The 56,037-nt window shown below is 70.8% G+C and carries 50 protein-coding genes and 1 riboswitch (1 of these 51 only partly in view); of the genes, 28 read left to right on the forward strand and 22 right to left on the reverse strand.

Annotation, left to right across the window (positions count from 1 at the left end):
- On the forward strand, positions 1–685 hold a 685-nt coding region (locus tag AUL35_RS12670; RefSeq protein WP_062015313.1), incomplete at its 5' end, for a ParB/RepB/Spo0J family partition protein.
- 73 nt (positions 686–758) lie between these two features.
- Here AUL35_RS12670 and AUL35_RS12675 read toward each other — a convergent pair.
- From AUL35_RS12675 to AUL35_RS12700, 6 genes are all read right to left on the reverse strand, one after another.
- Positions 759–1,769 (reverse strand): alpha/beta hydrolase, encoded by a 1,011-nt coding sequence (locus tag AUL35_RS12675; RefSeq protein WP_062015315.1) that lies wholly within the window; start codon positions 1,767–1,769, stop codon positions 759–761.
- An 82-nt stretch (positions 1,770–1,851) separates the two neighbouring features.
- Positions 1,852–2,892: a DNA polymerase III subunit delta gene (gene holA / locus AUL35_RS12680; RefSeq protein WP_062015316.1), complete on the reverse strand. Its 1,041-nt coding sequence runs from the start codon at positions 2,890–2,892 to the stop codon at positions 1,852–1,854.
- Positions 2,893–2,905: 13 nt separating this feature from the next.
- Complete coding sequence (locus AUL35_RS12685) at positions 2,906–3,478, reverse strand: hypothetical protein (protein ID WP_062015318.1); 573 nt, start codon at positions 3,476–3,478, stop codon at positions 2,906–2,908.
- Positions 3,465–6,077 (reverse strand): leucine--tRNA ligase, encoded by a 2,613-nt coding sequence (leuS, locus tag AUL35_RS12690; protein WP_062015319.1) that lies wholly within the window; start codon positions 6,075–6,077, stop codon positions 3,465–3,467. The genes AUL35_RS12685 and leuS overlap by 14 nt, the downstream gene beginning before the upstream one ends.
- Positions 6,078–6,198: 121 nt before the next feature.
- The gene (locus AUL35_RS12695) at positions 6,199–6,807 is read right to left on the reverse strand and encodes an exopolysaccharide biosynthesis protein (protein WP_082666306.1); all 609 of its coding nucleotides are present in this window, start codon (positions 6,805–6,807) and stop codon (positions 6,199–6,201) included.
- Between the two features lie 100 nt (positions 6,808–6,907).
- Positions 6,908–7,780 (reverse strand): BON domain-containing protein, encoded by an 873-nt coding sequence (locus AUL35_RS12700; protein ID WP_062015321.1) that lies wholly within the window; start codon positions 7,778–7,780, stop codon positions 6,908–6,910.
- A 232-nt stretch (positions 7,781–8,012) separates the two neighbouring features.
- Between AUL35_RS12700 and AUL35_RS12705 the strand changes: the two genes are divergently transcribed.
- From AUL35_RS12705 to acs, 3 genes are all read left to right on the forward strand, one after another.
- Positions 8,013–8,696: a YggS family pyridoxal phosphate-dependent enzyme gene (locus AUL35_RS12705; protein ID WP_062015322.1), complete on the forward strand. Its 684-nt coding sequence runs from the start codon at positions 8,013–8,015 to the stop codon at positions 8,694–8,696.
- A 110-nt stretch (positions 8,697–8,806) separates the two neighbouring features.
- Positions 8,807–9,901, forward strand: a complete 1,095-nt coding sequence (locus AUL35_RS12710) for an AI-2E family transporter (protein WP_062015323.1) — start codon at positions 8,807–8,809, stop codon at positions 9,899–9,901.
- Between the two features lie 133 nt (positions 9,902–10,034).
- On the forward strand, positions 10,035–11,993 hold the full coding sequence (acs, locus tag AUL35_RS12715; protein WP_062015325.1) for an acetate--CoA ligase: 1,959 nt from the start codon (positions 10,035–10,037) through the stop codon (positions 11,991–11,993).
- Between the two features lie 16 nt (positions 11,994–12,009).
- Here acs and chrA read toward each other — a convergent pair whose 3' ends face one another.
- From chrA to AUL35_RS12735, 4 genes are all read right to left on the reverse strand, one after another.
- A complete protein-coding gene (gene chrA, locus AUL35_RS12720) occupies positions 12,010–13,236 on the reverse strand; it encodes a chromate efflux transporter (RefSeq protein ID WP_082666307.1) in 1,227 nt (408 codons plus the stop codon).
- 453 nt (positions 13,237–13,689) lie between these two features.
- Entirely contained in the window at positions 13,690–15,621 is a 1,932-nt protein-coding gene (locus AUL35_RS12725; RefSeq protein WP_062015326.1) for a bifunctional diguanylate cyclase/phosphodiesterase, read from the reverse strand.
- A gap of 147 nt (positions 15,622–15,768) precedes the next feature.
- Positions 15,769–16,482 (reverse strand): SDR family NAD(P)-dependent oxidoreductase, encoded by a 714-nt coding sequence (locus AUL35_RS12730; protein WP_062015328.1) that lies wholly within the window; start codon positions 16,480–16,482, stop codon positions 15,769–15,771.
- Positions 16,483–16,523: 41 nt separating this feature from the next.
- Entirely contained in the window at positions 16,524–16,910 is a 387-nt protein-coding gene (locus tag AUL35_RS12735; RefSeq protein WP_062015329.1) for a tautomerase family protein, read from the reverse strand.
- A gap of 106 nt (positions 16,911–17,016) precedes the next feature.
- Positions 17,017–17,122, forward strand: a riboswitch (SAM-I-IV-variant riboswitch).
- A gap of 57 nt (positions 17,123–17,179) precedes the next feature.
- Here AUL35_RS12735 and AUL35_RS12740 point away from each other — a divergent pair.
- On the forward strand, positions 17,180–17,488 hold the full coding sequence (locus AUL35_RS12740; protein WP_062015331.1) for a hypothetical protein: 309 nt from the start codon (positions 17,180–17,182) through the stop codon (positions 17,486–17,488).
- A 7-nt stretch (positions 17,489–17,495) separates the two neighbouring features.
- Here the strand turns inward: AUL35_RS12740 and AUL35_RS12745 are convergent, their stop codons facing one another.
- From AUL35_RS12745 to AUL35_RS12770, 6 genes are all read right to left on the reverse strand, one after another.
- Positions 17,496–19,100, reverse strand: a complete 1,605-nt coding sequence (locus AUL35_RS12745; protein WP_062015332.1) for a DHA2 family efflux MFS transporter permease subunit — start codon at positions 19,098–19,100, stop codon at positions 17,496–17,498.
- A gap of 4 nt (positions 19,101–19,104) precedes the next feature.
- Entirely contained in the window at positions 19,105–20,391 is a 1,287-nt protein-coding gene (locus tag AUL35_RS12750) for an HlyD family secretion protein (RefSeq protein WP_082666308.1), read from the reverse strand.
- Between the two features lie 117 nt (positions 20,392–20,508).
- Positions 20,509–21,789, reverse strand: a complete 1,281-nt coding sequence (locus AUL35_RS12755; protein ID WP_062015334.1) for a cyclopropane-fatty-acyl-phospholipid synthase family protein — start codon at positions 21,787–21,789, stop codon at positions 20,509–20,511.
- A gap of 266 nt (positions 21,790–22,055) precedes the next feature.
- Positions 22,056–22,376, reverse strand: a complete 321-nt coding sequence (locus AUL35_RS12760; RefSeq protein ID WP_062015335.1) for a multidrug efflux SMR transporter — start codon at positions 22,374–22,376, stop codon at positions 22,056–22,058.
- Positions 22,377–22,509: 133 nt separating this feature from the next.
- Positions 22,510–23,043 (reverse strand): thermonuclease family protein, encoded by a 534-nt coding sequence (locus AUL35_RS12765; RefSeq protein ID WP_062015337.1) that lies wholly within the window; start codon positions 23,041–23,043, stop codon positions 22,510–22,512.
- A gap of 21 nt (positions 23,044–23,064) precedes the next feature.
- On the reverse strand, positions 23,065–23,292 hold the full coding sequence (locus AUL35_RS12770) for a DUF1674 domain-containing protein (protein ID WP_062015338.1): 228 nt from the start codon (positions 23,290–23,292) through the stop codon (positions 23,065–23,067).
- Between the two features lie 154 nt (positions 23,293–23,446).
- Between AUL35_RS12770 and htpX the strand changes: the two genes are divergently transcribed.
- From htpX to AUL35_RS23065, 6 genes are all read left to right on the forward strand, one after another.
- Positions 23,447–24,430: a zinc metalloprotease HtpX gene (htpX, locus tag AUL35_RS12775; protein WP_062015340.1), complete on the forward strand. Its 984-nt coding sequence runs from the start codon at positions 23,447–23,449 to the stop codon at positions 24,428–24,430.
- 48 nt (positions 24,431–24,478) lie between these two features.
- A complete protein-coding gene (locus tag AUL35_RS12780; protein WP_062015341.1) occupies positions 24,479–25,897 on the forward strand; it encodes an RsmB/NOP family class I SAM-dependent RNA methyltransferase in 1,419 nt (472 codons plus the stop codon).
- A 147-nt stretch (positions 25,898–26,044) separates the two neighbouring features.
- Positions 26,045–27,721, forward strand: coding sequence for a heparinase II/III family protein (locus AUL35_RS12785; protein WP_156417981.1), 1,677 nt, complete (start codon positions 26,045–26,047; stop codon positions 27,719–27,721).
- Between the two features lie 65 nt (positions 27,722–27,786).
- Positions 27,787–27,972, forward strand: coding sequence for a hypothetical protein (locus tag AUL35_RS12790; RefSeq protein ID WP_062015344.1), 186 nt, complete (start codon positions 27,787–27,789; stop codon positions 27,970–27,972).
- 84 nt (positions 27,973–28,056) lie between these two features.
- The gene (gene purH, locus AUL35_RS12795) at positions 28,057–29,667 is read left to right on the forward strand and encodes a bifunctional phosphoribosylaminoimidazolecarboxamide formyltransferase/IMP cyclohydrolase (protein ID WP_062015345.1); all 1,611 of its coding nucleotides are present in this window, start codon (positions 28,057–28,059) and stop codon (positions 29,665–29,667) included.
- Between the two features lie 71 nt (positions 29,668–29,738).
- Positions 29,739–29,873 carry a hypothetical protein gene (locus AUL35_RS23065; RefSeq protein ID WP_280137339.1) on the forward strand — a complete coding sequence of 45 codons (135 nt, stop codon included), beginning with the start codon at positions 29,739–29,741 and terminating at the stop codon, positions 29,871–29,873.
- Positions 29,874–29,960: 87 nt separating this feature from the next.
- Here the strand turns inward: AUL35_RS23065 and AUL35_RS12800 are convergent, their stop codons facing one another.
- Together AUL35_RS12800 and AUL35_RS12805 are read right to left on the reverse strand one after the other, a co-directional pair.
- Entirely contained in the window at positions 29,961–31,178 is a 1,218-nt protein-coding gene (locus AUL35_RS12800; protein WP_062015347.1) for a PLP-dependent aminotransferase family protein, read from the reverse strand.
- Between the two features lie 122 nt (positions 31,179–31,300).
- On the reverse strand, positions 31,301–36,160 hold the full coding sequence (locus AUL35_RS12805) for an NAD-glutamate dehydrogenase (protein ID WP_062015348.1): 4,860 nt from the start codon (positions 36,158–36,160) through the stop codon (positions 31,301–31,303).
- Between the two features lie 168 nt (positions 36,161–36,328).
- Here AUL35_RS12805 and AUL35_RS12810 point away from each other — a divergent pair, with 168 nt between their 5' ends.
- From AUL35_RS12810 to zapE, 6 genes are all read left to right on the forward strand, one after another.
- Positions 36,329–36,604 (forward strand): hypothetical protein, encoded by a 276-nt coding sequence (locus tag AUL35_RS12810; protein ID WP_062015350.1) that lies wholly within the window; start codon positions 36,329–36,331, stop codon positions 36,602–36,604.
- A gap of 3 nt (positions 36,605–36,607) precedes the next feature.
- A complete protein-coding gene (gene pdxY / locus AUL35_RS12815) occupies positions 36,608–37,534 on the forward strand; it encodes a pyridoxal kinase PdxY (protein ID WP_062015351.1) in 927 nt (308 codons plus the stop codon).
- On the forward strand, positions 37,531–38,277 hold the full coding sequence (locus tag AUL35_RS12820; protein WP_062015409.1) for a DUF429 domain-containing protein: 747 nt from the start codon (positions 37,531–37,533) through the stop codon (positions 38,275–38,277). The genes pdxY and AUL35_RS12820 overlap by 4 nt, the downstream gene beginning before the upstream one ends.
- A gap of 59 nt (positions 38,278–38,336) precedes the next feature.
- Entirely contained in the window at positions 38,337–39,002 is a 666-nt protein-coding gene (locus AUL35_RS12825; RefSeq protein ID WP_062015353.1) for a carbonic anhydrase, read from the forward strand.
- A gap of 130 nt (positions 39,003–39,132) precedes the next feature.
- Entirely contained in the window at positions 39,133–39,684 is a 552-nt protein-coding gene (locus AUL35_RS12830; protein ID WP_062015355.1) for a protease inhibitor Inh/omp19 family protein, read from the forward strand.
- 38 nt (positions 39,685–39,722) lie between these two features.
- Positions 39,723–40,907: a cell division protein ZapE gene (gene zapE / locus AUL35_RS12835; RefSeq protein WP_244493766.1), complete on the forward strand. Its 1,185-nt coding sequence runs from the start codon at positions 39,723–39,725 to the stop codon at positions 40,905–40,907.
- Between the two features lie 16 nt (positions 40,908–40,923).
- Here zapE and AUL35_RS12840 read toward each other — a convergent pair whose 3' ends face one another.
- On the reverse strand, positions 40,924–42,060 hold the full coding sequence (locus AUL35_RS12840) for a diguanylate cyclase (RefSeq protein WP_192847092.1): 1,137 nt from the start codon (positions 42,058–42,060) through the stop codon (positions 40,924–40,926).
- Positions 42,061–42,502: 442 nt separating this feature from the next.
- Between AUL35_RS12840 and sucC the strand changes: the two genes are divergently transcribed.
- From sucC to lpdA, 8 genes are all read left to right on the forward strand, one after another.
- Positions 42,503–43,693 (forward strand): ADP-forming succinate--CoA ligase subunit beta, encoded by a 1,191-nt coding sequence (gene sucC, locus AUL35_RS12845; protein WP_062015359.1) that lies wholly within the window; start codon positions 42,503–42,505, stop codon positions 43,691–43,693.
- Between the two features lie 67 nt (positions 43,694–43,760).
- A complete protein-coding gene (sucD, locus tag AUL35_RS12850) occupies positions 43,761–44,663 on the forward strand; it encodes a succinate--CoA ligase subunit alpha (protein ID WP_062015361.1) in 903 nt (300 codons plus the stop codon).
- Between the two features lie 253 nt (positions 44,664–44,916).
- Positions 44,917–47,931 (forward strand): 2-oxoglutarate dehydrogenase E1 component, encoded by a 3,015-nt coding sequence (locus tag AUL35_RS12855; RefSeq protein WP_062015363.1) that lies wholly within the window; start codon positions 44,917–44,919, stop codon positions 47,929–47,931.
- 54 nt (positions 47,932–47,985) lie between these two features.
- Complete coding sequence (odhB, locus tag AUL35_RS12860) at positions 47,986–49,311, forward strand: 2-oxoglutarate dehydrogenase complex dihydrolipoyllysine-residue succinyltransferase (RefSeq protein WP_062015365.1); 1,326 nt, start codon at positions 47,986–47,988, stop codon at positions 49,309–49,311.
- Between the two features lie 69 nt (positions 49,312–49,380).
- Entirely contained in the window at positions 49,381–50,142 is a 762-nt protein-coding gene (locus AUL35_RS12865; protein WP_062015366.1) for an SDR family oxidoreductase, read from the forward strand.
- Positions 50,139–50,627, forward strand: coding sequence for a hypothetical protein (locus AUL35_RS12870; RefSeq protein WP_062015368.1), 489 nt, complete (start codon positions 50,139–50,141; stop codon positions 50,625–50,627). The genes AUL35_RS12865 and AUL35_RS12870 overlap by 4 nt, the downstream gene beginning before the upstream one ends.
- Positions 50,628–50,697: 70 nt before the next feature.
- Positions 50,698–51,105 (forward strand): MAPEG family protein, encoded by a 408-nt coding sequence (locus AUL35_RS12875; RefSeq protein ID WP_082666309.1) that lies wholly within the window; start codon positions 50,698–50,700, stop codon positions 51,103–51,105.
- Positions 51,106–51,133: 28 nt separating this feature from the next.
- Positions 51,134–52,552 carry a dihydrolipoyl dehydrogenase gene (gene lpdA / locus AUL35_RS12880; protein ID WP_062015372.1) on the forward strand — a complete coding sequence of 473 codons (1,419 nt, stop codon included), beginning with the start codon at positions 51,134–51,136 and terminating at the stop codon, positions 52,550–52,552.
- Between the two features lie 308 nt (positions 52,553–52,860).
- Here the strand turns inward: lpdA and AUL35_RS12885 are convergent, their stop codons facing one another.
- From AUL35_RS12885 to AUL35_RS12895, 3 genes are all read right to left on the reverse strand, one after another.
- On the reverse strand, positions 52,861–53,091 hold the full coding sequence (locus AUL35_RS12885; protein ID WP_062015374.1) for a hypothetical protein: 231 nt from the start codon (positions 53,089–53,091) through the stop codon (positions 52,861–52,863).
- A 75-nt stretch (positions 53,092–53,166) separates the two neighbouring features.
- Entirely contained in the window at positions 53,167–53,445 is a 279-nt protein-coding gene (locus AUL35_RS12890; RefSeq protein ID WP_062015375.1) for a hypothetical protein, read from the reverse strand.
- 121 nt (positions 53,446–53,566) lie between these two features.
- Entirely contained in the window at positions 53,567–53,818 is a 252-nt protein-coding gene (locus AUL35_RS12895) for a hypothetical protein (RefSeq protein ID WP_062015377.1), read from the reverse strand.
- Between the two features lie 85 nt (positions 53,819–53,903).
- Between AUL35_RS12895 and AUL35_RS12900 the strand changes: the two genes are divergently transcribed.
- From AUL35_RS12900 to AUL35_RS22595, 3 genes are all read left to right on the forward strand, one after another.
- Entirely contained in the window at positions 53,904–54,773 is an 870-nt protein-coding gene (locus tag AUL35_RS12900; protein WP_062015379.1) for a hypothetical protein, read from the forward strand.
- 161 nt (positions 54,774–54,934) lie between these two features.
- Positions 54,935–55,525, forward strand: coding sequence for a HupE/UreJ family protein (locus AUL35_RS12905; protein ID WP_062015381.1), 591 nt, complete (start codon positions 54,935–54,937; stop codon positions 55,523–55,525).
- 2 nt (positions 55,526–55,527) lie between these two features.
- A protein-coding gene (locus AUL35_RS22595) for a hypothetical protein (protein ID WP_062015383.1) crosses the window boundary here: on the forward strand, positions 55,528–56,037 show its 5' portion. 192 nt of this gene lie beyond the right edge of the window; the window shows 510 of its 702 coding nt (coding positions 1–510); it begins with the start codon at positions 55,528–55,530; the stop codon falls past the right edge of the window.

Raw genomic sequence — 56,037 nt, forward strand, 5'->3', positions numbered from 1 at the left:
GCGCTGGCGCGCGGCCAAGGCGGCCGGGCTCGCCGACGTGCCGGTGGTGGTGCGCGAGATCGACGACCGCCAGTCGTTCGAGATCGCGATCATCGAGAATGTCCAGCGCGCCGATCTCGACGCGGTGGAGGAGGCGCTCGGCTACGATCAGCTGATCCGCGAGCACGGCTACACGCAAGGGGAGCTGGCCGAGGTTCTCGGCAAGAGCCGCTCCCACGTCGCCAACACGCTGCGCCTCCTGAAGCTGCCCGACAGCGTCAAGGCGATGGTCTCGGACGGGCGCCTGTCGGCCAGCGCCGCGCGCACCGCCGTCACGCAGGACGACCCCGAGAGCTTCGCCCGTCGCATCGTCGAGGAAGGCCACTCGGTGCGCGCCGCCGAGACGATCGCACGCGGGGAGACGCCGACGCCGCCCCCCGCCCGCGCGCGACGCGCCGCCGGCGGCAAGGCCCCTGCCCCGGCCTCGCCCGCCCCCTCGCCGGACCCGAAGCCCCAAGACGTCCGCGCGCTGGAAAGCCTCCTGTCGGAAACGCTCGGCTACCCCGTCTCGATCGAACTCAAGGCCGAGGGCGGTCGCCTCCAGCTCGACTTCCGCTCCCTGTCGCAACTCGACGACCTCTGCCGCCGCCTCCAGGCCGCCCCGCGCCGCGACGAGGAGACAGGACCACGAGTGCGCTCGCTGTAGTAGATTAGCCGGCTTACCGAGCACGATTGGTGCCGGCTGACCCTTGGCTCACGGTGCCTGCGCGAACACGCTGTCACCCGTGCCGCAACTCGCACGGTGACCACCGCTCGCCGATGAAACGCGCCGTTTCCTGCGCGAGTTCTAGATCTTCTGGCGTGCGGCCGCCGAAGCCGCCATGCGGCATGCCTTCGAACACGTGCAGTTCCGCCGCGACGCCGACGCGCCGCAGCGCACGGTGCAATCGCACGGCATTGGATAGAAAAAGGTCCCGTGTGCCGGATTGTACGAAGGTTGGAGGGAGTCCCGTCAGATCGCCGAAAAGCGGTGAGAGTTCGGGACAGGACAGTTCGGCGCCGTTCGCATGAAGCCGATTGGCCGCCCGCAGCGAGTGCGGCAGCACGACGTCCACAAGCCGGTTGACCTCGAAACTGTCGCCGGACTCTGTCAGGTCGACTTCCGGTGACAGGAGAACCAGCCCCGCCGGCAGGGGCAGACCCGCGGTCTTGGCACGAAGCATGATCGCCAAGGCCAGGTTTCCGCCTGCCGAACGCCCGAAGACGACGACCTTGCCCGGGTCGTGCCGTTCCATGACGTAACGGTAGGCCGTCAGGCCATCGTCCAGCGCTGCTGGATGAGGGTGTTGCGGCGGCAGGCGGTAGTCCACGCCGTAGCAGCGAACGCCGTGGCGGTCGGCCTGAATCTGCGCGCTCTGGCGGCAGGCGTCTCCACCGCCGAATACGAAGGCGCCGCCGTGCAGATCGATCAAGGCGCAGTCCGGTCGGTCGGGATCCGCGGGAACGGCGACGTGCAATCTCGCATCGCCGACCGCACGGGTTTCGACAGCGGCCCGTGGCGTATCCGCGAGCCCTCGGACGGCTTGCGCATACTGGGCATCCACGGCTGCCTGCATGGCTGTCCAGGCGGCATGGTCGTCCGGCGACGGCATGACGTGAAGCGCGTTGTGCGGTGTCCCGTCCTCGCGTACGAGCCGTTCGAGAGCGGTTCGCGCTTCCGGGCTGATCGAAGTCGGGAACGGGATGATGCGGGCCGGCACGGCAACGCCGCCGACATGGCGCTCTGTCACGGGCTCATCCTTCCTGTTACGCCGGCTGCTCCCGCCACCGAGCGCAACCGGAGCGGTTCCGTCTTTGGAGGCGGCTTCGGAGTTACCGCCGCGCGCGGCGCCGCCGGGCGGCTTCCACGCCGATCTCGGTGAGCGTGCGGCGCATGATCGTGTCGGCGAGCGCGCTCTCTTTCCGCGACAGGAGGATGTCGGCCTCGATGCGCCGCAGGGCGCGCGCGATCCCCTCCCCGTCCCAGGCACCGAGCGCGGCCTCGAAGGCGCCCTTGCGGCGGAAGTGGACGCGGCGACGCTCGACGACGGCGCCGGCCGGCGTCCCGCGCTCGACCTCGGCGCGCATCGCCTGCAGGCCCTGGAAGTGGCGCAGGAGCGCGCTCTGAAGCTGGAAGACGCTGGTGCCGCCCGCCGTCAGGCGCTCGATCAGGCCCGGCAGGAGGCGCACCTCGCCGCTGGCAGCCGCATCCACGGTCTCGTCCACCGTATCGGCCGACACGTCGCCGACGATCGCCTCGACGTCCTCCTCGCTCACCGTTCGGCGGCCGAGCGCGTAGAGCGCGAGCTTCCTCACCTCGCCACGCGAGGCGAGCCGGTTGGCCCCGAGGCGCGCGCGCAAGGTCTCGCGCGTCGATCGGTCGATCGTGAGACCCGCCTCGCCGAGTTCCTCGTCGATCATCTTGTCGAGCGAGCGGCTTTCGTCCTGGTAGCAGGGCAGCGCCATGGCGCCGCGTCCGCGCTCGGCGTTGAGGCGCAGGCCTGCGCTCTTCTTGAGATCGCCCGCCTCGATCACGACGGTCGCGCCCTCGGGCGGGTTGTCGGCGAGGTCCGCCACGGCATCCGAAAGGTTGCGCCCGTTGCCCGCGCCCTTGACTCGGATGAGGCGACGGCCGCCGAACATGGAGACCGTGCGCGCCTCGTCGAACAGGCGCCCGATGTCGCGCTCGAGCTCGTCGGCTTGCAGCGTGACCGACGAGAAGGGATCGGACGGGTCGACGCCCGACAGCTGCGCCACCTTGTCGGCGCGCTCCGACACGAGGCCGGGATCGGGCCCGTAGAGCAGCACCACGGGAAACGAGGTGTCGGGCCGCGACAGGAAGGCTTCCACCTCGCCCGCCTTGCGCTGGGCCATGGGGCGGTGCCCCTTACGGCTTCACGGTCGCCGGAAGCGCTCCGCCCGCCATGGCGTCGCGCTGCAGCGTGGGGCCGATCGCGAAGAGGATGCGCCGCGCCACCGTTTCGCCCGCCTGGTTCTGCGCGTCCACAACGGCGCGCGTCGCGGCGAAGACCTGGTTGGTGCGGTCGTAGGGGATCATCGCGAAGCGCGAGCCCTTGGTGACCGACTTGTTGTCGGACAGGCGCACGAGGTCGAAGGCGACCGTCATGCGGTAGAGGCTGGCGGTGGGAACGCCCGTGCCGGTTTCCAGCGAGGAGACCTGGTCGCTCGCCGTCACGGTGTAGCGCAGTTCGTAGAGCGCGCCGCGCACGGGCTCGGCGCCGTTCAGCTCGAACAGCATGGCGTTGCGGAAGATCTGCGCGGTGCGCGTGTCGGCCGACTGGACGCCGATGCGGCCGCGCAGATCGGTCAGCACCGAGGAGCGCGCGCCGGTCGCCGGGTCGACGTCGGTCGTCCCGTAGAGCGGGCCGCTGGTGCAGGCCGCGAGCCCGAGAAGCACCGAGGCGAGGGCGGCGGTCCGAAGGAAGTTAGACGACGACATTCACAATCCTTCCGGGCACGACCACCAGACGCTTGGGCTCCGCGCCGCCGAGCGCCTCGACCACGAAGGGCAGGAGCCGCGTCAGCCGCTCCACCTCGCCCTTGTCGGCCTCGGCGGGCACGGTGACGTCGCCCCGCTTCTTGCCGTTGATCTGGACCGGCAGCGTGATCTCGTTGTCCACCAGGAGAGCCGGATCCACGGTCGGCCATCGGGCCGCGGCGCACAAGCCCTCCTCGCCGAGCTTTGCCCAGCATTCCTCCGCCAGATGCGGCATCATCGGCGCGCTGAGGCGCACCAGCATCGACAGGCCCTCGCGCGCCGCCGCCCGCAGCGAGGCGTCCCGCTCCAGCGCGTCCGGGCTGAGGGTTGCCTGGAGCGCGTTGACGAGCTCGTAGAGGCGCGCGACCGCCTTGTTGAAGGCGAGGCGCTCGATGTCGTCGGTGACGCCGCTCGCGGCCCGGTGCGCGGCGCGGCGCACGAGAAGGGCGGCCTCGGACGCATCGCCGGCGGCCGTTTCGCCGCCGAAACGATCCAGCGCTTCCGCCGTGTCGCCGACGAGGCGCCACAGACGCTGCACGAAGCGGTGCGCGCCCTCGACGCCGGCTTCGGTCCAGATCACGTCACGGTCGGGCGGCGAGTCCGACAGCATGAACCAGCGTGCCGTGTCGGCGCCGAAGGAGGCGATGATGTCGTCGGGATCGACGACGTTCCGCTTCGACTTCGACATCTTCTCGATCGAGCCGATAGCCACGGGTGCGCCCGTGGACAGACGCGTCGCCTGGCGGCTCGCGCCTTCCCCCGTGATGCGCACGTCGGCGGGCGGCACCCATTCGGTGCCCTCGCGATAGGTCTCGTGCACCACCATGCCCTGCGTGAACAGGCCCCGGAAGGGCTCGGCAAGGTCGAGATGGCCGGTGTCGCGCATCGCGCGCGTGAAGAAGCGCGAATAGAGGAGATGGAGGATCGCGTGCTCGATGCCGCCGATATACTGGTCGACCGGCAGCCAGCGGTTGGCGGCCTGGGGGTCGGTCGGCTCGTCGGCATGGGGCGCGGTGAAGCGCGCGAAGTACCAGGACGAGTCCACGAACGTGTCCATCGTGTCGGTCTCGCGCCGGGCGGGACCGCCGCATTGCGGGCAGGTGGCCTGACGCCAGGTCGGATGGCGGTCGAGCGGGTTGCCGGGCTTGTCGAAGTCGATGTCCTCGGGCAGGCGCACGGGAAGGTTCTCGCGCTTCTCCGGCACCACGCCGCATGCCTCGCAGTGGAGGACGGGGATCGGGCAGCCCCAGTAGCGCTGGCGCGATACGCCCCAGTCGCGCAGGCGGAACTGCGTCTCGCGCCGTCCCCAGCCCGCCGCCTCGAACTGGGACAGCGAGCGGTCCATCGCTTCCTGGACGGTGAGAACCTCGCCGCTCGGTCCCGCCCAGCGCACGTAGCGCACGCGCTCCGTCTTGGGCGGCGAGAAGACGTCCGTCGTCACGCCGGCACCGGTATCCTCGGGCACGAAGACATCGAGGACGGGCAGGCCGTACTTGCGGGCGAACTCGAAGTCGCGGCTGTCATGGGCCGGGCAGCCGATGATGGCGCCCGTGCCGTAGTCCATCAGCACGAAGTTGGCGATGAAGAGCGGCAGTTCCCAGGCGGGGTCGGCCGGGTGCAGCGCCTTGATGCCGGTGTCGAAACCCAGCTTCTCGGCGGTGTCGATCTCGGCCTGTGACGTGCCGAGGCGGTGGCACTCCTCGATGAAGGCGGCGACCTTCGGATCGCTCTCGGCCAGGCGCCTGGCCAGCGGATGGTCGGGCGAGATCGCCGCGAAGGTCGGGCCGTACATCGTGTCGGCGCGCGTGGTGAAGACGGGGAGGCTGGTGAAGCCCTCCGGCGCGCCCTTCAGGCCGAAGGCAAAGGACAGGCCGTCGGAGCGGCCGATCCAGTTGCGCTGCATGACGCGCACCTTCTCGGGCCAGCCGGGCAGGTCGTCCAGCGCGGCCAGGAGATCGTCGGCGTATTTCGTGATGCGGAAGAACCACTGCGTCAGCTCGCGCTGCTCGACGAGCGCGCCCGAGCGCCAGCCGCGCCCGTCGATCACCTGCTCGTTGGCGAGCACGGTCATGTCGACAGGGTCCCAGTTCACCTTGGCCGAGCGGCGATAGGCGAGGCCCTTGTCCAGCATGTCCAGGAACAGCATCTGCTGGCGGTGGTAGTATTCCACGTCGCAGGTCGCGAACTCCCTCGACCAGTCGAGCGACAGGCCCATGCTTTTCAGCTGCGCGCGCATGGCCGCGATGTTCTCGTAGGTCCACTTGGCGGGGTGGACCTTGTTCTGCATGGCCGCGTTCTCGGCCGGCATGCCGAAGGCGTCCCAGCCCATCGGATGGAGGACGTTCATCCCGCGCGCGCGCTTGAAGCGCGCCACGACATCCCCCATCGCGTAGTTGCGCACGTGCCCCATGTGGATGCGGCCCGAGGGGTAGGGGAACATCTCGAGAACGTAGTAGGTCTCGCCCGGCGCGGCGGTGTCGGCCTCGAAGAGCTTGGCCTGGTTCCAGGCCTCCTGCCAGCGGGGTTCGGCGGCCTTGGGGTTGTAGCGCTCGACGGGCATGGGCGGCGGACTTCGTGTTTACGAACGGGAAGGGCGGCCGCAGGGCATGCGCGGCGCAACCGGGAGGATCGATCCGGCATCAACCCCGTTCGGCGAAACAAGTCAATTTCCGCGAGGCCCTTCAGGCCCCCGAGCCGGCGATCAGCCAGAGGCCGACGGCGCCTGCGAGCGTCGCGGCAAAGCCCAGCGCCATGAGGAGCCCGTCGCGCACCGTCATGGCGAGGCCGAAGACGATCACCACCGCCATCGGGATCGTGGAGGCGAAGGGCAGGAGCTCCAGAAACGGCACCAGCAGGCAGGCGAGGATCACGACCACCGCGGCCAGCTTCACGAAGGGCGCCGTGACAAGGGTTTCCAGCCGGCCGTGGAACCGGCGGTCGAGCCAGAGGGCGAGGGGGCGCAGCCTGGCCACGGCCTCCGCGACGCGGCGCGCCGAAAGGGTGCGCTCCTTGATGAAGCGCGGCAGCCATAGCTGTTCGCGTCCCAGAAGTATCTGCACGGCGAACACGGCGATGATCAGGGCCAGCACCGTCGGCAGGCCGGGGATGCCGCCGATCGGAGAAATCTCGATCAGCGCCGGCAGAAGCAGGAAGGGCCCGAAGCCGCGTCCGCCGAAGCGGTCGGCGATCTCGCCGACGCGCACCGCGTCGGTTTCGCGCGCGGCGTCGGCCAGCTGGTCGAGGACGGCACCGACCCCCTCGGGCGTGCGGGAACGGCTGGTGTCGTTCAAGCGGCTCGGCTCCCGGCGCGGCGGACCAACGAACGGACCCGCGCGCCGGGATCCACGAGGATCCCCGTCCCGGGCCGCATGGCGCCGGGACGGGGAGGGATCAGAGGATGCTCGAACCCGAGCTCGAAGACGAGCCCGTGGTCGTCTTCGCCGTGCCGAACAGGCTGTCGCCGTCGTTCTTGACGCGCAGGTTGTTCTGGACGTGGCTGACGCCCGAGATGCGTTCGGCCAGATCCTCGGCGCGGCGCTTCTGGTCGCGGTTGGCGACGTGGCCGCTCAAGGTGACCTCGCGGTCCTTGACGCTCACCTCGATGTCGGAGGCGTCGATGTAATGATCGTCGGTCAGGCGGTCGTTGACGTCGTCCTGGATGCGCGAGTCCGAGCGCGTGTAGTTCTTCGGGCCGCGACCGCCGTACTGGTGGTCGGCCTCGCGGCGTCGCTCGGCGTCGCGGTCGCCGAACCAGGACGAGATCTCGTCGCTCGCGCGGTCGATGAAGGAGCGCTCGCCGGACTGCGAGTTGCCGTAGCCCGAGTTGGAGCCGTATCCGTAGCCGTCGTTGCGGCGGTCGTTGCCGTATCCGAACGCGTCGCGATAGCGGTCGCCGCTCGTGCTGCCGCCGCTGTTGTAGCCGTAGCCCGGGCTGTTGGAGCCGTAGCCGCGGTCGTTGTAGCCGCGATCGGCGTTGTAGCCACGGTCGAAGTCGCTGCCGCCGTAGGAGGAGCGGCCGTAGCCGCGCGTGGCGGACGACAGGTAGTCGCCCGAGGAGCCGCGGCCGTAGCCGGACTCGCCGCGCTCGGAATCGCGCGAGCCGTAGCGGCCCGTGTCGTCGCGGCCATAGGCGCCGGACTCGGAGCGGTAGCGGTCGTCGCCATAGGCGTCGCGGCGCGCGGTGCGCTCGTCGGTGCGGCCGAAGCGATCGTCGCGGTCTTCATTGTAGCGGCCGTAGCCGTTCGAGTTCCTGTAGTCGCTCATCGGGTTCTCCCTGTGTCGCATGCCGGGGCACCATGCTTCGCCGCCACCGGCCTGGTGCCAGCTAACGGGCGTCCGCCAAGGCCGTTCCCCGATTTCGCTCGCGCACGATAAAATGCCCGGCACCAGAGAGGGGCCGGCCGACGCGCGGCCGATCCGTCGCGGGGCCTCCCCAAACGGCGTCTCGCGCCCTAAGACCGGGGGCTTCGTGTTTCACGTGAAATCGGCAGGCCGCATGACCACTTCCGACACCGCCGTCGAGCGCCTTCAGGACATCCGCGCGCGCATCCTCGCCGCCACGCGCGAGGCGGGCCGCCCGGCCGGATCGGTCGAGCTCGTCGCGGTGTCGAAGACCTTCGAGGCCGACGAGATCCGGCCCGTGCTGGAGGCCGGCCAGCGCCTCTTCGGCGAGAACCGCGTGCAGGAGGCGATGGGCAAGTGGCCGGCCTTGCGGGAAAGCTATCCCGGCATCGAGCTGCACCTCATCGGCCCGCTCCAGAGCAACAAGACCGCCGAGGCCGTCGCGCTGTTCGACGTGATCGAGACCGTGGACCGCGAGAAGATCGCAGCCGCCCTCGCCAAGGAGATGGCGCGGCAGAACCGGCGCCCGCGCCTCTACGTCCAGGTCGACATCGGCGAGGAGGCGCAGAAGGCCGGCATCGCGCCCACCGAGGCGGTGGATTTCGTGCGCCGCTGCCGCGAGGAGCACGGCCTCGCGATCGAGGGCCTCATGTGCATCCCGCCGGTGGACGAGGCGCCCGGTCCCTTCTTCGCGCTTCTCCAGAAGATCGCCGGCGAGGCGGGGGTGGAGAAGCTCTCCATGGGCATGTCGGGCGACTTCGAGCGCGCCATCCCCTTCGGCGCGACCAGCGTGCGCGTCGGCTCGGCGATCTTCGGCTCGCGCCCGCGCCCGGCCTGAGGCGTCCGCCCTTCGGCGCGCTCGCCCGTCGCCCGCTCGCCTTTCGGCGCGCCGGCTCGATATAGCGCCGGACCGCCTGCGGGCGGCACGCCGCAGCGGAGCCGAGCGCCATGACCCTTTTCCAGCCGAGAGAGCCGCAGGCCGACCGGGGCGAGGGGTCGGCGCGGCTCGCGCGCCGCACGGTCCTCGTCACGGCGGTCGTCGGCGCCCTGGTGCTCCTGGCGCTCGTCGCCTACACCGCCGCCTCGGCGCTGCTCCTGATCTTCGCCGCGCTTCTGATCGCGGCGATCTTCTGCGGCGTGGCGCGCCTTCTCCAGCGTCTCGGCCTGCCGCGCTGGCTCTCGCTGCTCGTCGTCTACCTCCTCACCTTCGTGCTCCTGATCGCGCCGGTCGCCTGGGGCGGGGTCGCGCTGGTGCAGCAGTTCAGCGACCTCCTGACCGCCGTGCGCGACCAGGCCGGCTCGCTCCTCGCCAAGGCGGGCGACGCCGGGCTGCCGGTGGAGCGCCTGACGCAAGGGGGCTCGGAGGGCGAGGCGATCCAGAGCCTCCTGCCCAATTCCGGCGGCCTCGTCAGCCAGGCGGGAACCGCGCTGTTCGGGCTGCTCGGCGGCATCGGCAACGTCTTCGTGGTGCTGTTCCTGGCCGTCTTCATCTCCTGGCAGCCGGAGATCTACCGCAACGGCCTCGTCTCCCTCCTGCCCAAGGACAAGCGGCGGCGCGTGGCCGAGGTGCTCGACAAGAGCGCCCACTCGCTGATCCTCTGGGTGCTGGGCGACGCCATCTCCATGACGATCATCTTCGTCGTGTCCTGGATCGGCCTGTCGCTGATCGGCATGAACAACAGCTTCCTCTTGGCGCTCCAGGCGGGGCTTCTCGCCTTCATCCCGACGCTCGGGCCGTTCGTGGCGGGCGTCATCATCGTGCTGGCGGGTCTTGCGCAAGGGCCCGAGATGGCGCTCTGGGCGCTCGGGGTCTACCTCCTGATCCAGGGCGTGGAGTCCAACGTCGCCCAGCCCATCGCCCAGCGCTGGACCTCCTCGCTGCCGCCGGCCCTCACGCTCAGCGTCCAGATCGTGTTCGGCATCCTGTTCGGCGTGCTCGGCTTCGTGCTGGCCGTTCCGATCGTCGCGGTGGTCGTGACGCTGGTGCGCGAGCTCTACGTCGAGGACGTGCTCGGCGGCCCGGTCGAGACGCAAGCGACGTAATTCATCGCGCGATACATGAATTTGGCCGTCAAGCGGGCGCCCGCTCTGTCCAAGGCGCCCGCCAAGCCTTAGCTTGGCTTTCCGCCGCCTCGGGAGGGCGGAACCGCAGCCGCATCGGGAGGAACGCGCCGCCATGACCATCGTACCCGTCAAGGACAGCTGGAAGAACGGCACGCTTCTGACGCGCGAGCGCTATCTCGACTGGTATCGCCGCTCGGTCGAGGACGTGGAGGGCTTCTGGCGCGAGCACGGCCGCCGGATCAGCTGGATCAAGCCCTATACGGTGGTCAAGAACACCTCGTTCGCGCCCGGCGCCGTGTCGATCAAGTGGTTCGAGGACGGCACGCTCAACCTCTCGGCCAACTGCCTCGACCGGCATCTGGCGACGCGCGGCGACCAGACCGCGATCATCTGGGAAGGCGACGACCCCAAGGACTCGCGCCGCATCACCTATCGCGAGCTCCACGCCGACGTCTGCCGCATGGCCAACGTCTACCGCTCGCTCGGCGTGGGGCGCGGCGACCGCATCTCGATCTACATGCCCATGATCCCGGAAGCGGCGGTGGCGATGCTGGCCTCGGCCCGCATCGGCGCGATCCATTCCGTGGTGTTCGGCGGCTTCTCGCCGGATGCGCTCGCGGGCCGCATGGAGGGCTCGACCTCGAAGCTGCTGGTCACCGCCGACGAGGGCCTGCGCGCCGGCCGGGCGGTTCCGTTGAAAAGCAACGCCGACCGCGCGATCGAGATTTCGGCCAAGGCCGGACACCAGGTGGAAAAGGTCCTCGTCGTGCGCCGCACGGGCGCCGACGTTTCCATGACGGAGGGGCGCGACCACTGGTGGCACGAGGAGCGCGAGCGCGTGTCGGCCGACAACGAGCCGGAGGAGATGGGCGCCGAGGACCCGCTCTTCATCCTCTACACGTCGGGCTCCACCGGCAAGCCGAAGGGCGTCCTCCACACCACCGGCGGCTACCTCGTCTGGGCCTCGATGACCCACCAGTACGTCTTCGACTACCGCGAGGGCGAGGTCTTCTGGTGCACGGCGGACGTCGGCTGGGTGACGGGCCACACCTATTCCGTCTACGGGCCGCTGGCCAACGGCGGCACGACCGTGATGTTCGAGGGCGTGCCGAACTATCCCGACGCCGGCCGCATGTGGGAGGTCGTCGACAAGCACGCCGTCAACATCTTCTACACCGCGCCTACCGCTATCCGTGCCCTGATGGGGGCGGGCGACGCCTTCGTGTCGCGTGCATCCCGCAAGTCCCTGCGGCTTCTGGGCTCGGTCGGCGAGCCAATCAACCCGGAAGCCTGGAACTGGTACTACCGCGTGGTGGGCGAGGAGCGCCTTCCCATCGTCGACACGTGGTGGCAGACCGAGACCGGCGGCGTCCTGATGACGCCGCTGCCGGGCGCGACCGACCTCAAGCCCGGCTCCGCCGCCATTCCCTTCTTCTCGGTGAAGCCCGAACTCGTCGACAACGAGGGCAAGGTCCTCTACGGCGCGGCCGACGGGAACCTGTGCATCACCGACTCGTGGCCGGGTCAGATGCGCACGGTCTACGGCGACCACGAGCGCTTCGAGCAGACCTACTTCTCGACCTATCCCGGCAAGTACTTCACGGGCGACGGCGCGCGGCGCGACGAGGACGGCTACTGGTGGATCACGGGCCGCGTCGACGACGTGATCAACGTGTCGGGCCACCGCATGGGCACGGCCGAGGTGGAATCGGCGCTGGTCTCGCATCCCAAGGTCTCCGAGGCCGCCGTGGTCGGCTATCCGCACGAGGTGAAGGGGCAGGGGATCTACTGCTACGTCACGCTCATGAGCGGCGAGGAGCCGACCGACGATCTGCGCCGCGAGCTCGTCCAGCACGTGCGATCCGAGATCGGCCCGATCGCCTCGCCCGACAAGATCCAGTGGGCGCCGGGCCTGCCCAAGACGCGGTCGGGCAAGATCATGCGCCGCATCCTGCGCAAGATCGCCGAGGACGACTTCGGCGCGCTCGGCGACACCTCGACGCTGGCCGACCCGGCGGTGGTCGACGACCTCGTGGAGAACCGCCAGAACCGGAAGGTCCCAGCCGCCTGAGGCGCGGCCGGAACGCCTAGAGAACCAGCCAGCCGAGCGCGCCCGCGCCCAGCACCACGAGCGGGGCGGGCGCGCGGGCCAGAAGCAGCGCGAGGCTGGCGAGCGCCACGAGCGCGGTGGCTCCGGACGTCACGCCGGCCGGCAGGACGGGGTCGAGAAAGGCCGCGCCGAGCAGCCCGACCACCGCCGCGTTGACGCCGCCGAGCGCCCGCCGCGCTTGCGGCAGCGCGCGCAGGCGCGACCAGAAGGGCAGGGCGCCCGCGACGAGCAGGCCCGCCGGCAGGAAGATCGCGCCGGTCGCCAGAAGGGCGCCGCCCCATCCGCCGGGCGGGGCCAGCGCGCCGAGATAGGTCGCGAAGGTGAAGAGCGGCCCGGGCACGGCTTGGGCGAGGCCGTAGCCCGCGAGGAATGCCGTTTCCCGCACGAGCCCGCGCCCCACCGTCTCGGCCTCGAGCAGCGGCAGGACGACGTGCCCGCCGCCGAAGACGAGGGCGCCCGCGCGCGCGAAGCGGCCCGCGAGATTTAGCGCCGGCAGATCGAGCAGCGCGGCGAGCGGCGTGGGCAGCACGAGCACCAGGGCGAGGATCGCGAGAAGCGCGAGGCCGGTGCGCCGCCGCGGCGCGGGCAGGGGGCTGCGGGGCGCGAGCGCGCTCTCCTCCGGCTCGGCGAGAAGGCCGGCGAGGGCGCCTAGGGCGATCGCGCCGAGCTGTCCGGCGGGTCCGGACACGAAAAAGGCGAGCGCGCCGCAAACGAGAGCGATCGACGCCCGCCGGGCGCCGCTCGCCAGATTCGACGCCATGGCGGCGAGCGCCTGCGCCACCACGGCCACCGCCGCCGCCTTGAGCCCGGCCAGGAGCCCGGCCGCCTCGGGCCCCATGAACGCCGACAGGCCGAGCGCTGCCCCCGCCATCAGGAGCGCGGAGGGCAGCGTGAAGCCGACGAAGGCGGCCAGAAGCCCCGCCCAGCCCGCCCGTATCCAGCCGACGCCCATGCCGACCTGGCTGGAAGCGGGGCCGGGAAGGAACTGGGCGAGCGCCACGAGGTCGGCATAGGTTTCTTCGGTGAGCCAGCGGCGGCGCGCCACGAAGCTGTCCCGGAAGTAGGAGAGATGGGCCGTCGGCCCGCCGAAGCTCGTGCAGCCGAGAACGAGAAAGGCGCGGAACACCTCGCCCGCGCCGCCGGGCGGCCGCGCCGGGGCCTGCGTCTCGGGGTCGGCGATCGCGGGGGTACCGTCTGCGGCCATCGGACACGGGGCTCGGTTCGGGGTTGCGTCGCCCTCACCCCAAGCCCATATTCCTGTCATGTTCAACGAAACGAAAGGAGGTGATCCAATGTCGAGTGATTATCTGATGCCGGTTGGGTCCATGCATCTTACGGGCGCGAAGGGGCAGCCTCTTTCGTTCGCTTAAAGGATGAGTCGATCCGGGATCGTTTCGACGACCTCCGGCACCGATGACATCACGGGGCCGCCTTCCCAACCGGGAAGGCGGCCTTTTTCATGCGCGGATGCCAGGCATTCCGGCCGCCGCGTCCGGACGCCGAGCCCTGTCGTGTCCATGCGGTCGCTCGCGGTCCGGCGCTGAGCCCTTGTCTCTCGTCCGCGCTCGTCCGCCGACGATCGCCTTTCCCTCCCTTCTCGCCGAAGCCGTCTCCGAGGCGCTCGCAAAAGGGGTTCGGGAACCGTCGCGCAGGGCTCTCAGGCCGTCCGTCGTTCGCCCGCGCGCCGCGATCCCTCCCAGGCGACGAGATCGGCGACCGGCATGGGCCGCGCCAGGAGATATCCCTGAAACGCGTCGCAGCCGATCGAGGCCAGGAAGCCCAGCTGCTCCTCGTCCTCGACCCCTTCCGCGATGCAGGTCATGCGCATCGACCGGCAGAAGGCGACCACCGCCGACAGGAGTTCCCGGCCCTTGGCGTCGCCCGCGCCCGAAAGGAAGCTGCGGTCGATCTTCACCTCGTCGATCGGCAGCCGGCTGAGATAGCTGAGGCTCGACTGTCCGGTGCCGAAGTCGTCGAGGGCGATCTTGACCCCGAGCGCGCGAAAAAGGCGCATCGAGGCTTCCGCCGCCTCGAAGTCGCGCAGCACCGCCGTTTCCGTCAGTTCCAGCACGAGGCGCGAGGGGGCGATGCCGGAGCGGCGGATCAGCGAGACCACCGCCACGACGGTGTCGCGACAGGTGATGTCGTGGGCCGAAAGGTTGAAGGCGAGCCGCACCTCCTCCGGCAGCCGCTCCAGGCAGAGGAGCGCCTTGCCGAGAAGCGTCAGGGTGAGGCGGTGCATGATGCCCGCCCGCTCCGCCAGGGGGATGAAGAGGTCGGGCCCGACGGGCCCGAGCTGCGGGCTGGTCCAGCGGGCGAGCGCCTCGACCGTGAGCGTTGCCTGGTCGCGAACCCGGGCGATCGGCTGAAGGTAGACCTCCATCTCGGCGTCGAGCCGGGCGGTCTGGAGCGCGGCTTCGACCGCGTGTTCGGAACGGATGCGCCGCTCGTGCTCGGGCGAGTAGAGGGTCGCGAACCCCCGGGCGCCGCTCTTGGCCTTGTAGAGCGCGTAGTCGGCACCGTCGTAGAGCGCGCGCGCCGAGCCGCCGATCTCGCGCGTCGTGGCGACGCCGCAGGAGGCGCCGATCGAGACCGCGATCTCGCCGAGCTGGAACGGCTCGGCGAGGACGTGGCAGGCCTGGTTCGCCAGCTTCACGGCGGCTTTGGCGTGGCGTCCCTCGGTGATGAAGGCGAACTCGTCGCCGCCCAGGCGCGCCACGAGACCGTTGTTCTGGAAGACCGTGGCCAGCCGCGTTCCCACCGCCGCCAGGAGCTCGTCGCCCAGAAGGTGGCCGAACGTGTCGTTGGCGGCCTTGAAGCGGTCGAGGTCGATCACCCCGAAGGCCATGTCCCATCCCAATGCCCGGCAGCGGGCGAGCGCCTCCTCGGCCTCGGCGAAGAAGAGGCGCCGGTTCGGCAGGCCGGTGAGCATGTCGGTATGGGCCAGCTTGGTGATCTCGCGGTTCAGCCGCTCGGTCTCGGTCTGCGTTCGGATCAGCGCGACGAACCCCTCGAAGCTGTTGAGGAGAGCCCGGATCATGACGAGCGTGACGAGGAGGATGTTGAGCCCGATCGCGGTGTAGACCGCGTCGCCCGGCGACACGTAGAAGGCGAGGTAGGGCACCGTGGCGATGGCGGTGACGGCCAGCGCCGCCTGCGGCAGGTGCATCAGGCAGGAGATGCAGCCGATCACCGTAATGGCGATGAAGATCGCGACATGCGCCTTCTGGTGGTCGTCGCCGTATCGCGCCAGCGCCAGGGCCCACAGGATGTAGCCCAGCGTGATGGCCGCCCCGAGGGCCGTGGTCAGCCGGAGGCGGCGGACGATCGCCGCCTCGCTGAGCGACCCCGTGCCGGACCCCCGCATCCATTGCACGAGGCGCAGGAGGCTGACCCCCACCAGCACGGCCGGCACCCAGACCGTCATCCAGTCGGGCGCCGCATCGTAGTGGGTGTAGGAAACGGCGACGGAGTTCACGCTGAGAAGGGCGTAGAGAAGCGGGACCTGCCGCTGCAGTTCGCCGAATTGCGCGCGTGCCAGGGCGGGCTCGACCGACCGGAGCGTCAGCCAGTCCAGGAACGTCCTCATCAGCCCAGCATCCCGCCACTTGCGCTGCGGGCAGCCTTACGGCGACCAGGTAAAATCGGCGTTATCCGGGCCTCTATCCTTCTCCGGAGCCGGCTACCTACGTATCCGACGCCGTGGCCGGCATGGCCGGATCGAAACCGTCGCGCCTCAGCCGCCCGCCGACCAGCCGCCGTCGACATGAAGGATCTCGCCGGTCACGAAGGGGGAGTCCTCGAGGTAGAGAACGGCGCGCACGACGTCGGCGACCTGGCCGATGCGGCCGAGCGGATGGGTTCGGGCGAGGGCCGCGTGCGTCTCGGGCGCGTGCATCGGCGTATCGATGACGCCCGGCGACACGGCGTTGGCGCGGATGTTCCGCCCGGCATACTCGATCGCGAGGCTGCGCGTGGCCGCGTTCAGCCCGCCCTTGGTCATCGCGGCGAGAACGCAGGGGAAGGCCGAGTTCGCCTGCTCGGCGAGCGTCGTCGAGATCTGCACGACGTGGCCGCCCCGCCCCTGCCGCTCCATGGCCTCCACGGCGGGCTGCGTCGCATGAAAGAAGCCGTCGAGATTGGTGGCGACCAGCGTGCGGTACTGGTCGGGCGTATGATCCGTGAAGGCGCCGCCGATGAAGACGCCGGCATTGTTGACCAGCGTGTCGAGACGCCCGAAGCGGTCCATCGCCGCCTCCACGAGGCGCCGACCCGTCTCGGGCTCCGCGATGTCGCCGCGCAGGGCGAGAAGGTTCGGATCGTCCGAGGGCTCGATGCGGCGCGAGGTGGCGACGACGCGCCAGCCGCGCGCGAGAAACCCCCTGGCGATACCCTCGCCCAGCCCCTGCGAGGCACCCGTGACGATCACGACCTTCGATTCTTCCGGCATGGTGGTCCTTCTTCCGGGAGTGCGGTGAATTGGGATGAAGCTCAGACCTCGATCGCGAAGCCGAGATCGACCTCGCTCGCCGGGCGGCCCGAGACGCCCCAGTTCTGGGCGGGCGGCTCGATCAGGATGACGCGCACGTCGCGCGGCTCGACGCCGAACGCAGCCATCTCGCGCACCAGCGCCGCATAAAGGCGGCGCTTGGCCTCCAGCGTGCGCCCGGCGATCAGCGTCACCTCGATCGACAGGAAGCCTTCGCCCGCGTCGGGCGGCACGAGGAAGCAGTCCTTCTCGTATTCCACGAGGCGGATGTTGCGGTCGTCCTCGGGGATGCGGATGCCCTCCACCAGCGCGCGCTGCACGGCCTGCAGAAGCTCTGCGCGACGCGCGCCGACCCAGCCGCGGCGTGTCTCGATGCGGGTGGCGGGCATGGAACGGCGCTCCTCGTGTCGTACAGGGCACCAAGGCGTGGCACGGTTCGCCGGTTCCCGCCCCCGGCCACCCGCTTGATGCCGGGGCGGCGATCGGCTAGAGCCCACGCAGCATCCAGAGTCGGGCCGACGCCCGACGCCAACCTGCCCGTCCGGGCAAGGTGGCGTCCCGAAAGGGAGATGTGGCCGACCCGGCAACCAAGCGGACCCGCCACCTCGCCCTATCGGAAAAAGCGTTCGCTCGGCCTCCTTCCGACCGGAGCCGACGCATGATCGCCGTTTTGCCGCCCCCTCCCGCCTCGCTTCTGGTTCGTCCCGGCGACCGCGCGATGCGCATGGGATGGGTGGGCGAGGCGTCCGGCCGGCCGCCACGCGATCGCGGCGAGGTCTGGATCGTCTGCCACGCGGCCGGCAACGGCGAGCGCTGGACGCATCTCTACCGGATCGATCCGCGCGATCCGCGCACCGTGTACCTGGAGCGCGCGGCGCCGGGCGAGAGCGTCGCCGCGCTCCGGCGCTGGGCGCTCCGCCACCTCGGCTTGGCACAAGGAGCGGGTCTGGTTCCGCTCGCGGCCTGACCGGAGGTCAGTGGGCGCCCGCCGGCGCCCCGCCGCCCGTCTTCACCTTGCGCAGGATCAGCGCCAGCGGCACCGCCGAGAGCGAGATCAGCATCAGGACGTGGAAGACGTCGATATAGGCGAGATAGCCGACCTGCTTCTGCAGGGTCTGGCCGATCACGGCGATCGCGCCCTGTTCCGCCTGCGCGGCGGACATGCCGCGCGCCTTCAGCATGGCGACGGTCGTCTCCAGCGTGTGGTGGTAGGCGGGGCTGGTGGGCGTGATGTGTTCCACCAGCCGGCTCTGGTGGAACTGCTCGCGGAAGGCCAGCGTGTTCTGCGCGATCGACACGCCGATCGAGCCGCCGACGTTGCGCGCGACGTTGATTAGCGCCGAGGCCTGGTCAGTCTTGTTCTTCGGGATGCCGTCGTAGGAGGCGGTGGTGATGGGGATGAAGATCAGCGGCAGGCCGAGGCCGACGAAGATGCGCGACCACACGAAGTAGCCGAAGTTGACGTCGGGCGAGAGGCGCGTGAGGTCCCACATCGCGCCGGCCACGATCGCCGCGCCCAGCGCGATCAGGTATTTCGGCTGCACCACGCTCGTGACGCGCCCGACCACGAACATCATGGTCATGGTGACGAGGCCGCCCGGCGAGAGCGCGAGGCCCGCCCAGGTCGCGGTGTAGCCGTAGAAGGTCTGCAGGAGTTCGGGCAGGAACTGCGTGGTCGCGATCAGGATCGCGCCGGTCGCCATCATCACGAGGAAGCAGGAGCCGAACTGCCGGCTCCAGATCATGCGAAGGTCCACCACCGGGTTCTCGTGTTTGAGCTCCCACGGGATCATGAACAGGAAGGCGAGCAGGCAGACGGTCGCGGACACGATGATGAAGTTGGATCCGAACCAGTCCTCGGTCTGGCCGCGGTCGAGAACCAGCTCCAGCGCCCCGAGGAAGGTCGCGACGCTGAGGAAACCCACGAGGTCGAAGCGCACGCCCCGGCGCTTGATCTGCTCGCGCTCGCGCTTCGCCTCCTCGGACTCCGTGACGAGAAACCAGACCAGCGCGAAGGCGAGCACGCCTACCGGCCCGTTGATCAGGAAGCACCAGTGCCAGGACACATTGTCCGACAGCCAGCCACCGAGCGTCGGGCCGACGACCGGCGCGACCACCACCGCCACGCCGAACAGCGCGAAGGCCTGGCCGCGCTTCTCGGGCGGAAAGCTGTCGGCGAGGATCGACTGCGAGATCGGCACCATGCCGCCGCCCGCGAACCCCTGCAGGATGCGGAAGAAGATCAACGACTCGATGTTCCAGGCGAACCCGCACAGGACCGACGAGAGCGTGAACAGCGCCAGGCAGGCGAGATAGAAGCGCTTGCGCCCGTAGCGCTTGGCGATGAACGAGGAGGCCGTCAGCGTGATGGCGTTGGAGACGAGATAGGTCGTCACCACCCAAGACGCCTCGTCCGAGGAGACGCCGAGGCCGCCCGAGATGTAGCGCAGCGCGACGTTGGCGATCGTGGTGTCGAGCACCTCCATGAAGGTCGCGATCGACACCACGATCGCGATCACCCACGGGTTGGACGCGCCCGAGCGCCGGGCCGGGGCGGCCGAGGCGGCCACAGTGGACATGGGCTTAGCTCTTCGGGCGGACGGTGACGGTCGGCACGACCGACATGCCGGGGCCGATCGAGACGTCGCGCGGCCAGCTATCGGCGACGATCTTCACCGGCACGCGCTGGACGACCTTCACGTAGTTGCCGGTGGCGTTCTCGGCCGGCAGCAGCGAGAAGGCGGTGCCCGAGCCCGGCTGGACGGAATCGACGTGGCCCTTGATCTCGTGGTCGGGATAGGCGTCGATGCGGATGTCGACGGCCTGGCCGGGACGCATGTCGGTGATCTGCGTTTCCTTGAAGTTGGCGGTCACCCAGATGTCGTCGGGCACGAACATGGCGACGCTCTGCCCGGCCTGGACGTACTGGCCGACGGCGCCCGTCAGCTGCACGACGCGGCCCGACTGGGCGGCGGTGATGGTGACGTAGGACAGGTTGAGCCGGGCCTGCGCGGCCTGCGCGTTGGCCTCGCGAAGATCGGCCACCGAGGTCGCGCGCTGCGCCTGGAGCGAGCCGACCTGCTTCTGGGCCGCGGTGACGGCGGCGCGCGAGCGGTTCAGCTCGGCCTCGGCCTGACGCAGGGCCGAGGTTTGCTGCTGCGCGGTCTGCACCGTGCCGGCGCCAGAGCGCGCCAGCGTCTGGGCTCTGGCGGCCTCCTCCTGCGCGAACTGGACGCTCGCCTCGTTCTGCGTGACGGCGGCCTGCGCCTCGGCGACCTGCGCGCCCTGCGCGGCGATCTGGGCGTCGGCGCCGTTGATCGCGGCCTGGGCGGCGGCGACGCGCGCGTCCGCCTCGTCGACGGCGGCCTGGTAGTCGCGCGGATCGATGCGAAGGATCACCTCGCCCGCGTTCACGTGCTGGTTGTCGGAGACGAGCACCTCCGACACGTAGCCCGCCACCTGGGGCGAGACGGCGAACTGGCGCGAATCCACGAAGGCGTCGTCGGTCGACTCGTAGGGGTGGATCGCGGCGAGCCAGTAGAAGTAGCCGCCCACGCCCGCCGCCACGATGGCGACCAGCACCAGAAGGACGATGAACGGATGGCGGCGCAGGATCGAGGGGCGCTTTTCCTTGCCCTCGCCCTTCCCGTCGTCCTTGCCCTCGGCGTCGGACGTGTCCTCGCCCCCGCCCTCGGTGCGGCCCTTCACGGGCTCCTCGCGGCGCGGCTCGGGCTTGCTCTCGCGCGCTTCCGGCTCGCTCCGTTTCTCGCGGGCCTCGGCGTCGCTCTCGCCCGAGCGGGCTTCGGGGTCGATCGTGACGGTGCCGTCGGCATCGCCGTGGGTCCAGGGAAAGCGGGATTCTTCGAGCATGGCGCGTGATCCGGACAGCCGGGCATCGCTGCCCGAGAGGTGCCGATCAAACGGGGCGCACGGAATTGTGTTCCGCGCTGCGGCAAGAGGGTCCGTTCAGCGAACGGGAACGATGCCCTACCGGTAGAGGTCGGCGCGCGTCGGCGGCAGGCCGGAAGGGCCCTTGTCGCGCTTCGAGGCGAGCGTCTGGTTGATCATCACCGTGCCGCGCTCGAAGGCCAGCGCGCAGCCGGCCAGGTACAGGAGCCAGAGCCGGGCGCGCGGCTCGCCGACCTGCGCCACGGCCGCGTCCATGTTGGCGCGCAGCCGCTCGGCCCAGAGCCGGCAGGTGCGGCCGTAATGCTCGCGCCAGTTCTCGACGTCGTGCACCTCGAAGCGGTTCGCCTCGAGCTTCTGGAGCGAGTGGCCGATATAGTCGAGCTCGCCGCCGGGGAAGATGTAGCGCGTGATGGCGCGGTATTCCGAGCCGCCGCGCATGAAGGCCTTCAGCGACGTCTTGGCGGGGCGCGCGATCGTATGGTGAAGGTAGAGGCCGCGCGGGCGCAGCAGACGCTTCACGGTCGCGAAATACGCGTCGTGGTTGGCAAAGCCCACATGCTCGAACATGCCGATCGAGGAGATCTTGTCGAAGGTCCCGGTCAGCTCCTGAAAGGGCTTCAGCTCGATCGTGATCCGGTCCCCGAGCCCGGCCCGGGCGATGCGCTCCTGCGCGAGGTCGAACTGGGCCTGGCTCAGCGTCACGCCGTGGCCGGTGACGCCGTGGTGGGTCGCGGCGTGGATCAGGAGCGCGCCCCAGCCGCAGCCGATGTCGAGCATCCGGTCGCCCGACTGGAGCCGCAGCTTGCGGCAGATCATCTCCAGCTTGTCGGCCTGCGCGCGGTCGATGTCGTCGTGCCACTCGGCGAAATAGGCGCAGGAATAGACCATGCGCTCGTCCAGGAAGAGCCGGTAGAAATCGTTCGACACGTCGTAGTGGAACTGGATCGCAGCCTTGGTGGAGCCGCTGGCCCCGGCGTCCGAACCGGTCTCGGCCAGCGCCTCGCGCTTGGCCGCGCGGCAGATGCGCCAGAGCGCCGGCAGCGCCGCCGCCACGCGCCGCTTGCCCAGGGCGCGCAGGGCGTCCTTCGGCTTCACGTGGGAGCGCTTGTCGGCGATGTCGAAGATCGAGCCGTCCTCGATGTCGAGGCGACCGCTCGTCCAGAGCTGCACGGCGGTGTCGATGCGGGGCGCGAGAGCGAGTTCGGCCAGCGCCGCCACGTCGCGGATGGCGATGGCCGGACCCTCCTGCGGCCCCAGCCGCTCGCCGGTCCACAGCCGCACGCCGATCTCGGGCCGGAAGGCGTCCACCGCCTTGCGCACGAGCGTTTCGATGCGGGCGGCGTCGGAGGGCGAGGGCATGGGGCGGGCGTCCGGTTTCACGTGAAACGCTTCTAGAGGCTGTCATGAACCAGGAACAGGGGCTGTATCGGGTCAGCCAGAGATAGCCGCGAGGAGGATCAAGCGGCCCGAACCGCCGGGGGGCGTCACCGGGCTGGGCCGTAGCCCCGCTACGACCTGCCCCCGGCTCCTACCCGGCGGATCGGGTCGGACGGTACGATCCCTGTTCCTGGTTCATAACAACCGCTCGCCGCCACGCTTCCCCTGCGCCACCCGGTGCGACGACCTCAGCCCGGCGAGGCGACCTTCATCAGGACGATGCCCGACAGGATCAGCGCGGCGGCGAGGAGCCGCAGCGGATCGGCCGACTCGCCCAGAGCGAGGATTCCGACCGCGAACGCGCCGAGCGCGCCGATGCCGGTCCACACCGCGTAGGCCGTGCCGAGCGGCAGCGTGCGCATGGCGATCGCGAGGAGCGCGAAGCTGCCGCCCATCAGGACGAAGGTGACGAGGCTCGGCCAAAGCCGCGTGAAACCGGCGGAGCTCTTCAGCGAGAAGGCCCAGCCGACCTCGAGGAGGCCCGCGACGAGGAGAATGAGCCAGGGCATGGGATGCGTCTTCCGACAGGCCGCAAGGGAGCGGAGAACCGGGTCGTCCCGGCGGGTTGGCGGAAAAAGGCGCGGGGGTCGTCCCCCATGGGCCGGAAGATGGGACCGCCCGTCCCCGGTTCAAGCCATGGGTTCAGCCGCGCCAGAAGAGGCCCGGCTGCGGGGCGGCGGCGGGGCGCTGCTGCGCCTTCGGCCGCTCGGGCAGCGAGGCGCCGACCGTGTTGCACCAGTCGCGCCGGCGCCCGCCGTCATAGGCGTCCACCATCCCCTCGCGCAGGAGAACGGCGGCGATGTCGGGCGTGTCCTTGGTGCCGAGGCGCGCCAGGACGCGGCCGAAATACTTGTCGCCCGAGATCTGCGTGAGGAAGACCGGGCCCGTGCCCACCAGCTGGCGGAAGCGCTCGCGCGCGGCCTCGGCGGACTTGCGTTCGGAATCGCACTGGGCGCGTAGTTCCGGCGCATCGACGTTGCGCAGGCGCACCGCTACCGACACGCTCTGCATCGGCCAGACGAAGGCCTCGACCTCCACCGTGTCGCCGTCGCGCACCTTCACCACGCGCGCCTGGACGGGACCCGCGATCTCGCGCGGCGGGTCCTGGTCCTCGGCGGCCCGGGCGGCGGGCAGGGCAAGGGGAACGAGGGCGAGGGCGAGGAGAAGGCGGCGCATGGCTCCGGTTCCGGTGACGGGTCAGAAGTCGCTGATGATCCCGTTCTTCTCCCAGTCGCCGAAGCGCACGGGTTCGGGTCCCTTGCGACCGTTCACCTCGGGCGGCATCCGGTCGGGATCGACGGCGACGTCGCGACCCGCCGCGCGCCGCGCCTCGGCCTCGGCCAGCGCACGCTGCGCAGCGGGCGACAGCGCGCGCCGGGGCTCCTCGGCCGGAGCGGGCACGGTGGGCTCGGGCGTCTCGGTCATCGGGTGGGCCTTTCGCGATCGTGATGCGGGGCGGCACGTCTCTCAACCGTGGCTCGGTTGAAGCGTTCCACACCTGTTCCCAAATCTGAAGCCTGAAGAGCGGAACGCGGATGCAGGTCCGCAAGAACACCGGAACGTGCGAGGTCGAACACCCATGAACACCGTCAAGACCGCCATGCTGATCGCCGGCATGACCGCCTTGTTCATGGGCGTCGGGCTTCTGATCGGCGGCCCGCGCGGCATGATGGTGGCGCTGGCCATCGCCGTCGCCACCAATCTGTTCGCCTACTGGAACGCCGACAAGATGGTGCTGCGCATGCACCACGCGCGCGAGGTCGACGCCGCGAGCGCGCCGGACTTCCACCGCCTCGTCGCCGACCTCGCCTCGCGCGCCGGCCTGCCCATGCCGCGCGTCTTCGTCATCGACAACGACCAGCCGAACGCGTTCGCCACGGGCCGCAACCCCGAGAACGCGGCGGTGGCGGCCACCACCGGTCTTCTTTCGCGGCTCAGCCGCGACGAGATCGCGGGCGTGATGGCGCACGAGCTCGCCCACGTCCAGAACCGCGACACGCTGACCATGACCGTCACCGCGACGCTGGCCGGCGCGATCTCGATGCTCGGCAACTTCGCCTTCTTCTTCGGCGGCTCGTCGAGCGACAACCGCAACCCGCTCGGATTCGTCGGCGTGCTTCTGGCGATGATCGTCGCCCCGCTCGCCGCTATGATCGTGCAGATGGCCGTGTCGCGCACGCGCGAATACTCGGCCGACCGGCGCGGCGCCGAGATCTGCGGGAACCCCCGCGCGCTGGCCTCGGCGCTCGCCAGGATCGCCGAGAGCGCGGGCCGCACGGTGAACTACGACGCGGAGCGCAACCCCGCGACCGCGCACATGTTCATCATCAACCCGCTCAGCGGCCAGCGCATGGACGGGCTCTTCTCGACCCACCCCGACACGCAGAACCGCATCGACGCGCTTCTCGCCATGGAGGCGGGCACGGGTGGGGGCTTTTCCGCCGCGCCGCGCTCGGCCTTCGGCGCGGGCCTCGACCACGCGGCCGGCACGCGGGGCCTGCGCCGTCCCGGCGGCTCGGTTCCCGCCAGCCGTCCGCGCTCGCGCCGCGGCCCTTGGGGCTGATCCGCTTCCGCCCTTGCCGCCCGGTCCCGGGGGGACCATAGGAACGGGATGGATCGTCCCCCCTCCTCTCCGCAGCGCCCCCGGCGCCCCGCCCCATCCAGGACGGCTCCCGCCGCCGAGCGCCCGAGCCTGGCCGACGACGCGCAGCGGCCGGGCCTCGGCGCCCGGCGCGTCGCGTCGCGTCTGCTGGCCGCCGTCGTCGACGCGCGCACCTCGCTCGACGGGCTGACGGATCGCGGCAACGGGCACCCCGAGTTCCGCAAGCTGGAGGGTCGCGACCAGGCGCTGGTGCGCGCGATCCTGCTCGCCGCGCTGCGCCGGCGCGGCACGATCGAGGCGATCCTCGGCGACTGCCTGGAAAAGGCACTGCCGCCGGGCGCGAGCGCGCTGCGCCACATCCTCCACGTCGCCTCGGCGCAGATCCTGTTTCTGGACGTGCCGGACTCGGCGGCGGTGGATCTGGCGGTCGCGAGCGCGCAAGCGGATCCGCGCTCGGCGCGCTTTGCCAACCTCACCAACGCCGTCCTGCGCCGCATCGCGCGCGACAAGGAGGCCTTTCTCGCCCGCTTCGACGATCCCGCTCTCGACGCGCCGCGCTGGCTGCTCGACCGGCTCGAGGCGGCCTACGGCGCGAACGGGGCGCGTGCCATCCTCCACGCCCAGCGCGTGCCCGCGCCCCTCGACCTCAGCTGCCGCGAGGACCCAGCGCTCTGGGCCGAGCGGCTCGGCGGAACGCTCCTGCCCACCGGCACGGTGCGCCTGGGCGCGCGCGAGACCGGTGCGGTCGACCAGATGCCGGGCTTTGCGGAAGGGGCATGGTGGGTGCAGGACGCCGCCGCCGCCCTTCCCGCGCACCTCTTCGGCGACATGGCGGGGCTACGCGCGCTGGACGCCTGCGCCGCGCCCGGCGGCAAGACCGCGCAGCTCGCGGTGGCCGGGGCCCGCGTCACCGCGCTCGACATCTCCGCCTCGCGCCTCCGGCGCCTGCGGGGCAACCTCGCGCGGCTCGGCCTCGAGGCCGAGACGCACGAGGGCTCGATCGAGAGCTTCACGGACGAAGAGGGCTTCGACGCCGTGCTGCTCGACGCGCCCTGCTCCTCCACCGGCACGATCCGCCGCCACCCGGACGTGCCCTTCACCAAGACGGCGGACGAGGTCGAGAAGCTGGCCGGCGTGCAGGAGCGCCTTCTGCGCGCCGCGGCCGGACTCGTGCGTCCGGGCGGGCTCCTCGTCTTTTCCAACTGCTCGCTCGATCCGCGCGAGGGCGAGGAGACGGCGCGGCGCTTCCTGGCCGAGCGCGGCGAGTTCCAGCTCGTGCCGGTCGTCCCTGCCGAGGTGCCTGATATCGAGGAGGCGGTGACGGCGGAGGGCTTCCTGCGCACGACGCCCGCCATGCTGCGCAAGGACACCGCGGAACTGTCCGGCCTCGACGGGTTCTTCGCCGCCCGCTTCCGTCGCGTCACGTGAAGAACAACAGCCACTTAAGCTTCCGTTAACCCTGATCGACGAAAGTCCTCGTCGGGGCAGACAAGGATTCAAGACTTCGCTTCACGCCCCGGCGACGGCCGGCCCGCCTCGAAGGGGCCAGGGCCGCCGATGGAGGGTTTGGGCGGCATGACCACGGGCTTTGTGGACGAACCCCGCCTTGCGGGGTTGATGCTACGCGAGACGGCGCGCCGCGCGATGGCGGGCCTGCGCGCCCTCGTCCGCATGCCCGCCACCGCCGAACCGCTGATGGCGGGACCGCGCGACTACCGCCGCGCCGACGCCTCGGTCGCCCGCGCCTTCTATGTCGGCCACATCGCCCTCGGCGGCCATGTCGTGGAGCTGCACGGCCGCCCCCTGTTCCAGAACAGCGACGAGCCGGCCAACTGGCTCGCCGAACTCCATTCCTTCGCCTGGCTGCGCCACTTCAGCCAGAGCGGCGACGCGCTCTCCTCCGAACACGCCCGGGCGCTGATCGCCGACTGGCTCGCCCTGCCGCGCCGACGCCGGGCGCGCGTCTCGCGCGACCACGAGACGACGGCGCGCCGCGCCATCTCCTGGATGAGCCACGCGCCGGTCATCCTGTCGGGCGCCGACAGCGCCTTTTCGCGCCGCTTCTCGCAGGCGCTCGCCGCCGAGCTGCGCTGGCTGCGGCGCACCGCGCGGTCCGCGCCCGACGGCCTGCCGCGCCTTCGCGCCGCGATCGCCGTGGCGCTCGGCGCCGTGTGCCAGCCCGAGCGGCGCGCCTCGGTGCGCCAGGCGACCGCGCGCCTCGCCGAGGAGCTCGACCGCCAGATCCATCCCGACGGCGGCCACGTCTCGCGCAATCCCGGCGTCCTGGTCGCGATCCTCGCCGACCTGCTGCCGCTCGTGCAGCTTCTCCAGGCGCGCAACCAGATCGTGCCGCGCGGGGTCTTCTCGGCGCTCGACCGCATGCTGCCGGCGCTGCGCTTCTTCCGCCACGCCGACGGGGCGCTCGCCCTGTTCAACGGGGCGGGAGCGCCCGACAACCACCTCGTCGCCGCCATCCTGCGCCACGACGAGAGCCTCGGCGAGCCGCTCAGCCAGATGCGCCAGACCGGCTACCAGCGCCTCGCCGCCGGGCGCTCCGTGCTGCTCGCCGACACGGGCCTGCCGCCCGAGCCCGGCGTCTCCTCCGAGGCTCATGCCGGGACCCTGTCCTTCGAGTTCTCCTCGGCGGGCCGGCGCCTCATCGTCAACTGCGGAGCGCCCCAGCGCCTCGACGGGGGCTGGCGGCGCCTATCGCGCACCACGGCCGCCCATTCGACGCTGACGCTGAACGACCATTCCTCCTCGCGCTTCTCGCGCTCCGAGGCGCTGGACCGCTTCCTCGGCGGTCCGCTCCTGCCCGGCCCGACGCGCGTGCCGCTCACGCGCGACGACGGCACGCACGGCCAGACCCTGGTCGCCGCCCATGACGGCTACCGCGCCGCCTTCGGCTTCGTCCACGAGCGGCAGATGACGCTCTCGGAAGGGGGCACGGTGCTGGACGGGGTGGACCGGCTCTTTCCCTCGGCCGGGCGCGGCGCCAAGCTCGAGGCGCAGGAGCCCATCGGTCTCGTTCGCTTTCACGTCCATCCCGATGTCCGGGTCGAGCGGATCGGCGAGGCGGTGCGGCTGGCGGCGGGCGAGGAGGTCTGGTGGTTCACCGCCGACACGACCCCGGAGATCGAGGACTCGATCTTCTTCGCCGATGCGGGCGGCATGCGCCGCACGCGCCAGATCACCGTGGCGCTCGACTGCCTGGAGCAGCCCGAGCTCGCCTGGCGCCTGGAGCGCGGCTAAGGGTTCCGCCGCTCGCTTCGCGATCCCGCCGCCTTATCTGGCGGCCGAACGGATCGGAGCGCGACATGACGACGGCACGGCTTCTCGGCGCACTCGCGCTTCTTCTGGCCCTGTCGGGCTGCGGCGGCATGAACCGCGCGGTGGGCGTCCTGCCCAACACGCTCGACAACCTCCGGCGCGACACCGCCCCCTTGCGCGGCGCCGAGCAGCCGGGCGACCGGGCGCTGCGCGACACCAACCGGCCGCTCTGAAGGCGTCCGCCTTTGTTGTCTCGGTGAGGCGACGCGGCTAAGGGGAGGGCGATTTTCCAGCCCGACCCGAGGAAGGCTCCGCCCATGGCCGTCGCCGCCAACACCACGCCCGTTCCCGACCGCGTGCCGCTGCGCCGCGCGCTTCTGTCCGTCTTCGACAAGACCGGCATCGTGGATCTGGCGCGCGCGCTCCACGAGCGTGGCGTGGAGCTCGTCTCGACGGGGGGCACGCACCGCGCCCTCGCCGAGGCCGGCCTGCCGGTGCGCGACGTCGGCGAGCTGACCGGCTTTCCCGAGATCATGGACGGGCGCGTCAAGACGCTCCACCCGCTGGTGCATGGCGGGTTGCTGGGCATCCGCGACGACGCGGCCCATGCGCAGGCGATGTGCGAGCACGGGATCGGCGCGATCGACCTTCTCGTCGTGAACCTCTACCCGTTCAGCGAGACGCGGCGTTCGGGCGCGCCGTTCGCCACGATCCTCGAGAACATCGACATCGGTGGCCCGGCCATGATCCGCGCGGGTGCCAAGAACCATGCCTATGTCAGCGTCCTGACCGATCCGGCGGACTATACCGCGCTCCTCGACGAGCTCGATCGGAACGGGGGCGAAACGACGCTCCACGCCCGCCGCCGCTGGGCGGGCGCCGCGTTCGCCCAGACCGCCGCCTACGACAGCGCCGTCTCCGCCTGGTTCGCGGAAGGCGAGGAGAGCATCCCGAAGCGCCTCGCGGTCACCGGCGTCTCGGCCGGATCGCTGCGCTACGGCGAGAACCCGCACCAGCGCGCGAGCTTCTACCTCGACGGCAGCCATCGCTTCGGCGTCGCGACCGCGCGCCAGGTGCAGGGCAAGGAGCTCTCCTACAACAACATCAACGACACCGACGCCGCCTTCGAGCTCGTCGCCGAGTTCGATCCCGAGCGCACGGCGGCGGTCGCCATCATCAAGCACGCCAACCCCTGCGGCGTGGCGGAAGGCGCCTCGCTGATCGAGGCCTACGGCCGCGCGCTCGCCTGCGACCCCGTCTCGGCCTTCGGCGGCATCGTCGCCCTGAACCGTCGGCTCGACGCCGTGTCGGCCCGGGCGATCACCGAGGTCTTCACCGAGGTCATCATCGCCCCCGACGCCGACGAGGAGGCGGTTCGTATCGTCGCCGCTAAGAAGAACCTGCGCCTGCTTCTCACCGGCGGCCTGCCGGACCCGCGCACCGGCGGCACCGTGATCCGATCGGTCGCGGGCGGCTTCCTCGCGCAGACGCGCGACAACGGCGTGGTCGACGACCTCGACCTTCGCGTCGTCACCAAGCGACAGCCGAGCGCGGCCGAGATGGCGGACCTGCGCTTTGCCTTCCGCGTCGCCAAGCACGTGAAGTCGAACGCCATCGTCTATGCCCGGGATCTCGCCACGGTCGGCATCGGCGCGGGTCAGATGAGCCGCGTGGACTCGGCGCGCATCGCCGCGCGCAAGGCCGAGGACGCCGCCAAGGTGGCGGGCGGCGAGGTGCTGACGCGCGGCTCGGCGGTCGCCTCGGACGCCTTCTTCCCGTTCGCCGACGGTCTTCTTTCGGCGGTCGAGGCGGGCGCCACGGCGGTGATCCAGCCGGGCGGCTCGATGCGCGACAACGAGGTGATCGAGGCGGCGGACGCCAACGGCATCGCCATGGTCTTCACGGGGATGCGCCACTTCCGGCACTAGCGCGGAACCGCTTGCGGCGCGGCGGGCGCGGGCGCAGATTGCGCCCGCAACGATCTCCAGGGAGAAGACCGATGGCCAAGGGCCAGATGCGTTCGAACAAGGAAACCCGCAAGCCCAAGGCCGACAAGAAGGTCAAGGTCGACGCGGGCGCCCAGACCGTGCCCGGCAAGTTCGCCGCGCCCCAAAAGGACGCCGGCAAGAAGTAACGAAGAAGGGGCGGCCGGATCGGTCGCCCCTTTCGCGTTCTGCCCGGCCGAGCGTGCGCTTCGACCTAGCTGAGCAGACGCTTCAGCCTAGCCGAGCGTGCGCTTCAGGAGCGCGCCGAGGCGCGGGACGCCCTCCGTCACCGCGCGCTCGTCGGCCAGCGTGAAGGACAGGCGCAGCGTGTTGGTGCCCGAGCCGTCGGCATGGAAGGCGCCGCCCGGCACGAAGGCGACGCGCGCCTCGGCCACCGAGCGGGCGAGAAGCGCGGCTGCGTCGACGCCGTCCGGCAGCGTCACCCAGACGAACATGCCGCCCTCCGGCCGGCTCCAGGTGACGCCCGCCGGCATGTGCGCCTCCAGCGCCGCGAGCAGCGCGTCGCGCCGGGCGCCGTAGGCCGCCTTCAAGCGCTCGACCTGCGCATCGTAGCTCGCCTGCGCGACGTCGAGGATCGCCATCTGGTTGATCGAGGGGCTGTGGAGGTCGGAAGCCTGCTTGGCGAGAACCAGCTTCTCGATCAGGGGCTTCGCCGCGCAGATCCAGCCAACCCGCAGGCCCGGCGCCAGGATTTTGGAGAAGGAGCCGCAGTAGATCGTGCGCGTCGCCTCGATGCCGCCCGAACGCGCGCAGTCGAGCGCCAGGATCGGCGGCACGTCCCGGCCCTCGTAGCGCAGCGCCCGGTAGGCGGCGTCCTCGATCACCGCGCAGTCGAGCTCCGTGGCAAGGTCGAGCACGCCGTTGCGCGCCGCCTCGTCCAGCGTCTCGCCGGTCGGGTTGGCGAAATCCGGCACGAGATAGCTGAACTTCACGCGACCGCCGTTGCTGGCCGCCGCCGCCCGGTAGGCGTCCGGCGTCGTGTTGCCGCCGACCGGCGTCAGGCGGTCGTAGCGCGGCTCGTAGGCGTTGAAGGCCTGCAGCGCGCCGAGATAGGTCGGCCAGGTGACGAGCGCCGTGTCGCCGGGCGACAGGAAGAGCTTGCCGAGATAGTCGAGCCCCTGCTGCGAGCCCGAGGTGATGAAGATGTTGGTCTCGTCGCAGGGCACGCCGAGCTTGCCCATCTCGCCGGCCAGCCACTGGCGCAGCGGCCGGTAGCCCTCGCTCACCTGGTACTGCAGCGCCTGGTTCGAGGTGGCCGGCGACAGGACGCGCCCGTAGGCCTCGCGGAAGGCCTCGTGCGGGAAGAGCGCGGGGTCCGGGATGCCGCCGGCGAAGCTCACGATGTCGGGCTGGTCGAGAAGCTTCAGGAGCTCCCGGATCTCGGACGCGCGCATGCGCGAGGATCGGGTGGCGAAGAGTTCGGTCATGTCCATGGATGGTTCCTCCGGCGGCAAGCTGTGGAGCATGACCGAAATTATGTCAACAATGCTGACCTATTTCATAAGGTCGACATTCGATCGCGGGCCGGAGGGCGCGACCCCTCCGGCCGGCGCGATCAGGGCGCGACGTCCTGCAGGAGGCCGGCGGCGAGCGTCAGGCGCGCGACGCTGGTCTCGCCCGTGCCGGCCAGCTGGCCGAGCCGCTCGGCCGCGCGGGCGAGCGCGGGCCCGTGTTCTGCCTGGAAGCTGTCGGCGGCGTGCTCCGCGTCGCTCGCGCCCTGGAGCGCCTTGGCGACGAGGCGGCGGCGCTCGCGCAGGATCTGGCTTGCCGCCCGCTCCAGCGCCAGCGTCTCGTAGTAGTCGGTCGGCCGCAGCTGGGCGATCGCACCTTCCAGCCGGCCGATGCGCAGCATCTGCGTGACCGCGAAGAAGGCGCGCACCGTTTCCTCGATCGCCGTTCCGGTTTCACGTGAAACACGCTCGATGTCGGGCAGGAGCGCCAGAAGCGGCAGGAGGGCGAGGTCGCTCGCTAGATCCTCGTCCAGGCCGCGCTCCTGCCACTGCGCCTCGCGTGCCTGGAACTCGGCGCGTGCCCGCTCGCTGACGAGGCTGGGCAGGACGGGTCGCAACTCCTCGGCGCGCGAGCGAAGGCGGGGCACGACCTCGGCGAGCGGCTCGGCCGGCAGGCGCAGGAGGATCGCCGTCGCGGCCTGAAGGAACTCGGAGATCGCGGCATAGAGCTCGTTCTGCCGGTCGCCCGGCAGCGCCGCGTCGAGCGCGTCGACGCGGGCCACGAGGTCGCCGATGCGGAAGCCGTCATAGGCGGCGAGGAAGCGTGCCGCCACGTCCTCGGCCGGACGCCCGGTCGCGTCAATGAGCGTCGTGGCGTAGGAGGGGCCGAGCCGGTTGACGAACTCGTTGGCGACCGCCGTCGCCACGATCTCGCGCCGCAGCCGGTGGGCCGTGATCGCACCGGCATAGCTCTGGCGCATGGCCGGCGGGAAGTAGCCGGACAGGCGTCCTGCCAGATACGGGTCGTCCGGCAGCGCGCTCGCCGCCAGATGGTTGAAGAGGTCGATCTTCGCATAGGCGAGGAGCACGGCGAGCTCGGGGCGCGTCAGGCCCCGGTCCTTGGCGCGAAGGTCCGCGATCTGCGCGTCGCCCGGCAGGAACTCGACCTCGCGGTCGAGCGCGCCTTGCGCTTCCAGAGCCTGCATGAAGCGCTGCTGGAGCGACAGGCGCGAGGCGCCCGCGCGCTCCTCCAGCGACAGGGCGAGCGTCTGGTCGTAGTTGTTGCGCAGCACGAGCCGGGCCACGTCCGGCGTCATCTCGGCGAGCAGCTTGTCGCGCTCCGCCATCGGGAGCGAGCCGGCGCGCAGGGGACCGCTCAGCGCGATCTTGATGTTGACCTCGACGTCCGACGTGTTGACGCCGGCCGAGTTGTCGATCGCGTCCGTGTTGAGGCGCACGCCCGCGCGGGCCGCCTCGATGCGGGCGCGCTGGGTCAGGCCGAGATTGGCGCCCTCGCCGACGACCCTGGCGCGGATCTGGCGGCCGGTGATGCGAAGCGCGTCGTTGGCGCGGTCGCCGACGTCCGCGTTGGTCTCGACGCTCGCCCGCACGTAGGTGCCGATGCCGCCGAACCACAGGAGGTCCACCGGCGCCTGGAGGATCGCGGTGATGATCTCGGCCGGCGTGCCGGTCCGCTTGTCCCAGCCGATGGCGGCGGCCGCCTCCTCGGACAGGGTGACGCGCTTTTCCGAGCGGCTGACGACGGTGCCGCCGCGCGACAGGCGCGAGGCGTCGTAGTCGCGCCAGGAGGAGCGGGGCAGCTTGAACAAACGCTCGCGCTCGGCGAAGGCCACGGCCGGGTCAGGATCGGGATCCAGGAAGATGTCGCGGTGGTCGAAGGCGGCGACGAGCCGCGTCTGGCGCGACAGGAGCATGCCGTTGCCGAAGACGTCGCCCGACATGTCGCCGCAGCCCACACACGTGAAGGGCTCCGACTGGATGTCGAGCGCCCGCCCGTCGCGGCCCATCTCGCGGAAGTGGCGCTTCACCGCCTCCCAGGCGCCGCGCGCGGTGATGCCCATGGCCTTGTGGTCGTAGCCCGCCGATCCGCCGGAGGCGAAGGCGTCGCCCAGCCAGAAGCCGCGCGCCAGCGCCACCGCGTTGGCGGTGTCGGAGAAGGTCGCCGTGCCCTTGTCGGCGGCCACCACGAAATAGGGGTCCTCGCCGTCGAAGCGCACGAGGCCGTCCGGCGTCACGGTGCGGCCTTCGGCGTCCACGTTGTCGGTAAGCGACAGGAGCGAGGCGATGAAGACGACATAGGCCGAGCGGCCCGCCTCGAACCAGCTCTCGCGACCGGCGGCCGGATCGGGCAGGCGCTTGGGGAAGAAGCCGCCCTTGGAGCCGACCGGCACGATCACGGCGTTCTTGACCTGCTGCGCCTTAACGAGGCCGAGCACTTCCGTGCGGTAGTCCTGCGAGCGGTCCGACCAGCGCAGGCCCCCGCGCGCCACCGGGCCGAAGCGCAGGTGGACGCCCTCGACGCGCGCGTCGAACACGAAGATCTCGCGATACGGGACGGGCGCGGGCAGGCCCTCGATCCGATGGGGGTCGAACTTGAAGGCGAGCGCGGGCTCGACCGCTCGCGGCGTCGAGCCCGAAGCGGCCGAGACCGCGGGCACGGTGAAGTAGTTGGTGCGCAGCGTCGCCAGGATCTCCGCCAGGAAGCGGCGCAGGACGCGGTCCTCCTCCAGGCTCGCCACCTTGTCGAGCGCCTCGAGGATGCGCCGCGCGGGCGCGGTGACGCCTCGCTCGGCCGCCTGCTGCAGCGCCGGGTCTTCGGTCGTCTCGGCCCGGCGCTCGCGCGCGGGGTCGAAGCTTTCGCGAAACAGCGCGAAGAGGTCGGCGGCGATGCGCGGATGGCGCTCCAGCACCTCGGCCGCGAAATCGGTCGCCGCGCCCACGCTCTGGCGCATGTGGCGGGCATAGGCGCGCAGGACGTTCGCCTCGCGCCAGTCGAGCCCGGCGCCCAGCACCAGCGCGTTGAAGCGGTCGTTCTCGATCCGCCCGTCGGTGACCGCCGAGAAGAGCTGCTCCAGCGCCACGCCCTCGTCGCTCAGGTGCCCGCCGTCGGCACGCCGGAGCGTCATGTCGTGGAGGAACACGGCCGTCCCGTCCGGCCGCGCCAGGCGGAAGGTGCGCTCGGCCACCGCAGAGAGGCCCATGTTCTCGAGGATCGGTACGCGCCGCGACAGCGGCAGCGCTTCCCCGAGGTTCAGGACCTTGAGGCGCAGCGTGCCCGCCTCGTCGCCCTCGCGCCGGTAGAAGTCGACATGGATCGGCCGCGTCTCGTCCAGCGCCAGCGCGCGCCAGCCGTCGGCGACCGCCTCTTCCGGCTCGACGGCCTCCTGGTAGCTCGTGGGAAAGCCGGCGCCCATGGCGAGCATTTCGCTGTGCGAGCCGGTGCCCCCGATCGCCGCCTCGAAGGCCTGGCCCCAGTCGCGCGCGATGCGGGCGACCTCCGCCTCGATGGCGGCGACGTCCGGCTGCGGGGTCGCGCCGCCCCGCCGCCCGATGATGAAGTGGATGGTGGCGAGCGAGCCTTCCGGGAAGGCGGGATAATAGGCCGAGACGTGGCCGTCGTAGCGCTCGGCGAGCAGGCGCCCGATCTCGTCGCGCATGCGCGCGTCGTAGCTCTCGCGCGGCACGAAGACGAGCACGGAGACGAAGCGGTCGAACCGGTCGACGCGCGGCAGGACGCGCACGCGCGGTCGCTCGCCGAGCTCCACCACCACGCCGACGTAGCGCTCCAGGAGATCGAGATCGATCTGGAACATCTCGTCGCGCGAGTAGGTCTCCAGCGCGACCGTCAGCGCCTTGTCGGCATGGGATCGCGGCGGGAAGCCGAAGCGCTCCCGCACGCTCTCCGCCTTGCGCCGAAGATAGGGAATGGAGGCGAGCGGGCGCGTATAGGCCGAGGAGGTGAAGAGGCCGACGATACGCGTCTCGCCCACGAGGCGCCCCGCCTCGTCGCGGTGCTTGACGCCCACATAGTCCATGTAGACGCGGCGGTGGACGCGCGAGCGGCTGTTGGCCTTGGCGACGATGAGGGGCGCGGGCTCCAGGAGGAAGCGCCGGATGGCGTCGGGCGTCTCGCCGTCGTCGTCGCGGCGCAGGACGCGCACGCCGGGATCGCGCAGGATGCCGAGTTCCGAGCCCTCGACGCGGCGCAGCGCCTCGCCGTCCTCGTGGTAGGTGAAGCGCCGCAGACCGAGGAAGATGAAGTTGTCCTCGGCCAGCCAGCGCAGGAGCTCGGCCCCTTCCGCCTTTTCGGCGCGAAGGTCGCCGTCGCCCTCCCGCGCGCCTTCCGTCAGCAGCGCGTCGGCCAGCCGGTTCGCCTCGGCGCGCATGGCCGAGAAGTCGCGGTTGGCGAGCGTCACCTCGCGCAGGATGCCCCGGATCGCCTGCTCGAGCCGCGCGTCGGCGTCGGGATCGGGCAGGGCGGTGATCACGGCCTGGATCACCGACAGGCGCGCGTCCGCATCGCCGCCCGCCCCCTTCGGGCCGGCGGCCTCGAAGCGGCGGATGCGTCCCTCGCCGTCGCGCTCCACGTGCAGGATCGGATGGCTGATCGCATGGATGGCGGGCGCGCGGTCCGCGATCTCGGCGATCGTGGAATCGAACAGGAAGCTCATGTCGTCGTGGACGATCGTGATCAGCGCGAGCGTGCCGAGCCCCTCGTCCTCGACGCGGCGCACGTCCACGGGCGAGGCGCCGGGCCTCTGCTCGGCGAGAAGGCCGGCCGCCGTCTCGCAGGCCCGCGCCAGCGTCTCGGCCGACAGCGCCCGGAGATCCTCGGCGGGCGGGCGGGCGAGAAGCAGGGGCGCCAGGGCCGAGGCCTCGGGCAAGGGCCCCAGATGCTCGCGGACCTGCCTCAGGATGGCTGCCTTGAACCCGTCTTCGATCATCGTTCCCGTCTCCCTCGGCCGTTGACGGCCCTTGGCGGCGCCCGCTCCCAAGTGGCGCCGCCCCGTGTCATGTCCACGGGACGAGGGGAGCCGCAACCCCTTTTTGCATCCGACGCCAGGGCTGTGCGCCGTTGCCTTCGGCACGCTTTTGGCGCAGGGTTCGCGCCGATGACGACGCCCCATCGCACCCCTTCCGGTCCCCTTCCGGCGGACGCCGACCGCCGGCGCGAGGCGGACGCGATCCTGCGCCGCGTCGGGCAGGAGACCGATCCGCAGACCGGCGTGATGGCAAGGGCGATGACGGCGGGCGCCTGGCGCCACCTCACCGGCGGGGATGCCGATCCGGCCGACCGCGCCGAGGTCTGGGGCCGGCGCGTCGGTCGCCTCGGCGGCCTCGTCGCCTTCGTGGTCTTGGCCGCCCTTCTCGTCCTGCAACTGGCCTGATCCATGCTGTCCGCCGTTCCTCCGCCCGAGCCCCCGCGCGCGGGCGACAAGCCCGCCGTGATCTCCATCTCCTCGCATGTCGCGCGCGGCACGGTGGGGAACCGCGCCGTGGTGTTCGCGCTGGAATCGCTCGGCCACCCGGTCTGGAGCGTGCCCACCGTCACCCTGCCTTGGCATCCCGGGCACGGACCCTCGACGCGTCTCGTGCCCGATGAAGCCGGCTTCGCAAGCTTCGTGTCGGACCTGTGCGAGGCGCCCTGGCTCGGCGAGGTCGGGGCGGTAATCACCGGCTATTTCGGCGCTCCCTCGCAGGTGCCCCACGCCGCACGGCTCGTGGACGCCGTGAAGCGACGCAACCCGGCCGCCCTGTTTCTTTGCGATCCGGTCGTGGGCGACGGCGCGGCGGGCGGCGAGGGCGCCGCGCGCCTCTACCAGCCCGAGGCGACGCTCCACGCGATCCGCGACGAGCTGATCGGGCGTGCCGACATCGCGACGCCCAACCGCTTCGAGCTGGAGCTCCTGACCGGGCTGGAATTTTCCGACAACCGCCACCTCGTCGAGGTGGCGAGCGCCCTCGGCCCCGCGCGCGTCGTCGTCACCTCCGCCTTTCCGCTTCTTCGCGGAGGCATCGGCAACCTCCTCGTCGACGGCGAGACGGCGCTTCTGGCCGAGCACCGCCGCATCGAGCGCGTGCCGCACGGGCTGGGCGACCTGACGGGCGCCGTGTTCCTCGCGCGTCTCCTGGCCGGAGCGCCGGCGGAGAAGGCACTGCAGTCGACCACGGCCGCCGTGTTCGAGATCCTGGCGCGCACCACCAAGCGGGGCGCCGACGAGTTGACGCTGGAAACCGACGCCGACGTCCTGCGCTCGCCGCTCGCCATGGTGCAGATGCGGCGGCTCGCGCCCGCCGGCGGCGGGTTCCGCGCCTGAGCCAGCGGGCGCTTGCGGGCGTCGACGGCTGCCGGGGCGGCTGGATCGCCGCGATTCAAGAGGCCGACGGCCGCTGCGAACTTCGGCTCTTTGCCGGCTTCACGGCGCTTCTAGAAGCGCTCGACCCCGATGCCCTCGTTCTCGTCGACATGCCGATCGGCCTGCCGGAGCGCATCCGGGGACCGGGCCGGGCCGCCGAGCAGGCCGCGCGGCCGCATCTGGGCGCGCGGCGCGGCTCGATCTTCTCGATTCCAGCCCGCGCTGCCGTCGAGGCGGGGCGGGGGCCGTTCCGGGACGGCGCGGCGCGGCGCGGGGCCTATGCCGAAAGCTGCCGCCTCGCGCGCGAGCTGTCGGAGCCGCCGAGCGCGGTGTCGATCCAGGGCTTCGGCCTGTTTCCGAAGATCCTCGAGATCGACGATCGCCTGAGGGCCGAGCCCGAGCTGGCGGCGCGCGTTCTCGAAAGCCATCCCGAACTCGTCTTCGCCGGCCTGACCGGCGCACCCTGCCGCTACGCCAAGACGGGGGCGGCGGGCGCGGCGGAGCGGCGGGCGATTCTTCTTGCGCACGGCCTGCCCGCCGCGCTCCTCGATGCGGCCCGGCCAAGCGGCGCGGCCGAGGACGACCGGCTCGACGCCTGCGCCCTTCTTCTCGCCGCCCGCCGCCGGCGGGATGGCTTGACCCGCCGGTTTCCCGAGCCGCCGGAGCACGACGCGCACGGTTTGCCGATCACGATCCACGCCTGAATTGTGTGCAACTGCAAAACTCCGCTAGAAGCTGACCAAATCACGTCGGAGGTCTCGCCATGTCGCTTCTTCCCGAACAGCTCCTCACCGGCTACCGCCGCTTCATCGAGGGGCGCTACCTGCAGGAAACCCAGACCTATCGGCAACTGGCCCGCGACGGCCAGACGCCGGAGACCATGGTGATCGCCTGCTGCGACTCGAGGGCGGCGCCCGAGACCATCTTCGGCGCGGGCGCGGGCGAGCTCTTCGTGGTGCGCAACGTCGCCAACCTCGTGCCGCCCTACAATCCCGACGGCGACTTCCACGGCACCTCGGCGGCGCTGGAGTTCGGCGTGCAGGCGCTGAAGGTCCGGCACGTCGTGGTGATGGGCCACGGGCGCTGCGGCGGCATCAAGGCGGCGCTCTCGCCCGATGCCGAGCCGCTCTCGCCGGGCGACTTCATCGGCAAGTGGATGTCGATGGTGGAGCCGGTGGCCAAGGGCGTGGCCGCCAACGAGCTGATGACGCCGGGCGAGCGCCAGACCGCGCTGGAGCGCATCTCGATCCGCCACTCCATCGCGAACCTGCGCTCCTTTCCCTATGTCGCCGAGCGCGAGCGGGCGGGCGAGCTCACGCTGCACGGCGCCTGGTTCGACATCTCGACCGGCGAGCTGTGGGCGATGGACGGCGAAACCGGCGACTTCCAGCGCCCGCTGGTGGACTTCGACGAGCCGAGCCTCGCCTGATCCGCGTGGCGCGGCGAGCACAATCGGGGCCTGCGTCGGGGAAAAGCGCGGGCCGCGCCTTGCCCAAACGCCATCGCTTGCATTTTAACCATTCCACGACAGCGCCTGCGGCACGAAAAGGACCCGCCCGATGACGAACTGGACCCGAAGCGGTGCGGCTCTCCTGACACTGGGGCTCCTGGCCGGCTGCACCTCCGCCGGGCCGAACCTGTCGGGCGGCGGGGGCGGCATCGCGCCGCTGACGCCCGCGCCGACCGGGCAGGTCTACTCCAACCGCCTGCCGCCCCCGCCCCCGCCGCCGGCCGCGCCCGTCACCCAGACGCCCGCCCCCACGACCGACACGGCGGCCGCCACGCCCGCTCCCGGCGCCGCCAGCGCTCCGGTCCAGACCGCCTCGGCCTCGCCGGTGACGCGCGAGAGCCTGGTGGGCGCCTGGCGCGTCTCGTCGGGCGGCGGCAACTGCCAGATCTTCATGGCGCTGACCCAGTGGACGGGCGGCTACCGCGCCGCCTCGCGCGGCTGCCCCGGCCAGGTCGCCGACGTGTCGGCCTGGGACGTGTCGGGCAGCCAGGTCGTCCTGAAGGACTCGGGCGGCTCCACGGTCGCCACGCTCTCCAACGCGGGCGGCACGCGCTACGAGGGCACGACGGCGGGCGGCCAGCAGGTCAGCCTCTACCGCTAGGCTCCGAGGCGCAGCATCAGCAACGGATCCGTCTCGCCTTGACGCCGCCCCTCGAAGGCTACGGCACGGTCGGTGCCGAGCGCGGGCCCGTGCGCGCCGAGATCGACCGGCGCGTGGCGGCCGGGCTCCTGCAGCCCGACCCGCTCCAGCGCCGGCTCGCCGACCGGCTCGACGCGCTCGGCCGCCGGTTGCGCGAAAGCCGCCTGCCGGCCAAGTCCAGCGCGCTCGGGTGGCTGTTCGGGCGCGCCAAGCCGGCCGAGGCCCCGCGCGGCCTCTACGTCCATGGCGGCGTCGGGCGCGGCAAGTCCATGCTGATGGACCTCTTCTTCGAGCTCGCGCCCGAGCCCCTCAAGCGGCGCACGCACTTTCACGCCTTCATGGGCGAGATCCAGGGGCGCATCAATGAGCAGCGTCGTCTCATGCGCGACGGGAAGGGCGAGGGCGACGACCCGATCGCGCCGGTGGCGGCGGCTGTCGCCGCCGAGACGCGCCTCCTGTGCTTCGACGAGTTCACGGTCACCGACATCGCGGACGCGATGATCCTGTCGCGCCTGTTCGAGGCCCTGTTCCGGCACGGGATCGTGCTGGTCGCCACCTCCAACGTCGCGCCGCGCGACCTCTACCGCGACGGCCTCAACCGCCCGCTCTTCCTGCCCTTCGTGGACCTTCTGGAAGCGCGCTGCGACGTCTTCTTCCTGGACGCCCCGACCGACTACCGCCTCGAGGGCGAGGAGGAGGACGCGGTGGTGATCGCCCCGCTCGGCCCGGAAGCGGAGCGGCGCATGGATGCGGCCTGGGCGCGAACGCTGGGGGGACGGAGCGAGGCGTCCGAGCGCATCGAGCATCGCGGCCGGGCGCTGGAGGTTCCGCGCGCCGGCAACGGCGCGGCGCGCTTTCCCGCCTCGGCGCTTCTCGACGCGCCGCTGGGCGCCGCCGACTTCCTCGCGATCGCCGAGCGCTACGGCACGGTGCTGATCGACGGCGTGCGGGTGATGGGCGAGGGCGAGCGCAACGCGGCCAAGCGCTTCATCCTTCTCGTCGACACGCTCTACGAGCAGCGCCGCCGGCTGGTGATGACGGCCGAGCGCCCGGCCGAGGCGCTCTACGAGGGGCAGCGCGGCACCGAACGCTTCGAGTTCGCGCGCGCCCTGTCGCGTCTCACCGAGATGGGATCGCAGGACTACCTTGCCGAGACGAGGGCGCGAGAGGCGGCGGCGGTCTAGCGTCGCGCGGCCGCGATCAGGCCGGAACGAGGTGTCCGGCCGCCAGGGTCGCCGGTATCTGGCCGTCCAGCGGATAGAGGATGCTGCGGTTGCGGCCCGCCGCCTTGGCCCGGTAGAGGGCGGTATCGGCCTTCTGGAAGAGTTCGGCGAGCGACGTGCGCCCGTCGCCGCAGGCCGCGATGCCGATCGAGACCGTGGCGCGGATGGGGTCGCCGGCCGCGCGCGGCGTTTCCAGCCGCTCGATCGCCGCGCGGATCGCCTCGGCGCGCCGGAGGGCGGCGTCGGTTCCCGAACGCGGCAGGAGAACCGCGAACTCCTCGCCGCCATGGCGCGAGCAGCGCTCGAAGCGTCCCGCATCGGCCTGGAGCCGGTCCGCGACCGTCTGGAGCACGTCGTCGCCCACGTCGTGGCCGAAGCGGTCGTTCACCGACTTGAAATGGTCGATGTCGATCAGGAGCAGCGAAAGCGGCGCGTCCTGGTCGAGCCCGCGCGCCTCCACGAAGGCCGCCTCGAAGCCGCGGCGGTTGAGAAGGTTGGTGAGCGGGTCGTGCAGCGCCTCGCGAACCAGAAGCCGCTCCTGCGCGATCTGCTTCATCTCGCGCTCCACGAGCTTGCCGAAGGCGACCGCGCCCGCGAGCGAGGCGAAGAGGAGCGTGGAAAGCGTCGGCACCAGCGTCTGGGCGTTCCACGTGGCGGGAACGAACAGAAGCGGCAGGGGATGAAGCGCGATCAGGCCGCCGAGCACGAGAAGGTGCCGCAGGCGGGTCGCGCGCTCGTGCCGGGTGCGCCAGCGCCAGGCGAGGCCGAGGATCGCCACGAACACGATCGAGGCGCAGCCCGCGACGTAGATCCCGCCGAGATGGATGCGGTAGAGGCAGGTGGCGAGTGCCGTCGCGAGCGCCGCCGGCCAGCCGCCGAAGGCGCCGGCAAGGCCCGTGATGACGGCGCGCAGGTCCACCACCACGCCGTTGTCGAAGCGCGCCGGCTCGGACATGGCGATCAGGCCGCAGATCGCGAACAGCGTGCTCGTCAGCGCGGCCTGCAGGAGCGGCGGGCTGCGGTGGCGCTGCAGCGTGCCGAACAGGATGGCGATCACGGCAAGCTGGCCGACGCCGTTGCTCAGCATGATCGCGAAGGCCAGGACCTCGGCCATGGGCATTCCATTCTCGGGTCGTCTTCGTCCGTGCGCGAACTATGGCGCTGCGGTGTTAACGTTGCCTTGGCATCGACCTGCAAAGGCGAGGGGATGCGAGAAAAGTTTCGCCCGGTCGCGGATGGCGCCACGACCTTGTTTTCGCACCGCAATGCGATTGACGCTTACGTAAGCCCCACGGGTTCTAACCGTTTGATGTTGCTGGACCGATCGCCGCTCGGTTGAATTCGACAGCGGGGAAGGCTATGCCCTGCGCCACGAGCGGCCCAGGCGGACCATCGGCCGATCGCTCGGGCGGCGGGACCGTGACGGTCGCGCCCGTCGGTCCATCTAACCGCCTCCCCGCCGTCCGGAGCCTCGCCGCGCTCGAAACCGACATCCCCCGAGCCGACCGACCCCGGACCTCGCCGCTCCGCCGTTTTTCCTCAACCGAGACGATCCGATGAACATCCACGAATATCAGGCCAAGCAGGTCCTCAAGGGCTTCGGCGCGCCGGTCGCCGAGGGCGTCGCGATCACGAGCGCAGACCAGGCCGAGGCCGCCGCGCGCCAGCTTCCCGGTCCCCTCTACGTGGTGAAGTCGCAGATCCACGCCGGCGGACGCGGCAAGGGCAAGTTCAAGGAACTCGGCGAGGGCGCCGAGGGCGGCGTGCGCCTCGCCCGCTCGGTCGAGGAGGTCGTCTCCAACGCCCGCGAGATGCTGGGCCACACGCTCGTCACCGCGCAGACCGGCGAGGCGGGCAAGCAGGTGAACCGCCTCTACATCGAGGACGGCGCCGACATCGCCCGCGAGCTCTACTGCTCGCTCCTCGTCGACCGCTCTGTCGGGCGCGTGGCCTTCGTCGTCTCTACCGAAGGCGGCATGGACATCGAGGCGGTGGCCCACGACACGCCCGAGAAGATCATCACGGTCGCGATCGACCCTGCCGCCGGCGTCACGCAGGCCGACGTCGCCAAGATCGTGGAAGCCTACAAGCTGGACGGCGCCGCCGCCGAGGACGCCAAGTCGCTCTTCCCCGCGCTCTACAAGGCCTTCACCGAGAAGGACATGGCGCTCCTCGAGGTGAACCCGCTGATCGTCATGACCGACGGCCACCTGCGTGTTCTCGACGCCAAGGTCTCGTTCGACGGCAACGCCCTGTTCCGCCACGACGACATGAAGGCGCTGCGCGACGAGACGGAAGAGGACGCCAAGGAGATCGAGGCCTCGAAGTGGGACCTCGCCTATGTCGCCCTCGACGGCAACATCGGCTGCATGGTGAACGGCGCGGGCCTTGCCATGGCGACGATGGACATCATCAAGCTCTACGGCAAGGAGCCGGCGAACTTCTGCGACGTCGGCGGCGGCGCATCGAAGGAAAAGGTCGCGGCGGCCTTCAAGATCATCACGGCCGACCCGAAGGTCCAGGGCATCCTGGTCAACATCTTCGGCGGCATCATGAAGTGCGACGTGATCGCGGAAGGCGTGGTCGCCGCCGTGAAGGAAGTCGGCCTGAAGGTGCCGCTGGTGGTGCGCCTCGAAGGCACGAACGTCGAGCTCGGCAAGAAGATCCTCAACGAGAGCGGGCTGGCCATTACGGCGGCCGACGACCTCGACGACGCCGCCCAGAAGATCGTGGCCGCGATCGGCTGATCCCCGGCGATCAGCTGATCCCTCCGCGCGCCGCCCTTCACCTCCTCTTCCAGGTTTCACTCATCCCATGTCCATCCTCGTCGACAAGAACACCAAGGTTATCGTCCAGGGCCTGACCGGCAAGACCGGCTCGTTCCACACGAACCAGGCCAACGCGTACCACCCCGGCACGATGGTGGCCGGCATCCATCCCAAGAAGGGCGGCGAGAGCTGGCAGGGCGAGGGTGGCGAGACGCTGCCGATCTTCGCGACCGTCGCCGAGGCCAAGGAGCGGACCGGCGCCAACGCCTCCGTGATCTACGTGCCCCCGGCGGGTGCGGCGGATGCCATCATCGAGGCGATCGACGCCGAGATCCCCTTCATCACCTGCATCACGGAAGGCATCCCGGTGCTCGACATGGTGCGCGTGAAGGGGCGCCTCGAAAAGTCGAAGTCGCGTCTGCTCGGCCCCAACTGCCCCGGCATCATGACGCCGGACGAGTGCAAGATCGGCATCATGCCGGGCTCGATCTTCCGCAAGGGCAATGTCGGCATCGTGTCGCGCTCGGGCACCCTGACCTATGAGGCCGTGTTCCAGACCACCAACGAGGGCCTTGGCCAGACGACGGCGGTCGGCATCGGCGGCGATCCGGTGAAGGGCACCGAGTTCATCGACGTCCTGGAGATGTTCCTGGCCGACGACGCCACCCAGTCGATCATCATGATCGGCGAGATCGGCGGCGCGGCGGAGGAGGATGCCGCGCAGTTCCTGATCGACGAGGCGAAGCGCGGTCGCAAGAAGCCCATGGCCGGCTTCATCGCGGGCCGCACGGCGCCCAAGGGCCGCACCATGGGCCACGCGGGCGCCGTGGTCTCGGGCGGCAAGGGCGACGCCGAGTCCAAGATCGCGGCCATGGAGGCGGCGGGCATCCGCGTGTCGCCGTCCCCGGCGCGCCTCGGCAAGACGCTGGTCGAGGTCCTCAAGGGCTGACGATACCGGGGCGGCGCTCGCAAACGGGCGCCGCCGTCGCTATCTCGCCACGAAACCATGCCCTTGCCCTGCAGCGCCGCCCGCCCGCGTCGCAGGCTTCCCGCAAGGGGAGGGTGATCAAGGGGCGGGCGAAGGCGTCTCCTCGCGGGGCGCAGGTGTTGGAGTGAACGACGGACGGCTCCTCGGGGTCCTTCGTCATCTCGAAGATTCTTCAGGGAGACGGCGCCCCCACGAAGGCGTCGCGACGGAACCCATGGCACGCAATCCGGCGAACGAGACCTTCGCTCAGACCTCCTTCCTCTACGGCGGCAACGCCGACTACATCGACGAGCTGGCCGCCGCCTACGAGCGCGACCCCGGTTCCGTCAACGAGGAGTGGCGCGGCTTCTTCCAGTCGCTGGGCGAGGACAGGACGACGGTCGAGCGGAACGCCGACGGCCCGTCCTGGTCGCGCCGCAACTGGCCGATCCAGGCGAACGGCGAGCTGGTCTCGGCGCTGGACGGCAACTGGGGCGAGGCCGAGATCCGGGTCGAGAAGAAAATCCGCGACAAGGCCGCCGCCGCCCCCGCGAACGGCAAGGCGCCGCCGAGCGAGGCCGACATCCTTCAGGCGACGCGCGACTCGGTGCGCGCGCTCATGCTGATCCGCGCCTATCGCGTGCGCGGCCATCTTCACGCCAAGCTCGACCCCCTGGGCATCGCCAAGCCCGAGGAGGACTACAACGAGCTCTCCCCCGAGAACTACGGCTTCACGCCCGCCGACTACGATCGTCCGATCTTCCTCGACAAGGTGCTCGGCCGCGAGTTCGGCACGATCCGCCAGATCGTCGAGATCCTCGAGCGCACCTATTGCGGCACGCTCGGCGTCGAGTTCATGCACATCTCGAACCCCGTCGAGAAGCAGTGGATCCAGGAGCGCATCGAGGGCGAGGGCAAGGGCGCCGACTTCACCGAGCAGGGCAAGCGCGCCATCCTCAACAAGCTGATCGAGGCCGAGGGCTTCGAGAAGTTCATCGACGTCAAGTACAAGGGCACCAAGCGCTTCGGCCTCGACGGCGGCGAGTCGCTCATCCCGGCGCTCGAGCAGATCATCAAGCGCGGCGGCCAGCTCGGCCTGCAGGAGATCGTTCTCGGCATGGCCCATCGCGGCCGCCTGAACGTCCTGTCCCAGGTCATGGGCAAGCCGCACCGCGCCATCTTCCACGAGTTCAAGGGCGGCTCCTACAAGCCCGAGGACGTCGACGGCTCGGGCGACGTGAAGTACCACCTCGGCGCCTCGGCGGACCGCGAGTTCGACGGCAACAACGTCCACCTGTCGCTGACCGCCAACCCCTCGCATCTCGAGATCGTCAACCCGGTCGTGATGGGCAAGGCGCGCGCCAAGCAGGACCAGATCGGCGGCGGGCGCACGCGCACCGAGCCGGTCGCGATCGAGGACCGCAATCGCGTCCTGCCGCTGCTGATCCACGGCGACGCGGCGTTCGCCGGCCAGGGCGTGGTGGCGGAGTGCTTCGGCCTGTCGGGCCTCAAGGGCCACCGCGTCGGTGGCACGCTGCACTTCATCATCAACAACCAGATCGGCTTCACCACCAACCCGCGCTTCTCGCGCTCCTCGCCCTATCCGTCGGACGTGGCGAAGATGGTGGAGGCGCCGATCTTCCACGTGAACGGCGACGACCCCGAGGCCGTCACCTTCGCGGCCAAGATCGCCATCGAGTACCGCCAGACCTTCCACAAGCCGGTCGTGGTGGACATGTTCTGCTACCGCCGCTTCGGCCATAACGAGGGCGACGAGCCGGGCTTCACGCAGCCCCTCATGTACCGCAAGATCCGCGAGCAGAAGACGACGCTCGAGATCTACGCGGCCAAGCTCGTGGAAGGCGGCGTGCTCGCGCAGGGCGACGTCGACGCGCGGCGCGCCGAGTGGCGCGAGACACTCGACGCCGAGTACGAGGCCGGGCAGAGCTACCAGCCCAACAAGGCCGACTGGCTGGACGGCGCGTGGTCGGGCCTGCGCCGGGCCGACGACGAGGACGAGCAGCGCCGCGGGGCGACGGGCGTGCCGCTGAAGACGCTGCGCGAGCTCGGTCAGAAGCTGACCGAGGTGCCGCAGGGCTTCGAGGTCCACAAGACCATCGGCCGCTTCCTCGACAACCGCTCCAAGGCGATCGAAAGCGGCGAGAACATCGACTGGGCGACCGGCGAGGCGCTGGCCTTCGGCTCGCTTCTGACGGAAGGCACGCCGATCCGCCTGTCGGGCCAGGATTCCGAGCGCGGCACGTTCAGCCAACGTCATTCGGTGCTCTACGACCAGCAGACCGAGAACCGCTACATCCCGCTCCAGAACCTCGCCAAGGGCCAGGCGACCTACGAGGTCATCAATTCGATGCTCTCGGAGGAAGCCGTCCTCGGCTTCGAGTACGGCTACACGCTGGCCGAGCCCAACGCGCTGACGCTCTGGGAAGCGCAGTTCGGCGACTTCGCCAACGGCGCGCAGGTCGTGGTGGACCAGTTCATCTCGTCGGGCGAGGCCAAGTGGCTGCGCATGTCGGGCCTCGTGATGCTGCTTCCGCACGGCTACGAGGGCCAGGGCCCCGAGCACTCCTCGGCGCGCCTCGAGCGCTACCTCCAGTCCTGCGCGCAGGACAACATGCAGGTCGCCAACGTCACGACGCCGGCGAACTACTTCCATATCCTGCGCCGCCAGATGAAGCGCGACTTCCGCAAGCCTCTGATCCTGATGACGCCCAAGTCCTTGCTGCGCCACAAGCGCGCCGTGTCGGACCTCTCCGAGATGGCGGGCGAGACCTCGTTCCACCGTCTCCTGTGGGACGACGCGGAGATGAAGCCGGCCACCGTCACGGTGAAGCTTCGCAAGGACAAGGAAATTCGCCGCGTCGTGCTGTGCACCGGCAAGGTCTATTACGACCTTCTGGAGGAGCGCGAGAAGCGCGGGATCGACGACATCTACCTCCTGCGCGTCGAGCAGCTCTATCCCTTCCCGGCCAAGGCGCTGATCAACGAGCTCGGCCGCTTCGGCCAGGCCGAGATCGTGTGGTGCCAGGAAGAGCCCAAGAACATGGGCGCCTGGAGCTTCATCGAGCCCTACCTCGAGTGGGTGCTCGACCGCATCGGCGGGGAGAAGCGCCGCGCCCGCTACGCGGGACGCCAGGCGGCCGCCTCGCCGGCCGTGGGCACCATGTCGAAGCACCTCTCCCAGCTCGAGGCCTTCCTGGAGGAGGCGCTGGGCGACGGGCAGAAGTCCTAAACGCCCGCGCCCCTCCATCCCGCACCCGACCATCCCGAACGCGAAAGCCGATCCATGAGCACCGAAGTCAAAGTCCCGACGCTGGGCGAGTCCGTCACCGAGGCCACGATCGGCCAGTGGTTCAAGAAGGCCGGCGACACGGTCCAGGCGGACGAGACCATCGCCGAGCTCGAGACCGACAAGGTGACGGTCGAGGTGCCGGCGCCGGCGTCCGGCGTGCTCTCCGAGATCCTCGTCAAGGAAGGCGAGACGGTCGAGGTCGGCGCGCTGATCGCGATGATCGGCGCGGCGGGCGAGGGCGCCGCGCCCAAGGCCGCCGAGCCGGCCAAGACGACGGATGCCCCGAAGGCGGACGCCAAGGCGCCCGCGACGCCGGGACCGGCCTCGGGCGCGACCGAGGGCTACGGCAACGCCTCGCCCGCCCCGTCGGGCTCCGACACCTCGCTGCCCTCGGCCTCGTCGTCCGGCATGAACGGCGGCCAGATGCCCGCCGCCCCTTCCGCGCAGAAGCTCCTCGCCGAGCGCGGGCTGCAGGCCGCGGACGTCGAGGGCTCGGGCAAGCGCGGACAGGTGCTGAAGGGCGACGTCCTCGACGCCATCGCCAAGGGCGTGTCGTCGCCGGCCTCCGCGTCCGCGCCGGCGCCCGCCCAGGCCCGCGCGCCCTCGACCGGCGACGACGCGTCGGGCGAGGAGCGGGTCAAGATGACCCGCCTGCGCCAGACCATCGCCAAGCGCCTCAAGGACGCGCAGAACACGGCGGCCATGCTCACCACCTTCAACGAGGTGGACATGACGGCGGTGATGGCGCTTCGCAACCGCTACAAGGACGTGTTCGAGAAGAAGCACGGCGTGAAGCTCGGCTTCATGGGCTTCTTCACCAAGGCGGTGACGCATGCCCTCAAGGAGATCCCGGCGGTGAACGCCGAGATCGACGGCACCGACATCATCTACAAGAACTACTGCCACGTCGGCATGGCGGTGGGCACCGACAAGGGCCTCGTGGTCCCGGTAATCCGCAACGCCGACGAGCGCTCAATCGCGGGCGTCGAGAAGGAGCTCGGCCGCATGGCCAAGCTCGCGCGCGACGGCCAGCTCGCCATGTCGGACATGCAGGGCGGCACGTTCACGATCACGAACGGCGGCGTCTACGGCTCGCTGATGTCGACGCCGATCCTGAACGCGCCGCAGTCGGGCATCCTGGGCATGCACAAGATCCAGGAGCGGCCGATGGCGATCGGCGGCAAGGTCGAGATCCGGCCGATGATGTACCTCGCGCTCAGCTACGATCACCGCATCGTGGACGGCAAGGAGGCCGTGACCTTCCTCGTGCGCGTCAAGGAGAGCCTCGAGGATCCCGAGCGCCTGGTGCTCGACCTCTAAGGAAGCCGACAGGGGCGGGTCCGCCCGCCCCTCCTGTTCCCGCGATCGCCGGAAGAAGGATCTCCACCGATGAGCGATCGCGGCGTCCTGATCGTCACCGGCGGCTCGCGCGGCATCGGCGCGGCCACCGCCCGCCTTGCGGGCCAGGCGGGCTACGCGGTTCTCGTGAACTACGCCGAGAACGCGGCCGCCGCCGAGGCCGTGGCGGATGCCATCCGCATCCATGGCGGCAGGGCCGAGACGGCGCGCGGCGACGTCGGATTGGAAGCCGGCATCGCCGCGATCTTCGAGGCCGCCGACCGGATGGGGCGCCTCGCCGTCCTCGTCAACAACGCGGGCGTCGTCGACCAGCCCGCCCGCGTCGCCGACATGAGCTGGGCGCGGCTCGATCGCATGTTCCGCATCAACACGCTGGGATCGATCGCCTGTGCCCGCGAGGCGGTGCGCCGCATGTCCACCGCGCGCGGCGGCCTGGGCGGGGCGATCGTCAACGTGTCGTCGGCCGCCGCCAAGCTCGGCTCGCCCGACCAGTATGTCGACTACGCCAGCGCCAAGGGCGCGATCGACACGTTCACTGTCGGCCTCGCCAAGGAGGTCGCGGCCGAGGGCGTGCGCGTCTGCGCCGTGCGGCCCGGCATCATCGACACCGAGATCCACGCCTCCGGTGGTCTGCCGGACCGGGTGCGCGACATGACGCCGGCGCTCCCGATGCGCCGACCCGGTACCGCCGAGGAGGTGGCGCGCGCCATCCTGTGGCTCGCCTCCGACGAGGCCGGCTATTCCACCGGCGCCATTCTCGACGTGTCCGGCGCGCGGGCGGTGCTGCCGTGAGGGCCGCCGTCCTTCTGGTTCCGACCTTGCTGGGAACAAGCGTCGCGCAGGCGGCCGAGCCCGCGCCCTATCTCGACGACCGCTCGACGCCGGAAGCCGTGCTGCGCTCCTTGTACAATGCCGTCGACCGCCACGAGATCGTCCGGGCCTGGAGCTACTTCCGCGACACGCCCGAGCGCCCCTCCTTCGACAGCTTCCGGCGCGGCTACGAGAAGACCGCCGCCGTGCGCGTCGCGATCGGCGCCCCGGCGGCGGAAGGGGGCATGAGCCAGATCCACTGGCGCGTTCCGGTCGCGATCGAGGCGAGCGACGAGACGGGCGCGCGCACCGTCTTTTCCGGCTGCTACACGCTGCACCAGACGCAGCCCGAGGTGCAGGCCGAGCCGCCCTTCCAGCCGATCGAGATCCTGGGCGGCGAGCTTCGGCCCAGCGACCGACCCTTCGAGACCGCGACGGGTGCCTGCCCCGCCGTGGGTTCGCCGTGATCCCGATGGTTTCCTTCCGGCGCGGCCGAGCCAGATGGTGCGGACCCGTCCCCGCACACGGAGCCTCCTGATGGCCAGCCTGCCCCACGAACTTGTCGTCCTCGTTCTCGCCCTCGTCCTGTTCTTCGTGCAGCTCGGCCTTCAGGGCATGCTGGCGACGCGCGAGCTCGGCTCAGCCTGGAATGCCGGCCCGCGCGACGGCGACCGCAAACCCGCCGGCGTCCATGCCGGCCGCGCCCAGCGCGCCCTCGACAACTTCAAGGAAACCTTCCCGGTCTTCCTGGCGCTGGCCCTTGCGCTGGTCACGACCGACCGCGACGGCGGTCTCGGCAGCGTCGGCGCCTGGATCTGGCTTCTCGCCCGCATCGCCTACGTGCCGCTCTATCTCGCCGGCATTCCCTATATCCGCAGCCTCGTCTGGCTAGGCTCGATCGTGGGCCTCGGCCTGATGGGCCTGCGGCTTCTTCTTCTCGTCTAGACCATCAACCATCAGAAGCGTTCTCCCGATGTCCGAAACCGCCTCCTCCTTCGATCTCGTCGTCATCGGCTCCGGCCCGGGCGGCTACGTCTGCGCCATCAAGGCCGCCCAGCTCGGCTTGCGTGTCGCCGTGGTCGAGAAGCGCTCGACCTTCGGGGGCACCTGCCTCAACATCGGCTGCATCCCCTCCAAGGCGCTGCTCCACGCCTCGGAGATGTATGCCGAGGCGAACCATTCCTTCGCCGAACTCGGCATCAAGGTCGCGCCCGAGCTCGACCTGCCGACCATGCTCGGCCACAAGGACAAGACCGTGAAGGCGAACGTCGACGGCGTCGCCTTCCTGTTCCGCAAGAACAAGATCACGCCGGTCACCGGTACGGGCCGCATCGTGCGGGCCGGCGAGGTCGAGGTGACGGCCGAGGATGGCGCGAAGCAGACGCTCCGGACGAAGTCGATCGTGATCGCGACCGGCTCGGCGGTCGCCGGCATTCCCGGCCTCGACGTGCCCCTCGCCGAGACGACGATCGTCTCCTCCGACAATGCCATCGCCCTTCAGAAGGTGCCGGCGACCATGGTCGTGGTGGGCGGCGGCGTGATCGGGCTGGAGCTCGGCTCGGTCTGGTCGCGGCTCGGAGCCCGCGTCACGGTGGTCGAGTATCTCGACAAGATCCTCGGACCCATGGACGGCGAGGTGTCCTCGCAGTTCCAGAAGATCCTGGTCAAGCAGGGCTTCCACTTCAAGCTCGGCGCCAAGGTGACGGCGATCGCGAAGACCGGCTCGGGCGCCTCGGTCACGTTCGAGCCGGCCAAGGGCGGCGCGCCCGAGACGCTGGAGGCCGAGGTCGTTCTGGTGGCGACGGGCCGCAAGCCCTTCACGGCCGGTCTCGGGCTGGAGGAGGCGGGCGTCGCGCTGGACCGCGCGGGCCGCGTCGAGATCGACGCGCACTACCGCACCAACGTCGAGGGCATCTATGCGATCGGCGACGTGGTGAAGGGTCCGATGCTCGCCCACAAGGCCGAGGACGAGGGCATCGCGCTGGCCGAGCAGCTCGCGGGCCAGGCGGGCCACGTGAACTACGGCGTCATCCCCTCGGTGGTCTACACCTCGCCGGAGGTCGCCTCCGTCGGCCACACCGAGGAGGAGCTGAAGAGCAAGGGCGTCGAGTACCGCGTCGGCAAGTTCCCCTTCACCGCCAACGGTCGCGGCCGTGCCATGTTGCACACCGACGGCTTCGTGAAGTTCCTCGCCGACGCCAAGACCGACCGCGTGCTCGGCGTCCACATCGTCGGCCACAGCGCGGGCGACATGATCGCCGAGGCCTCGGTGCTGATGGAGTTCGGCGGCTCGTCCGAGGATCTGGCGCGCACGTGCCACGCCCACCCGACACTCTCGGAAGCCGTGCGCGAGGCGGCCTTCGCGGCGTTCGCAAAGCCGATCCACGTCTGAGGTCGGCGAACCGGTTTCACGTGAAACAGCCAGCCTGCGGCGGGCATCGCCCCTTGCAGGCTGGCGCAAGCCTCACCATATACGGTGCAGGCCAAGCGATGGAGGCGGTCGAAAGACAAAGCCGCCGCTGGCTGGAAGATGGGTTTTCGGGCGCCTGGCCCGACCACGGATGTACTGGCGACGCCACAGAGGTCGCCCGAAAGCCCGCGCTTCCCGAACGAGAACCGCCACGAGACCTCTCGCGGCGGTTTTTTCGTATCCGGCGTTCGCTCGCGGTGGCGCGAGTGTGCCGGCGGTTCCGCGATCCTTCAGTGCGCCCAGAACTCCGGCGTCAGCGCGACGCGCGCGACCTCGCGCTTCTCGGCGTCGAGAACGCGGGCATGGTCGCCCCAGTCGGGCGTGAAGCCGCCCTCGGCAAGAACCGGGCGCACCGCCTCGACGGCCTGGGCGACGCTGGCCGCGTTCACCGCGTCGTGGAAGGGGCCGGGCCTGAACTCGTCACCGCTGACCGTGCCGGTCTCGATCCTGTATCGCGACATGCTGTTTCTCTCCTCCCGTTGCAGAGAAGGGGAGACTGCGCCCAAGCGCGGCGCTTGTGAAGCGCCCCGAGGCGGTCAGTTGAGCCGGCCGGCCCGGCAGCGCGCGAGCGCCTGGCGGCCGTCCGCCTCCGCGCGCTGGCGCTGGATGGCGTTCACGCCGAAACCGTCGGAATCGTCGGTGTAGTTCTCGTAGGAGTTGCGATAGGTCTGGTCCGCGTAGTTCTCGCACGTCCGCGTCACGGGCTTTCGGTAGAAGGACGGCGCAAGGCCGGCCTCGGGCACGAAGGGACGGTCGGCAGCGGCCGTGCAGCCGGTCAGGAGACCGGCGAGGAGAAGGGGTGTCAGGCGGCGCATGGGGTGGGCTCCGAAACCGGACGGGCGGCGGAAATTCCGCAAGGCGCGTCCCTCGCCGTGGAACGCCGCGCCGCTGCCGGTGTTCCGGAGCCCGATGCGACAGATTGGTGGCCGGCTCGTCCTACTGGAGATCTGTGTTGGCGGAGCGGTCGTGGATCGTCGCCGCGCCCGTCAGGCTTCCCGCCTCTTCCGAGAGGTCGAGAAGCCGGTTGGCCAGATCCTCCATCCGCTCGCTCTCGGCCTCCATCGAAACGCCACGGGCTCGCGCAGCCGTCACCAGGGCACCCAGCGCCGCGACCGCGAAGGCCATCTCGTCGAGAAGGTGGCGGGCCGCCTCACCCTGGCTGACCTTTTTCGACTGCGCACGCGTCATTGCAAAACTCTCGGGTAATCGGGCCGGCATGCTTCATAACGACGAGTTGGTTCGGGAGGATGGTCATAAGCGGTCCTCAACTCTTATGGATAAGGCGACCGCGGGACCGGCCGCATACGAGGCGCGGTTCCGACGCCATCCCGCGCTCCACGAGGCCGTCGACCGCTATACCGGCGCGATTCTTGAGGTGCGCGAAGGGGTCGCCTACGCCTTCAAGCTCCTGTCCAAGGAGGAGCGTTACCGCGCCTTCATGATCTTCGCCCTCATGTCGGCGATGGACGAGGACCGCGAGGGCCTGCCCAACAGCCTTTACTCGGGCTACTGCGAGGCGGCGGCGGGCATCTCGAAGCGTACCGCGCAGACCATGCTGCAACTCCTCGTCCATTACGGCTTCGCGCAGATGCGGATCGACCCGGCCGACCGGCGCAGCCGGCTCTACCGGGCCGAGCCCAAGATCGTGCAGTTCCTGAGCGACTGGATCGAGGCTTCTCTCAAGGCCCTGCGGCTGCTCGACGTCCCGGCCGCGCACGAGGCGACGCCGCGCCAGCTGATGCCCGCGCTCACCGTTTCGGGCAGCGACGCCTACGCCCAGGACGGCTACGTCTTCTTTCCCGACCCGGACTTCCGTCACCTCTTCGCCGAGATCGAGGGCGGGAGCCTCGTGGTGATGGCCGTGATGGCGAAGGCGCGGGAGGGCGGTCCGGGGCCGACGCGGGGCGAGCTCGCCCGGCGCTTCCACATGAGCCGGGCGCAGGTGACGCGCATCGTGGCGGTGGGCCGCGAGAGCGGGCTCTTCGGCTCCGACGAGGCGGGAACTCCCACCGTCACCCCTCGGCTCGAGGAGACCTATCTCGACTGCATCCTGAAGGCCTTGAGCTTTCTCGCCTTCCACTACGAGAACGGCTTGCGGCTGGGCGGCGGTCCGAAGAAACTGCCGGGCGAGGACGACGGCTGAGAGCGGGCCCCTGGCCGTCGCGGGGCTGGCGCCGGCGCGGCGGGCGGCGGCCCTCGGGCGATCCGCCCTTATTTCGCCGCGCTTCGGGCGACTGTCGCGCGGAACGCCCGGCCGCTCGGCCCGTATCGCGAAACGCCACCAGGAAGGAGGCCGGTCCGCCTATGCGCCCCCCGATCCGCCCCGCCGCCGCGCTCGCGGCGCTCGCGCTTCTTCTGTCCGGCTCGCCCGCCTCGGCCCACATCCTGCAGGACGCCGGGGGGTTCGGCAGCGGGCTCGCCCATCCGCTCACCGGCCCCGACCACTTCCTCGCCATGTTCGCGGTGGGCCTTTGGGGCGCGCAGATCGGCGGGCGGTCGGTCTGGACGCTGCCCGCCACCTTTCCGCTCGTGATGGCGGCGGCCGCGCTGGCCGGGATGGCCGGCCTGCCGCTCGGCCATGTCGAAACCGGCATCGCGCTCTCGATCCTGGCGCTCGGCCTCCTGATCGCCCTGCGCCTGCCGCTGCCCGAGGCGCTCGCGCTCCTGGTGGTCGGGACCTTCGCGATCTTCCACGGCTACGCGCACGGGGTCGAGCTGCCGCTCAGCGCCGATCCCGCGCTCTACGCGGTGGGCTTCGTGCTGGCGACCGGGGCGATCCATCTCGTCGGGATCGCGGTCGGGCTCCTGATCGGGCGGCCCTTCGGCGGGCGTCTCGCCCAAGGGCTGGGCGGCGCGATCGCGCTGGCCGGCGTCGGCTTCCTTGTGGTGGCCTGAGGGTGAGCCGCGCGGCGCCCGGGCTGCGCTCGGCCCGCGCGCCGCTGGGCGCGGGCATCGCGCTCGTGCTTCTGGGCACGGGGCTGTGGAGCCTTTCGACGGGGGCCGGCGTCAACTGGGGCCTGCTCGCGGGCCGGCTGGCGGGCGAGATGCTCCTGCCGGTGCTCGGCCTCGGCTTCGCGACGGGACTGCGGGGCGGGTCGGTCGCGCCGGTCGGCCTCGCGCTCGCGGTCGGCGCGGGGCTCGGCACGCTCGCCCGCGCGCCGTTCCTCGCCGCCATGGCGCTCCTGCCCAACGCCTCGACCCATGCCTTCCTGACCGGGCCGCTGGCGGGACTGTGCGTCGGCCTCGCGCTGTTTGCGCAAGGAACGCGCCTCGCCGCGCCGCTTCTGGCGCTCGCCGCGCTGGCGACCGGGGCGATGGGCGCGATCGCGGTGCGGCTTCTCGATCCGAGCTTCCACGATCCCCTCGTGCCGGTTCTCGCCGGCCTCGCGCTTCTGGCGCTGGGCTGC

This window comes from Aureimonas sp. AU4, from assembly GCF_001463765.1.
Lineage (GTDB): Bacteria > Pseudomonadota > Alphaproteobacteria > Rhizobiales > Rhizobiaceae > Aureimonas.

Coding starts and splice junctions, on each gene's coding strand:
- AUL35_RS12740 (WP_062015331.1), top strand. CDS start 17,180: ATGATCGCCGTTTTGCCGCCCCCTCCCGCCTCGCTTCTGGTTCGTCCC.
- AUL35_RS12735 (WP_062015329.1), bottom strand. CDS start 16,910: ATGCCCGCCACCCGCATCGAGACACGCCGCGGCTGGGTCGGCGCGCGT.
- AUL35_RS12745 (WP_062015332.1), bottom strand. CDS start 19,100: ATGTCCACTGTGGCCGCCTCGGCCGCCCCGGCCCGGCGCTCGGGCGCG.
- AUL35_RS12770 (WP_062015338.1), bottom strand. CDS start 23,292: ATGACCGAGACGCCCGAGCCCACCGTGCCCGCTCCGGCCGAGGAGCCC.
- AUL35_RS12780 (WP_062015341.1), top strand. CDS start 24,479: ATGGATCGTCCCCCCTCCTCTCCGCAGCGCCCCCGGCGCCCCGCCCCA.
- AUL35_RS12710 (WP_062015323.1), top strand. CDS start 8,807: ATGACCCTTTTCCAGCCGAGAGAGCCGCAGGCCGACCGGGGCGAGGGG.
- purH (WP_062015345.1), top strand. CDS start 28,057: ATGGCCGTCGCCGCCAACACCACGCCCGTTCCCGACCGCGTGCCGCTG.
- AUL35_RS12800 (WP_062015347.1), bottom strand. CDS start 31,178: ATGGACATGACCGAACTCTTCGCCACCCGATCCTCGCGCATGCGCGCG.
- chrA (WP_082666307.1), bottom strand. CDS start 13,236: ATGGCCGCAGACGGTACCCCCGCGATCGCCGACCCCGAGACGCAGGCC.
- AUL35_RS12685 (WP_062015318.1), bottom strand. CDS start 3,478: ATGTCGTCGTCTAACTTCCTTCGGACCGCCGCCCTCGCCTCGGTGCTT.
- AUL35_RS12840 (WP_192847092.1), bottom strand. CDS start 42,060: ATGGCCGAGGTCCTGGCCTTCGCGATCATGCTGAGCAACGGCGTCGGC.
- AUL35_RS12810 (WP_062015350.1), top strand. CDS start 36,329: ATGACGACGCCCCATCGCACCCCTTCCGGTCCCCTTCCGGCGGACGCC.
- AUL35_RS12725 (WP_062015326.1), bottom strand. CDS start 15,621: ATGAGGACGTTCCTGGACTGGCTGACGCTCCGGTCGGTCGAGCCCGCC.
- AUL35_RS12805 (WP_062015348.1), bottom strand. CDS start 36,160: ATGATCGAAGACGGGTTCAAGGCAGCCATCCTGAGGCAGGTCCGCGAG.
- AUL35_RS12785 (WP_156417981.1), top strand. CDS start 26,045: ATGACCACGGGCTTTGTGGACGAACCCCGCCTTGCGGGGTTGATGCTA.
- AUL35_RS12875 (WP_082666309.1), top strand. CDS start 50,698: ATGGCCAGCCTGCCCCACGAACTTGTCGTCCTCGTTCTCGCCCTCGTC.
- sucD (WP_062015361.1), top strand. CDS start 43,761: ATGTCCATCCTCGTCGACAAGAACACCAAGGTTATCGTCCAGGGCCTG.
- AUL35_RS12890 (WP_062015375.1), bottom strand. CDS start 53,445: ATGCGCCGCCTGACACCCCTTCTCCTCGCCGGTCTCCTGACCGGCTGC.
- AUL35_RS12885 (WP_062015374.1), bottom strand. CDS start 53,091: ATGTCGCGATACAGGATCGAGACCGGCACGGTCAGCGGTGACGAGTTC.
- AUL35_RS12760 (WP_062015335.1), bottom strand. CDS start 22,376: ATGCCCTGGCTCATTCTCCTCGTCGCGGGCCTCCTCGAGGTCGGCTGG.
- AUL35_RS12825 (WP_062015353.1), top strand. CDS start 38,337: ATGTCGCTTCTTCCCGAACAGCTCCTCACCGGCTACCGCCGCTTCATC.
- sucC (WP_062015359.1), top strand. CDS start 42,503: ATGAACATCCACGAATATCAGGCCAAGCAGGTCCTCAAGGGCTTCGGC.
- lpdA (WP_062015372.1), top strand. CDS start 51,134: ATGTCCGAAACCGCCTCCTCCTTCGATCTCGTCGTCATCGGCTCCGGC.
- AUL35_RS12905 (WP_062015381.1), top strand. CDS start 54,935: ATGCGCCCCCCGATCCGCCCCGCCGCCGCGCTCGCGGCGCTCGCGCTT.
- AUL35_RS12790 (WP_062015344.1), top strand. CDS start 27,787: ATGACGACGGCACGGCTTCTCGGCGCACTCGCGCTTCTTCTGGCCCTG.
- AUL35_RS12750 (WP_082666308.1), bottom strand. CDS start 20,391: ATGCTCGAAGAATCCCGCTTTCCCTGGACCCACGGCGATGCCGACGGC.
- AUL35_RS12865 (WP_062015366.1), top strand. CDS start 49,381: ATGAGCGATCGCGGCGTCCTGATCGTCACCGGCGGCTCGCGCGGCATC.
- AUL35_RS12830 (WP_062015355.1), top strand. CDS start 39,133: ATGACGAACTGGACCCGAAGCGGTGCGGCTCTCCTGACACTGGGGCTC.
- AUL35_RS12705 (WP_062015322.1), top strand. CDS start 8,013: ATGACCACTTCCGACACCGCCGTCGAGCGCCTTCAGGACATCCGCGCG.
- AUL35_RS12855 (WP_062015363.1), top strand. CDS start 44,917: ATGGCACGCAATCCGGCGAACGAGACCTTCGCTCAGACCTCCTTCCTC.
- pdxY (WP_062015351.1), top strand. CDS start 36,608: ATGCTGTCCGCCGTTCCTCCGCCCGAGCCCCCGCGCGCGGGCGACAAG.
- leuS (WP_062015319.1), bottom strand. CDS start 6,077: ATGCCCGTCGAGCGCTACAACCCCAAGGCCGCCGAACCCCGCTGGCAG.
- AUL35_RS23065 (WP_280137339.1), top strand. CDS start 29,739: ATGGCCAAGGGCCAGATGCGTTCGAACAAGGAAACCCGCAAGCCCAAG.
- AUL35_RS12700 (WP_062015321.1), bottom strand. CDS start 7,780: ATGAGCGACTACAGGAACTCGAACGGCTACGGCCGCTACAATGAAGAC.
- AUL35_RS12765 (WP_062015337.1), bottom strand. CDS start 23,043: ATGCGCCGCCTTCTCCTCGCCCTCGCCCTCGTTCCCCTTGCCCTGCCC.
- acs (WP_062015325.1), top strand. CDS start 10,035: ATGACCATCGTACCCGTCAAGGACAGCTGGAAGAACGGCACGCTTCTG.
- holA (WP_062015316.1), bottom strand. CDS start 2,892: ATGGCCCAGCGCAAGGCGGGCGAGGTGGAAGCCTTCCTGTCGCGGCCC.
- odhB (WP_062015365.1), top strand. CDS start 47,986: ATGAGCACCGAAGTCAAAGTCCCGACGCTGGGCGAGTCCGTCACCGAG.
- AUL35_RS12730 (WP_062015328.1), bottom strand. CDS start 16,482: ATGCCGGAAGAATCGAAGGTCGTGATCGTCACGGGTGCCTCGCAGGGG.
- AUL35_RS12895 (WP_062015377.1), bottom strand. CDS start 53,818: ATGACGCGTGCGCAGTCGAAAAAGGTCAGCCAGGGTGAGGCGGCCCGC.
- htpX (WP_062015340.1), top strand. CDS start 23,447: ATGAACACCGTCAAGACCGCCATGCTGATCGCCGGCATGACCGCCTTG.
- AUL35_RS12755 (WP_062015334.1), bottom strand. CDS start 21,789: ATGCCCTCGCCCTCCGACGCCGCCCGCATCGAAACGCTCGTGCGCAAG.
- AUL35_RS12900 (WP_062015379.1), top strand. CDS start 53,904: ATGGATAAGGCGACCGCGGGACCGGCCGCATACGAGGCGCGGTTCCGA.